We start from the raw sequence: 55,223 nt of genomic DNA on the forward strand, positions 1-55,223 counted from the left end.
GTTCGATGCGGTCAAGGCCGGCAACGTCGCCCGCCTTGGCTACATGGACTACTCGACCGTGGATGCCGTCTTCTCGATGCGACGCCCGCGCTGGGAAGATAGCTAGACGCCAGCGGCGCGCGCCCGGGCCAGCAGCCGCTGGGCGAGCCTGAGATGCGGCCGGTCATACATCTTGCCATCGATGCCGACGACCCCGGGATTGCCGGCTTCTTCGAATGCCGCAACGACTGCTGCCGCACGGGCCACTGCCTCTGATGTCGGCGTGAACGCCTCGTTGATGACGGCGACCTGGTCCGGATGGATCGCCATCTTGGCGGTAAAACCGTCGCGCTCAGCGTCGATGCATTCCACTCGCAAGGCAGCGGGGTCTCGGAAATTGACGAACACGGTGTCGATGGCGGCGGTGTCTGCAGCCGTAGCCCCAAGGATGGTCATCGCGCGCGCCAGCCTGAAGACATCGGTGTAGCGGCCCGATTCATCGCGGGCTGCACGTGCGCCGATGGCGGCCGACAGGTCTTCCGCCCCCCAAGTCAGGCCGGCAAGGCGGGCACTTGCACCGGCATATGTGCCGGTGGCGAGCACGCCTGCGGCCGTCTCGGTGATGATCGGTATGATCCTTGTCGACCCGTCGGGCAGGCCGCTCTCGGCCTCGTGGACCCGAAGCTTGGCCGAGAGGTGCTGAACGTCGACGCCCGAATTCGACTTGGGCAGCATGATGCCGTGCGGCCCGACCGGGATGATGGCGCGCAGGTCGTCGTCGGTCATACCGGTGCCGAGATCGTTGACCCTGACATAGATGGTCGCCTTGGCATCGTTTCGCGTGTTGGCGATGAAGTCGGCGGCAATGGCGCGCGCATGCGCCTTGTTCTGCGGTGCGACCGAATCCTCGAGATCGACGATGACGACATCGGCGCCCGAGGCGAAGCCGCGCGCGAGCTTCTTCTCCGAATCAGCAGGAACAAACAGCAGCGACCGCATCAGGCAGCCTTCTTCATCATGGCCTGCCGCCGGCACTTGGCAACCAGGGCACCGTCCTGATTGTAGGCGCGATGTTCGAATTCGACGATGCCGCGATCGGTCTTGGACTTCGATTCGCGCACCGAAAGCACCTCGGTCTCGACGCGGATGGTGTCGCCGTGGAAGACCGGGTGAGGGAAGATCGTCTCGGTCATACCGAGATTGCCGATGGTGGTGCCAAGCGTGGTGTCGTGCACCGAAATGCCGATCATCAGACCGAGCGTGAACAGCGAATTGACCAGCGGCTTGCCCCATTCGCTCTTGGCGGCGAAATCGAAATCGATGTGCAGTGGCTGGGCGTTCAGCGTCATCGTCGAGAACAGCATGTTGTCGCTCTCGGTGACGGTCTTGGTGAGTTGGTGGCGGATGAGTTGGCCGACTTTGAATTCCTCGAGATAGAGACCGGCCATCGACACATCCTCCTGTTATCATCGGCTTGATAGGCGCTGCCACGACAGCCGGCAAGCGGGTTAACGGATATGGTGAACCGTTCGTAAACCTTTTGTTCCTAGGGTCATGCTGGGTTGGGGCACATGCTGCCGGGGGTGAAGAAGAGCGGATGGTCGTTTCGCATTTCCTCAAATGGATCGATACGGCGAAGGTGGGCGAACGCGCCGCTGCCGCCGCTGCGCTTGCCAGCGCTTATGTGGGGCGCGAACTGCCGTTCGAGGACCGCTGTGCCGCCGAGGCCGCCCTCACGTTGCTGCTTGACGATCCATCGCCGAAGGTTCGTCAGGCGCTCGCCGAAGCACTGTCGATGAGCGCCAACGCGCCCCTGCAGATCATATCGGCACTTGCTTCCGACCAGCCTGATGTTGCCGCCATGGTGTTGGCGCGGTCGCCGCTGCTTACCGATTCCGACCTGATCGATCGTGTCGCTGCCGGTTCGCCGGCGGTCCAGAACCTCATTGCCGACCGACCTTACGTCTCCATGTCGCTCGCGGCGGCCATCGCCGAGGTGGGGGAAGCCAGGGCTTGCGTGACCCTGGTCCGCAACTATGGTGCCGAAATCGCCTCGCTGAGCTTCCGCCGCATGGCCGAGCGCTTCGGCCATGACGCAAGCCTGCGCGAGGCGCTTGTCGCCGATCCGCGCCTGCCGTCCGATTGTCGGCACCTGCTGCTGGTCAAGCTGGGTGAGGCGCTCAAGGCGTCGCCGCTGGTCATGGCGCTGATGGGCACTGCCCGCGCCGACCGGGTGATGCGCGACGCCTGCGTCAAGGCTTCGCTGACCCTGATCGAAGGTACAAGTGCCAAGGAGCAGGCGGCACTGGTCGAACATCTGCGCCTGCGCGGCGATCTGACCGCGAGCTTCATCATCCGTGTGCTGGCGCACGGCAAGGTCGATTTCTTTGGTGCGGCGCTGGTTGTGCTCACCGGACGCGATGAACAGCGGGTGAGGGCGCTGCTCTCGAGCGGGCAGGACGTCGCCCTGACGGCATTGTTCCGCGTCGCCGGCCTGGCCGACGCGACGCACGCGATCATCTTGCGCGCGCTGAAAGTCTGGCGCGAGGTAGCCAACGGCCGCCGCGTTGCCGGTGCACAGGAAGTCAGTTGGCTGATGCTGAAAGAGCTTGGCGGCCAGGGCGCGGAAGGCGAACTGGCCAGCCTGGTCAAGTCGATCCATCTCGACGCCCTGCGCGAAAACGCCAGGGGTCACGCCTTGGCGATAGCGGCCGCCTGACGACGGACGGTTCGCCCTCGATCAGATATCGAGAGCGTCCGCAGCTGCAAACTCGGCGCGTTCCTGGATGAAGCGGAAGCGCAATTCCGGCTTGGTGCCCATCAGTGCATCGACGGCATTCTTGGTGTCGTCTTCGCTTTCATTGACCTCGACCTGCAGCAGCGTGCGCTTCTTCGGGTCCATCGTCGTTTCCTTGAGCTGCGAGGCCATCATCTCGCCAAGGCCCTTGAAACGGCCGATCTCGACCTTGCCGCGCCCGGTGAATTCGGTCTTCAGCAATTCGTCCTTATGGGCGTCGTCGCGGGCGTAAGCCACCTTGCCGCCCTGGCGGATCGAATAGAGCGGCGGCACCGCCATATAGAGGTGTCCGCCACGGACCAGCTCGGGCATCTCCTGATAGAAGAAGGTGATCAGCAGCGAGGCGATGTGGGCGCCGTCAACATCGGCGTCGGTCATGATGATGACGCGGTCGTAGCGCAGGTCTTCTTCGCGGTACTTCGAGCGCGTGCCGCAGCCGAGCGCCTGGATCAGGTCGCCGATCAGCTGGTTGGACGCCAGCTTGTCGTTGCCGGCGCTGGCGACGTTGAGGATCTTGCCACGCAGCGGCAGGATCGCCTGCATCGAGCGGTCGCGCGCCTGCTTGGCCGATCCGCCTGCCGAGTCACCCTCGACGATGAACAGCTCTGCGCCCGCTGCCGCGTTCTGTGTACAGTCGGCCAGCTTGCCGGGCAGGCGCAGCTTGCGCACGGCGCTCTTGCGCGACACTTCCTTTTCCTGGCGGCGGCGCACGCGCTCGTCGGCGCGCGCGATCACCCAGTCGAGCAGCTTCGAGGCTTCCTGGGGATTGTCGGCAAGCCAGTGGTCGAACGGATCGCGGAGCGCTGTCTCGACGATGCGCATGGCCTCGACTGTCGCCAGCTTGTCCTTGGTCTGGCCGACGAACTCAGGCTCGCGGATGAACACCGACAGCATGCCGGCCGCCGAGATCATCACGTCTTCACTGGTGACGATCGAGGCGCGCTTGTTGCCAACGAGGTCGGCATAGGCGCGCAGGCCGCGCGTCAGCACGTTGCGGAAGCCCATCTCATGGGTGCCGCCGTCGCCGGTCGGGATGGTGTTGCAGTAGGAATTGACGAAACCGTCGCCGCCAAACCAGGTGACGGCCCATTCGACCGAACCGTGGCCGCTCTGCTTGTCGCTCTTGCCCGCGAAGATCTCGCGCGTGACCTGCATCTCGTTGCCGAGAGAAGCCTTGAGATAGTCGCCGAGGCCACCGGGGAAATGGAACACCGCTTTGGTCGGCGTTTCGTCCTTTTCCTTGATGAGTGCCGGATCGCAGCTCCAGCGGATTTCGACGCCACCGAACAGATAGGCCTTGGAGCGGGCCATCTTGCAGATGCGGGCCGGCTCGAAATGCGCACCCTTGCCGAAAATGTCGGGATCGGGGTGGAAGCGTACTTTGGTGCCGCGCCTGTTTTGGACGTCGCCGAGACTTTCCAATCCGCCCTGCGGGACGCCGCGCGAAAAACGCTGACGGAACAGTTTGCGGTTGCGCGCCACCTCGACTTCGAGTTGGTCGGACAGCGCGTTGACCACGGAGACGCCGACGCCGTGCAGACCGCCCGAGGTTTCGTAGACCTTGGAATCGAACTTGCCGCCGGCATGCAGCGTGGTCATGATGACCTCGAGCGCCGACTTGTCCTTGAACTTCGGATGCGGATCGACGGGGATGCCGCGGCCGTTGTCGGTGACCGTGAGAAAGCCCTCGGCGTCGAGCTCGACCTCAATGAAGGTCGCGTGGCCGGCCACGGCCTCGTCCATCGAGTTGTCGATGACCTCAGCGAAAAGATGGTGCAGCGCCTTTTCGTCGGTGCCGCCGATATACATGCCCGGACGGCGACGCACCGGCTCCAGCCCTTCGAGAACCTCGATGTCGGCCGCGCTGTAGCTGTCGCTGGCATCCTTGACCGGAGCAGGGCGCTTTGCCGCCGCAGCGGCTGCGACCAGCGGGTCGGCCGGACGGGACACGGGACGTGCGGGCTGATTGCCGAGATTGCCGAAAAGGTCGCTGTTGTCGTCCATGCTCAATACGATTTTTCCGAGCTGCGAATCACTTGGTCGAGTTTGCCAGTTTTGACGGTCTGGCAATAGTTCCTGATCTGTTCGTCCCCGGCCCGTTCGATATGCCCGAATTGGCCGTGAGGGTGCAACCATTCGTAAACGCTATCCGAAATCGCCGCGGTTGGGCGGCGACGGAAGCGGGTTTGTAAGGTTGCGGCTAACCTGTATTGCCCAATAACTGCTGCCCGAACATTCGGACATCAGGAAGGCCGCGCCCCCGTGCTTGACTTCGGTTCCTTGTTGCTCGCCACGGCCCTGTCCGGTGCGTGTCTGAGCGGAACGCTCGTCGCGATCTGGCTGACGGCGCGTCAGTCCCGTTTCGTTCTCACGATGGCGGTCGGAATACTACTTCTCGTCACCCATGTCATCGCCTTTTGGCTTTACGGACGCGATGCCTCACCCTGGCTCGGGCCGGCAATGCTGGCGTTGCTCGTCGCCGGCTTCTTTGTCGTCTTCGCTGCCGCCGACCAATACATCGAGCGCGGCTGGTCGAAACCCGCGGCGCTGCCGATCGCTGCGATCATCGCGCTGACGGTCGTGGCGACAGCGTTCGGCCTTGATGGCATCGGCTTTATCATCGCCTATTCGGCGGTCACTGGTATCCTGATCATGACGGCGACCGCATTCTGGACCTGCAAGGATGTCGACCGCCGCGTGCTCGCGCCGGTGTCGCTGCTCACCGGCAGCAGCGCCATATCCTTCGCACTGTGTGCCTTCGTCATCATCCAGCAGAAGCAATGGACACTTGGCAGCGTGCCTCATAACTGGGCCGAGGACGTGAACACTGTCGTCGTCGTCGCCTGCATGACGGCCCTTGGGGCACTCACGATCTCTTTCCATCATCTGCGCACCCAGAGCAGGCTGACCGAGGAAACGCTAACCGATCCGCTGACGGGGTTGATGAACCGCCGGGCACTCAATTCGCTGCATGGTGACACCAGCTTTGGGCAGCACATGGCGCTGGCCATGGTCGACCTCGACCACTTCAAGCGCACCAATGATGTTTTCGGCCATGCCGTGGGCGACCGGGTTTTGCAGCGTTTCGCCGATGTCGTCAGGCGCTACGCGAATGACGACGTCGAGGTCTTCAGGCTTGGTGGCGAGGAGTTCGCGATCGTCATGTCCGGAATGAGCGCGCTGGAGGCCTACGAAATCCTCCGCAAGGTCGGCGCGTCCTTCGGCGCAGAGGTCGTCGGCACCAAGCTCGGCCCGCTCCGCAGCACGGTCAGCGTCGGCGTCTGTTTCGGCGACGGCGAGATGCGGACGGTTGAGCAGATGCTGCTTGGCGCAGACGCGGCGCTCTACGCTGCAAAACGCGCCGGCCGCAACCGCGTTGCAACAGCCGAGACCGCCGACAGTGAAGGTTACCGCGAGCCGGAACTTTTGTTCGCCTAAGGCTGTTTTCTCGTCGGAGAGCCAAGTGTTCTCCGTCCCACTTGGGATCACAGTCGGACCAACCCCGGGGGGGCTGCCAGATCGCCGGTCTGCGATGGGGCAGTTCCGACAGGCTGGCTTAGGCCTAACGACCTGGAAGGCGCAGGCTGCGGCCGCATTGATCATAGATGTTTGCGCTGAGCCGCCGCCGATCGTGTCCCGTCCAAAACCTGTCCGGCAACGTCATGAATCAAATCGGCGGCGCCCGTGAGGAACGCCGCCGATAAAGTGTTTGCCGTCGAAATTACTCGGCGGCGCCGAGATATTCCGTCAGCGGCGGGCACGAGCAGACCAGGTTGCGGTCACCGGCGACGTTGTCGATGCGCGACACTGGAGACCAGTACTTGGCAGTCGTGTCGGGATCGCCGCCGGGGTAGGCCGCTTCGAGACGCGAATAGGGGTGCTTCCATTCGCCTGCTAGCGTCTCGGTTGCCGTGTGCGGGGCGTTGATCAGCGGATTGTCATCCCTAGGCCATTCGCCCTTTTCGACCTTGGCAGCTTCTGCCGCGATCGCCGCCATCGCCTCGATGAAGCGGTCGATCTCGCGCTTCGGCTCGGATTCGGTCGGCTCGACCATCAGCGTGCCGGCAACCGGCCACGACATGGTTGGCGCATGGAAGCCGTAGTCGATCAGGCGCTTGGCGATGTCCTCGACAGAGATGCCTGCACGCTCCTTGAGCACGCGGGTGTCGAGGATGCACTCATGCGCCACGCGACCATTCTTGCCCTTGAACAGCACCGGATAGTGCGCTTCGAGCTTGGTCGCGATGTAGTTGGCGTTGAGGATCGCCTGCTCGGTCGCCTGCTTCAGGCCCGAAGCGCCCATCATCCGGATGTACATCCAGGTGATCGGCAGGATCGAGGCGCTGCCGAAGGGAGCAGCCGAGACCGCATGGTCGCTGCCGGCTTCGACATGGCCCGGCACGAAGGGCGCAAGATGCGCCTTCACACCGATCGGGCCGACGCCGGGGCCGCCGCCGCCGTGCGGAATGCAGAACGTCTTGTGCAGGTTCATGTGGCAGACGTCGGCGCCGATGTCGGCGGGCCGCGAAAGTGCGACCATCGCGTTCAGGTTGGCGCCGTCGAAATAGACCTGGCCACCGTGGGCGTGCACGATCTCGCAGATATCGCGGGCGCCTTCCTCGAACACGCCATGCGTCGAGGGGTAGGTGAACATCAGCGCAGCCAGCTTGTCGGCGTGCTGCTCGGCCTTGACCTTGAGGTCGGTGACGTCGATGTCGCCGTCTTCGAGGCAGTGCACGACCACCACTTCCATGCCTGCCATCGCAGCACTTGCCGGGTTGGTGCCATGCGCCGAGGACGGGATCAGGCAGATGTTGCGCTGCGTCTCGCCACGCGAGTGGTGATAGCGGCGGATCGCCAGCAAGCCGGCATATTCACCCTGGCTGCCGGCGTTCGGCTGCAGGCTGACGGCGTCGAAGCCGGTGATTTCGCACAGCCATGCCTCGAGGTCGTCGGTCATCGCGCGATAGCCGAGCGAATGGCTCGTCGGCGCGAAGGGATGGAGGTTGGCGACCGTCGGCCAGCTGACCGGCATCATCTCGGCGGCTGCGTTGAGCTTCATGGTGCAGGAGCCGAGCGGGATCATGGCGCGGTCGAGCGCCAGGTCCTTGTCGGCGAGCCTGCGCAGGAAGCGCATCATTTCCGTTTCCGAGCGGTTTTCGTGGAACACCGGCTGGGTCAGGAAGTCCTTGCCGCGCGGCTTGCCGGGCAGGGTGCGCTTAGCGTCCTTCGGTGCCTTGGCGCCGAACAGGGCGGCAACGGCCTCGAGGTCAGCTTCGGTCGAGGTCTCGTCGAAGGCGACCGACACGTGGTCGGCGTCGATGACGCGCAGCAGGCGGCCGATATTCTCGGCTTCGGTTGCTATCGCTTCGGCTTTGCCCTTGGCTTCGACGGTCACCGCGTCGAAACGCTCAGTGCCAGAGACGGTCACGCCAGCAGCCTTCAGGCCTTCAGCCAGACGGCTGGCCAGGCCATGGATGCGCTCGGCAATCGCCTGCAGTCCGGCCGGGCCGTGCCAGATGGCGAAGGATGCGGCCATGTTGGCGAGCAGGGCCTGCGCCGTGCAGATGTTCGACGTCGCCTTGTCGCGGCGGATGTGCTGCTCACGCGTCTGCAGCGCCAGGCGGTAGCCGGGACGGCCCTTGCTGTCGACCGACTGGCCGACGAGGCGGCCCGGCATCAGGCGGGTCAGCTTGTCGGAAACGGCGCAATAGGCAGCGTGCGGGCCGCCGAAGCCCATTGGCACGCCGAAGCGCTGCATCGTTCCGACAGCGATGTCGGCGCCGAGGCTGGCAGGCGCGTCGGTGACGGTGAGGCTGAGCGGGTCGGAGACGAAGATGACGATGGCGCCGACGGCCTTGGCCTTCTCGATCGCGGCCTTGTGGTCGCCATAGACACCGTTGGTGTCTGGCCAGGAGACGATGAGGGCTGCAGTGTTGTCGTCGATGGTCTCGTCGTCGATCTCAGTGCCCAGCGGCTCGGCGCGGGTGCGCACGACGTCGAGCGTCTGCGGATGAGGGGTGCCGGCGAGGGCGACGCGGCTGCGCTTGTCGCGATGATGGCGCAGCGCAATGCCCACGGCCTCGGCAACCGCAGTCGCTTCGTCGAGCAGAGAAGCGGACGCCACCGGCAGGCCGGTGAGTTCGGCAACCAGGGTCTGGAAGTGGAACAGCAGTTCCAGGCGGCCTTGGCTGATCTCGGCCTGGTAAGGCGTGTAGGCGGTGTACCAGGCCGGGTTTTCGAACAGGTTACGCTGGATGACCGGCGGCACGTTGACGCCGTGATAGCCGGCGCCGATGAAGCTCTTCAGCACCTTGTTGCGGCCCATCTTCTCGCCGAGTTCGGCGAGCGCTTCATGCTCGGATGCTGGCGCGGGCAGGTTGAGCGCGCGGTCGAGACGGATCGACTTCGGCACGGCCTGCGAGATCAGCGTTTCCACCGAGGGCACGCCGATGGCGGCGAGCATGGCGCGGGTATCGGCCGCGCCGGGCCCGATGTGACGGGCCGAAAAGGGATAAGGTGCAGTGGTCATCTCAGGCGATCCTGTCAACCGATATGGGCTTTGTAGCCCGCTTCATCCATCAGGCCGTCGAGCTGGCCCGCATTGGCGATCTTCATCTTCCACAGCCAGCCGTCGCCGGAGGCAGCCGAATTGACGAGTGCCGGGTCGGAAGAGAGCGTGGCATTGGCTTCGGTGATGTCGCCGTCGATCGGCGCATAGACGTCCGAAGCGGCTTTGACCGACTCGACGACCACGGCGACGTCGCCCTTGGCGAGCTTGCGGCCGGCTTCCGGCAGGTCGACGAAGACCAGATCGCCGAGCTGTTCCTGGGCGTAGTCGGTGATGCCGACGGTGGCGATGTCGCCTTCAACGCGGATCCACTCGTGATCTTCGGTGAAATAGGTCTTGGTCATGAAATTATCCTTTGCGGTAGCGATGCTGCGTGAAGGGAAGGGAATGGACGTCGACAGGCACTTTTGTGCCGCGGACATCGGCGAAGACTCGGGTGCCGGCCTTGACCAGCGAAGCGGAGACATAGCCCATTGCGACCGGGAAGCCGGCGGACGGGCCGAAGCCACCCGAAGTGACACGGCCGACCAGGGCGCCGTCGGCGTCGAACAGTTCAGCGCCCGAGCGCACCGGCTGGCGCCCCTCGGGCTTCAGTCCGACACGCTTTTGCTTGGCGCCTTCGGCGAGGATTGTTGCAAGGGCCGCGCGGCCGATGAAATTGCCTTCAGCGCGCAGGTCCTTGGGGATCGCCCACATCAGGCCGGCACTTGCCGGATCGTTGTCGGGCGTGATGTCGTTGCCATGCAGGCACAGCCCGGCTTCAAGACGCAGGCTGTCGCGGGCGGCAAGGCCGATCCACATGGCGCGCTCGTCGGCGAGAAGCTTGGAGAGCAACTCGCGGGCATCTGCTTCCGGCAGGCCGATCTCGAAACCGTCCTCGCCGGTGTAGCCCGAGCGGCTCATGAACCAGTTGGCGCGTGGCTCGAAGCCCTGCATGAAGAACAGCTCGTCGGTGGCGATGCCGACCTTTTCGAGCACGGCAGTTGCTTCCGGGCCTTGAATCGCGATGAAGACGCGGTCGAGCGGCTCGATGTTGGCATCGAAATCCTTGGCCAGCGCGCGCAGATGCGCCTCGTCGGTCGCCGCATTGCCGGCATTTGCCACCACCATGAAGCGCTCGTCGCCGAGGCGGGTGATGATCAGGTCGTCGATGATGCCGGCGGCCTCGGTCAGGAAGAAGGTGTATTTCGACTGCCTTGTCTCAAGCGCGCGCGCATCGAGCGGGCAGGCGCGGTTGATGAGGTCGGCAGCACCCGTTCCCGTGACCAGGAACAGCTTCATGTGGGAGATGTCGAACAGGCCGACATGCTCACGGGTGTGAAGGTGTTCCTTCATCACGCCGGCGGGATAGGTCAGCGGCATGTTCCAGCCGGCGAACGCGCCAAAGCGCGCACCAGCTGCTGTATGCAGGTCTGCAAGGGGTAGTTGGTTGGTATGGTCGCCCGTCATGTCTTCTCCAGAGTCGCACGTGTCCAGCCGCTGTGGCGGCCATTCCGTGCCCCTCTGTCTGAAGCCTGAGAGACTCGCGCTCCGGAACTCTGTCGGCAGCGCTTACACCTTCGGCGCGGGACCAGGGTCCCGACTTTCCAGAGTGTCCTTCCTGCTTACGGTTCTTTTGCCTGAGAGATTTCGGGCGATTTCCCCTTCGGCGTCAGCTTTCGCTGCTCTCTCCCGCAAACAGGTGGAGCCCGCAAAGGCCCCAGACGAGTCGTCAATATCCCAACGACGACACTTTGTCACCTCTCCGCGCAGTGCTTATTCACCTGATAGATGGTGACGATTCACCCGTTCGGGTAGTCTTGCTTGCATGGCTGCGTGGAGGCCGGCGTCAGATGCCGCCATACCAGTCGTAGCCGCGGTCTTCCCAATAACCGCCCTTGCCCAGCCCCATCGCGCCGAAGCTGTCGACCAGTTCTATACCCTTGAGGTATTTCGGCATCTTGTAGCCGAGTTGGCGCTCGACACGGGCCCTGAGCGGCGCGCCGTTCTCGACCGGCAGCGGCTTGCCGTTGACGCCATAGGCCAGGATCGTCTGTGGGTGGCGGGCATCGACCAGGTCGATCGAGCCGTAATATTTCACCTCGCCCGAGAGGCTGTTTTCGATGGTGTCGAGGCAGTGGAAAACGACGTAACGGGCGCTGGGTTTCACCATGGCCGCGTCGAGCACCAGAGACAGCGGCACGCCGGTCCATTTGGCAATGCAACTCCAGCCCTCGACGCAGTCGTGGCGGGTGATCTGGGTGCGTGCCGGCATGTTCATGAGCTGTTGCCGGCTCAGCGACATCGGCTTTTCGACCAGTCCCGTCACCTCCAGCCGCCAGTCGGCGAAGTCGTTAGCGAGAAGCGCTTTGTAAGTCGCGTCGTCGGGGGAGGTTACCCCGTTCGGCCGCTGCGGTTGGCGTATGTCGGCCTCGCGGTATTCCTGCGCCATACTGTTGCGCCCGGCGACCAGCCGCTGCGCGCGATAGGTCAGGTCGTTTGCTCCGCCGAGGAAATTGCGGACCTTGTTGTCGCGATCGACGAGGAAGTCGAATGCGTCGCAGCCGGACAATGCCGCGCCTGACAGGCCGAGCGAGGCGGCGGTGAGGAAGCGGCGGCGGTTGAGCTGGAACTTGGCCATGTCAGTCGCTCCCCTCGGCAGGCTTGCCGTCATGTGCGGGCGGATCGGTGCGGTACCAGCCGGTGATGATCGAACGCAGTTCGTTGATCGGGCCTGCAGCCAGGATCATCAGTATGTGGACGAAGAAGAAGGCAACCAGCAGCAGCATGGTGGCGAAGTGGATGGTGCGTGCCGTTTGCCGGCCGCCCAGCATGTCGGTCAGGAACGGCACGGCCGCATTCATGCTCGGCGACATGGCGAGCCCGGTCAGGATCATCAGTGGCAGCAGCACAAACAGCACGCCGCCATAGGTCAGCTTCTGCAGTGTGTTGTATTCCCGCCGGTGGTTAAAGCGCAGCCTGGCATGGTCGGAGATGTCCTTGGGCAGGTTGCGCAGATCGGTAGCGGTCGGCACCAGATCGCGGCGCAGGTGGCCGTTCCAGATGCTGCCGATCAGCCAGGCAAGCAGCGTGAAGGACAAAAGCCAGGCGAAGAAGAAATGCACCACGCGCCCGGTAGCCAGGTCCTGGCTCGAGGGGATCGTCGCCCACGCGGGAAACGCGCGCACACTTGGATTGTCTGCCGGGCCGGACAGGCCAAGCACGCCGGACGTGTTGAATCTATTTCCGAATATCTCGGTGTAACCCGTTGTTCCCGTAGCCGTATCGGCCGCGTCGATGACGAGGACGCTGTTCGAAAACTGGAAGCCGGATTGCCTGCCGATATAGAGTGCAGGATGCGCGTTGAAGATCTGCAGGCCGCTGAGCAGCAGGAAGAACAGGCACAGTGCCCAGATCCAATGCGTCAAGCGTGTCCACCGCGTCTGGCGATAGACCAGTTCGCCCGCCGTCGCGTCGGCTGGCTGGCCGTCCACGTCGTGTTCCATGAGAGCCTGGCTTTCCATCGTAGCTGACCTCCGTCGGGCGCTACGGGATGTTGCCCGCTGAGCGCTTATCTCGGTCGAATTACGGATGTGGCAAGGTCAGGGTTTCGTTGCAGGCGATGACTTCGACGTGAAGTCAACTGGCGAGCGAAACCACCAGGTTGACGGCAGCGGCGACGATGATGGTGTTGAAGAAGAACGACAGCACCGAGTGGGCCATCGCCGCCTGACGCATCGATGTCGATGAGATGTTGGTATCCGCCGTCTGGGCGGTCATGCCGATGACGATGGAAAAGTAGAGGAAGTCCCAGCCGCAGGGGCGTTCAGTGCCCGGAAAGATCAATCCGCCCACGGGCTTGCGGCTGCGTGTAGAAGTCGACTCCGTCTTCTTGTCGCCCTTCCAGTAGAGATGGGCGTAGTGCAGGGCTGCCATGGCATGGATGGTCGCCCAGCCCAAAGGCAGCGACAGCAGCGAGAAGGTCAGCGCGATCCAGTTGGCTGCCCCCTTGGCGTTCATCAGCACGAAGAGCGAGCCGACTGCGACCGCGACGATGGCGATGATGGCCGCAAAGATGATGCTGACCGGCTCGTCGGCTTCCTGCGCCCGCCGGCTCAGATAGTCGGCTGTGAGCGCCGGCATCTGCCTCAGCACCAGGCCGATGAAAACGACAAAGAACACATTTGCGCCGATGGCATAAGCCAGCGGGATTTTGGCCAGCAATGCTGCGGCAAGGGCCAGGGCGCCGACGCCGAGGCTGATCTTGAAGATGAGGTGGCGCTTGAAGGGTTTGATCATGCCTGCGCCGATTTCAGCGCTCGTCGCGCCATCTGGTCAAGTGCCCCTAGAAAACGCGAGCGATCCTGCGGTGCAAAGGAGGCGTTGTAGCCCTTGCTCTCACCGGTCTCGCGCAGATGCTGCTTGAGGTCGCGCATGGCAACCGCCATGCCGATGCTTTCCGGCGTGAAAGGTCGGCCGGTCGGTCCCAGCACGTGTGCGCCAAGGGCGACGGCTCTGGCAGCCAGTGGGATGTCGGCGGTGACGACGATGTCGTTGGTCCTGGCATTGTCGACGATCCAGTCATCGGCCGCGTCCGCGCTCTTGGACACCACGACGTTGCGGATCATCGGATCGCGTGATGGCCTCATCCCGCCGTTGGAGACGAAGGTGACGACGAGATCCAGCCTCTCGGCGACCTTCACCACCTCGTCCTTTACCGGACAGGCATCGGCGTCGACATAGATGATCGGCTTGCTGTCCATCGTTTCACCTTGCATTCGTGAACCTCAGGCAGGCAGGGCGCGCAGCATGTCGATATGCGGAATATTGTCTTCAAGATATTCCTCCGACACGGTGGCGAAGCCGAAGGACACGTAGAATTTCTCGAGATGGCTCTGCGCCGACAAGGCGATCGGCCGGCCCGGAAACAGCCGCTCGCAGGCAGCGATGGATTCCACCATCAGCTTGTCGCCAAGGCGCTTGCCCCGATGGTCGGGAGATACCACGACCCGGCCGATATAGGCCGGATCGTCAATGCCGGAAGGGGCGATAATGCGCGTGCTCGCCAGCAACTCCTTGCCGGCAAGCAGCCTGAGGTGAAGGGCTTCGGGATCCTTGCCGTCCATTTCGGGAAATGCGCATTGCTGCTCGACGACAAAGACGTCGAGACGCATCTTCAGCATCGCATAGAGGTCGCGTGGAGACAGGTCGTCCAAGCCTCTGACGTCGACCTCGTATGCGATCCCGCTCATCAGTAGACCACGACGCTCCGGATGCTCTCGCCGGCATGCATAAGGTCAAAGCCCTTGTTGATGTCTTCGAGCTTGAGGGTGTGGGTGATCATCGGGTCGATCTGGATCTTGCCCTCCATGTACCAGTCGACGATCTTGGGAACATCGGTGCGGCCGCGCGCGCCGCCGAAGGCGGTGCCTTTCCAGGTCCGGCCGGTGACCAGCTGGAACGGACGCGTCGAGATCTCTTGGCCAGCGCCCGCCACGCCGATGACGATGCTCTCGCCCCAGCCGCGATGGCTGGCCTCGAGCGCCTGACGCATGACCTTGACGTTGCCGGTGCAGTCGAAGGTGTAGTCGGCGCCACCGATCTGGTCGGCGCCGCGCTTGGTCATGTTGACGAGATAGGGAACGATGTCGCCGTCGACTTCCTTCGGATTGACGAAGTGGGTCATACCGAAGCGCTCACCCCAGGCCTTCTTGTCGTTGTTGAGGTCGACGCCGATGATCATGTCGGCGCCGGCGAGGCGCAGGCCCTGGATGACGTTGAGGCCGATGCCGCCGAGGCCGAAGACGATGGCCGTTGCACCGATCTCGACCTTGGCGGTGTTGATGACCGCACCAATACCGGTCGTCACCCCGCAGCCGATGTAGCAGATCTTGTCGAAGGGCGCGTCCGGGTTGACCTTGGCCAATGCGATCTCGGGCAGCACGGTGAAGTTCGAGAAGGTCGAGCAGCCCATGTAGTGGAAAATCTTGTCCTTGCCGATCGAGAAGCGACTCGAACCGTCAGGCATCACGCCTTGCCCCTGCGTCGAGCGGATCGCGGTGCAGAGGTTGGTCTTGCGCGAAAGGCAGGATGGGCACGAGCGGCATTCGGGCGTGTAGAGCGGGATGACATGATCACCCTTCTTGAGCGAGGTCACGCCCTTGCCGACATCGACCACGACGCCGGCACCCTCATGGCCGAGGATGGCCGGGAAGATGCCTTCGGGATCTGCACCCGACAGCGTGAACTCGTCGGTGTGGCAGATGCCGGTCGCCTTGATCTCGACCAGAACTTCGCCCTCGCGTGGGCCTTCGAGGTCCACCTCCATGATCTCGAGCGGCTTGCCTGCTCCAACGGCTACGGCGGCGCGGGTTTTCATGACGGTCATCCTTTATGCGTAATCAGGGGAAAAAATGTTGGCCTCAGGGTTTCAGGTTTTGCCGCATCGATCAACCGGCAACGCGACACCCCGCGGTCGCAAAGCGGCGTTTGCGTTCGAATTCCACAAGCCTCTGCCGGTGCGTCGCTGGGCAGGGTGGACACGACCGCCGCGCTGGCCGAACATGACAGTTGCAATATTCCCCGAAGGATAGACGATTCGATGTCGAGTGACAGGCTGCCGCGCGATCCGCTCAAGCGTGAAGCGCTGAAAGCGGAAGCAAAACCAGAGGCTTCGCCGCGGACTTTCATCCATCTTCGCGTCCATTCGGCCTATTCTCTGCTCGAAGGTGCGTTGCCGCTTGGCAAGGTCGTCGGCCACGCCGTCAAGGACGATGCGCCCGCCATCGCGGTCGCCGACAGCAACAATCTGTTCGGTGCGCTGGAGTTTGCCCAGAAGGCGACCAAGGACGGCGTGCAGCCCATCATCGGCTGCCAGGTAGACGTCGACTTCGCTGAGACGGCAGATAACGGCCAGCGCGGTCCCGTCTGGAAGCAGGCGCACGAGCTCTACCCGATTGTGCTGATTGCAGCGACGGAAGACGGCTACGCCAACCTCGTCCGCATCATCAGCCGCATGTATCTTTCGACGCCGAACGGTGAACCCATTCATGCCAAGCTCGAATGGCTGAGTGCGCTGTCGGATGGCATCATCTGTCTTAGCGGTGGGCCGCGCGGGCCGATCGGCACAGCCATCAAAAACGATCATCATGCTCAGGCCGAAAGCCGGCTGCTCGGGCTGCGGGAGATTTACGGCGATCGGCTCTATGTCGAGATCGAGCGCCTCGCTGGTTATGACCGTCTCATCGAGGCGGCCACCATCGATCTTGCCTATCGCCACCACTTGCCGCTGGTCGCCACCAACGAGGCTTTCTTTCCGTCCCGCGCGGACTTCGAGGCGCATGACGCGTTGATCGCGATCGCCGAGGGATCGGTGGTCGCGGAGGACAATCGCCGGCGCCTGACCCCGGACAATTTCCTCAAGTCTCAGAAGGAGATGGCAGAGATTTTTGCCGATCTGCCCGAAGCGATTGACAACACGGTCGAGATCGCCCGGCGCTGCTCCTACTATCCCAAGAACCGCAAGCCGATCCTGCCGCGTTTCGCCGGCGCCGAAGTTGCCGACGCGGAAGCTGCCGAGCGTGCCGAGGGCGACGAGCTTGCTCGCCAGGCTCGCGAAGGCCTGGCCGAGCGCATCGCGACGCGCGGCATCTATCCGGGCTTTACCGAAGAGCAGTATCGGGAACGTCTCGAGTTCGAGATCGGCATCATCCAGCGGATGAAGTTCCCCGGCTACTTCCTGATCGTTGCCGACTTCATCAAATGGGGCAAGCTGCAGGGCATCCCCGTCGGACCCGGTCGTGGTTCGGGCGCAGGTTCGCTTGTCGCCTATGCGCTGACCATCACCGACGTCGACCCGCTGCGTTTCTCGCTGCTGTTCGAGCGCTTCCTCAACCCCGACCGCGTCTCGATGCCCGACTTCGACATCGACTTCTGCCAAGATCGCCGCGAAGAGGTGATCCGCTATGTGGTGGACAAGTACGGTCGCGACCAGGTCGGCCAGATCATCACCTTCGGAACGCTGCAGGCGCGCGCGGTGCTGCGCGACGTCGGCCGCGTGCTGCAGATGCCCTACGGCCAGGTCGACAAGCTCACCAAGATGGTGCCGCAGAATCCGGCCAACCCGGTGACGCTGGCGCAGGCGATCGAGGGCGAGCCGCGTTTTGCCGAGGAGGCCGAGCGCGAGCCGATCGTGCAGACGCTGCTCGAAATGGCTCAGAAGCTGGAGGGCCTGTACCGCCACGCCTCGACCCATGCTGCCGGCATTGTCATCGGCGACCGTCCGCTGTCCGAGCTGGTGCCGATGTACCGAGACCCGCGCTCGGACATGCCGGTTACCCAGTTCAACATGAAATATGTCGAACAGGCCGGCCTGGTGAAGTTCGACTTCCTCGGCCTGAAGACGCTGACGGTGCTGCAGAAGGCGGTGCAGTTCATCAGCCGCCGCGGCGTCGACATCGACCTTGCGTTGATCCCCCTCGACGACCCCGAGACTTACGCCATGCTGTCGCGCGGCGAGACGGTCGGCATCTTCCAGGTTGAAAGTGCCGGCATGCGCAAGGCGCTGATCGGCATGAAGCCCGATCGCATCGAGGACATCATCGCGCTCGTGGCGCTCTACCGCCCGGGCCCGATGGAAAACATCCCGACCTACAACGCCCGCAAGCACGGCGAGGAGGAGATCGAGTCGATCCATCCGAAGATCGACTACCTGGTGAAGGAGACCCAAGGGGTTATCGTCTACCAGGAGCAGGTCATGCAGATCGCCCAGGTTCTGTCGGGCTATTCGCTCGGCGAAGCCGACCTTCTGCGCCGCGCCATGGGCAAGAAGATTCGCGCCGAAATGGACAAGCAGCGCGAGCGCTTCGTCACCGGTGCGATGGAAGGCGGCGTCTCCAAGCCGCAGGCCAACTTCATTTTCGACCTTCTGGCAAAGTTCGCCGACTATGGCTTCAACAAGTCGCACGCAGCCGCCTACGCCATCGTTTCCTACCAGACGGCCTATCTCAAGGCGCATTACCCGGTCGAGTTCCTCGCCGGGTCGATGACCTACGATATGTCCAACACCGACAAGCTGAACGATTTCCGCCAGGACGCGATGCGCCTTGGCATCGAGGTCGTGCCGCCGTCGGTCATGACCAGCTATCGCGATTTCGAGGTCGGCGAAAAGAAGATTTTCTACTCGCTCGCCGCCATCAAGGGCGTGGGCGAAGCGGCCGTCCATCACATCGTCGCCAAGCGCGCGGAAAAGCCCTTCGCGAGCCTCGCCGATTTCTGCGAGCGCATCGATCCGAAGGTGGTGGGCAAGCGCGTATTCGAAAGCCTGATCATGGCCGGCGCGCTCGATTGCTTCGGTCACGAGCGGGCCGCCATGATGGCTGGCATCGAGCGCATGATGGGCCTGGCATCGCTGGCCCATGAAAACGCGACGCTCGGCCAGTCCGACATCTTCGGCAGCGCCTTCTCCGGCCAGGCGCCGGTGCTGCACCTGCCACAGACCGACGCCTGGCTGGCAGCCGACAGGCTGCACCGCGAGTTCCAGGTGGTCGGCTTCTATCTCTCGGCCCATCCGCTCGACGAATACAAGTCGGCGCTCGAAAAGATGCGTGTCCAGAACTGGGGGGACTTTGCAGCGGCGGTGAAACGCGGGGCCACCGCCGGGCGACTGGCGGGCACCGTCACCACCAAGCAGGAGCGCAAGACCAAGACCGGCAACAAGATGGGCATCGTGCAGTTCTCGGACGTGTCTGGCCAGTATGAGGCCGTCATGTTCTCCGAGACGCTGGCGCAGTACCGCGACTTCTGTGAGCCCGGCAAATCGGTGGTCATAACGGTGGCTGCCGAAGACCGGCCGGAGGGCGTCAGTTTGCGTATCCAGACGGTGCAGTCGCTGGAGGATGAGGCGAGCCGGGTGCAAAAGACCCTGCGCATCTTCGTGCGCGATGCAGCCCCCCTCAACACGCTGTCCAATCACCTGACGACGCGTGGCGAGGGCGAGGTCAGCTTCATCGTGCTCAAGGGCGAGGCGCAAGGCGAGATCGAGATCGAGTTGCGCGAACGCTACCGCATCACGCCGTCGATCGCCTCTGCGATGCGCGCCGTGCCGGGAGTGGTCGAGGTCGAGCTGGTCTAGGACCGTTGAACTGCTGATCCGCGGCCTTTCCCGTCCTTGCGGGCCAACTCATCGCGGCAGCTGTGCGCGCGCTCCATGAGCATGGTTCGCTCGCGTTCGTTCTGGGTCAGCGCCGCCGCCCGTTCGAACTCGCCGAGCGCTTCCCGGAAACGGCCGAGCTTCATCAGCAGATCGGCACGCACGCTTGGCAGCAGGTGGTAGTTGCGCAGTGCCGGTTCGTGGACAAGCTGGTCGGCAAGCTCCAGCCCGGCCGCCGGCCCGAATGCCATCGATAGCGCCATGGCCCGGTTCAACTCGATGACGGGCGATGGCGCAAGCTCGGCCAGTGCGGCATAGAGAGCGGCGATGCGCGGCCAGTCGGTCTCTTCGGCCGTATGCGCCCGGGCGTGGCAGGCGGCAATGGCCGCCTGAAGTGTATACGGACCGTGACGGGGCAGGGCTTGTGCCCTGGCAAGGGCGGCGAGCCCGCGGTTTATCAGCAGATGGTCCCAGCGCGCGCGGTTCTGGTCGAGCAGCAGGATCGGCCGCCCTTCGGCATCACTGCGCGCCGGCAGCCGCGACGCCTGGATCTCCATCAGCGCGATCAGGCCGTGGACCTCGGGCTCGTCGGGCGCGAGCCCGGCAAGCATGCGCCCGAGCCGCATCGCCTCCTGGCACAGCTGCGGCCGCATCCAGTCGTCGCCCTTGGTGGCGGAGTACCCCTCGTTAAAGACCAGATAGAGCACCTCCAGAACAGAGCCCAGGCGCTCGCCGCGATCGGGGTAGCCAGGCATTTCGAACGGCACGCCGGCGTCCGACAGGGTGCGCTTGGCGCGGACAATGCGCTGCGCCATCGCGGTTTCGGAGACGAGGTAGGCGCGGGCGATTTCTTCCGTGCTCAGGCCGCCGACCAGCCGCAAGGTCAAGGCCACCCGCGCTTCGGTCGAAAGCACCGGGTGGCAGGACACGAACATCAGCGCGAGCAGTTCGTCGCCCAGATTGTCGTCGATCTCAAGCGGCTCGACAGTCACCTCCGCCTCGGAATCTATACCGAGCAGGGCGAGCTTTCCTTCAGCCATCTTGGCCCGACGGAAATGGTCGATGGCCCGCCGCTTGGCGGAGGCGATCAGCCATGCGCCCGGCTTGTCGGGAATGCCTGCCTCCGGCCAGTTGCGAAGCGCTGCGATCAGCGCGTCCTGGGCGAATTCCTCGGCCAGGTCGACACTGCGCGTGAAGCGGGCAAGCGCTGCCAGGATCCGTGCCCGCTCCATGCGGAACACGGTTTCGATGGTCCGGTGTGTCGCGCGGCTTCTGGCAACGCTGTCTTCGGCTTTCCCGTCGAGAGACGGCATCGGCTCGGACGAATGGCTATCGGTCGCAGCCATCTACTTCCTGTCTTGGGCGATGCCCATGTCACGGAAACGGTCGATGCCCTCGCTGGGTTCGAAATCTTCGAGGTCGAACATCTGGCGTACCTCGATCTGCCCGTTCTCGATCTGCGGGTTGGGGAAGCGGTTCGCCCATTCCATGGCTTCCTCGCGTGTCTTCACCTGGATGATGGTGTAGCCCGCGATCAGCTCCTTGGTTTCCGCGAAAGGTCCATCGGTAATCGTCTTCTTGCCGCCCGCCCAGGTGATCCGCCATCCCTTGGAGCTCGGCTGTAAGCCGCTGCCGTCGAGCAGCACGCCGGCCTTGGCCAATTCCCCATGATAGTCGGCCATGGCGGAGATCATTTCCGCCGGCGGCATGACGCCGGCTTCGGAGTCCTTGCTAGCCTTGACCACGAACATGAAACGCATTGATTTCGCTCCCGAAACTTGAGGCCGGACTCCATTGTCCGAGCCTACTCTGCCAACACGACGAGCAGAAGGCCGCAGAATCGACACTGCAGCCGGATTTTCTTCAGCTACCAAAGTCCACGCTTCGTTGCGGCAGCCAACAGCCGCTGGTATCTTGGCAACTTGCTTGGCCAGCCAATGATAGGGCGTCGTCATGGACGAGAAGGCCGCCGCAGCAGACCTCATGCAGATGGTGAACGGGTACCAGCTGTCACAGGCGATCTGTGTCGCCGCAACTCTCGGCATCGCCGATCACCTTTCCAAAGGAGCGTGTTCGAGCGACGAGCTCGCCGCCTTGGTGGACGCCCACCCGCAGTCGCTTTACCGGCTCCTGCGGGCGCTGGCTGCAGTCGGCGTGTTGCATGAAGGGGGAGCGCGACAATTCTCGCTGACGCCTCTCGGCCAGGGCCTGCGGTCCGACGCGGAACATTCCGTCGCCCCATGGGCGCGGATGGTCGGTCGCGCCTATTATCGCGACGCGTGGGGCGAATTGCTGCACAGCGTGCGCACCGGCGAGAATGCATTCGCCCATGCGCACGGAACAGGCGTCTGGCAATACCGCATCGACCATCCCGAGGAGTCGGTGATCTTCGATCGGGCGATGTCGTCCTTCGTGCCCGCGCTGGCTGCTGCCGTGCTTGCGGCCTACGACTTCAGCGGCTTCGAACTCGTCATGGATGTCGGCGGCGGCCAAGGTGCGCTTCTCGCGGCGATCTTGGCGCACAATCAGTCGCAACGGGGCATTCTGTTCGACCAGCCGCAAGTCGTGGAGAGGGCGGGGCCCTTGCTTCGGTCGGCATCGCTGGCCGATCGCTGCACATCGGTTGGCGGCGATTTCTTTGTGGCGGTTCCAGAAGGCGCTGATGCGCATGTGCTGAAATGGATCTTGCACGACTGGGACGACGAGCGCTCGATCGCCATCCTCAAAAGCTGCCGCCGGGCCATCAGGCCGGGCGGCAAGCTGGTTGTGCTGGAAGCGGTGTTGGCGCCGCCAAACGAAGGCGCGCGCGCCAAGTTCGCCGACCTCAACATGCTGGCCGTTCCAGGCGGTCAGGAACGGACCGAAGACGAGTTTGCGCGCCTGTTTCAAGCAGCGGGATTCAGCCTCGCCAGGGTGATGCCGGCCGGTCGTATCGATGTCATCGAAGCGCGACCGGCCTGATTTTCTCGTAAGATTGTTGCCGGCCTCAACAACACAACGCCGCTTGACTTAATCATCTTATAAATAAATCCTGCCGGACAGCGGAAACGAGGCTGGCGGTCAAGATGAAGACCCTGTTGCGTGGTATCTGCGTTGCGGCTTTGCTTGGTGGCGGGAGCGCTTCCGCCCAGGCTGCCGACATGGTCGTGGCGATGCCGAGCTGGCCTTCGGGACAGGCCACTGCCAACATCATCAAGACCGCGCTCGAAGATGCGCTGAAGATCAAGGTCGATGTCCAGGAGATGGGGACGCTTATTGCGTTCACCGGGCTGGATGACGGCGGAATCGACGTCTATCCCGAGGTTTGGCGGCCGAACTTCGATCCCCTAGTGAAGAAATATGTCGACGAACGAGGCACCGTGCATCTGAGCAAGCACGATGTCGCTGCCACCCAAGGCCTGTGTGTCACGCAAAAGGCCTATGACCAAGGCGTTCGCGACGTTGCCGATCTGAAGGATCCGGAAAAGGCAAAGCTGTTCGACACCGACGGCGACGGCAAGGGCGAGATGTGGATCGGCGCCCGCGGCTGGCTGTCGACCGACGTCGAGCGCATCAGGGCCAAGAGTTATGGTTATGCCGACACGATGACGCTGCTCGAGATGCCGGAGGAGGTCGCCATGTCGGGCATCGACGCGGCCGTGGCGACCGACAGGCCGATTGCCTTCTATTGCTACAGTCCGCACCACGTCTTCGAGCTTCACGACATCAAGCGGCTGAGCGAGCCCGCCTATGATCCGGCCAAATGGAACGTCGTGCTGCAGGCCGACGATCCGATGTGGCTTTCCAAATCCGATGCGCCGGTGGCGTGGAAGCCTTCGAGTTTCAGTCTCGCCTATGCCACGTCGCTTGCGAAGCGCTTGCCGGCAGCTGCCAGCTTCCTCGACAAGATGGATCTCGAGCCCGAGGAGATCACGGCAATGAGCTACGCCATCGAGGTCGAGCAGCAGGATCCGGCAAGTTATGCGCTGAAATGGGTGGCCGAGCACAAGGATCGCGTGAAGGGATGGCTTCAATGAGATCCGGTTCGAACGCAGACATCGGACGTGGCGTGGCCAAGTGTCGCCGGACACGGCTTTCCTGGGTGTTCTTTGCCGCGACTGCCTTGGGGCTTGGCGCGGCCCTGGCCCAGGTAGGCTCTGCCACGCAGGTCTTCGACCCCAAGACGCACAAATGGGTCAACTACGACCGCAAGAAGGCCCGCCAATATTACGCGGCCCATGGCCAGGTTCCCGAGGCTTTTCGCCGGCAGATCGTCACTTTCCGCACGGCTGAAAAGCCCGGAACCATCATCATCGATGGCAACCAGCATTTTCTCTATCTGGTGCTGCCCGGCCTGAAGGCGGTGCGCTACGGCATCGGCGTCGGCCGCGAAGGTTTTGGCTGGGCGGGCATCGTGCGCGTCGGCCGTACCGCCGAATGGCCGACCTGGACGCCGCCGGCCGAGATGGTCGCGCGCGATCCCAACGCGGTGAAGTTTGCCGGCGGCATGCCGGGAGGGCCCGATAACCCGCTGGGCGCACGGGCGCTCTATCTCTACCAGGGCGACCAGGACACGATCTATCGCATCCACGGCACGCCGGAGCCATGGACCATAGGCCTCGATGTGTCCTCGGGCTGCATTCGCATGAACAACGACGACATCGTCGACCTGCACGCCCAGGTCCAGGTGGGAGCAAAGGTCGTGGTGCTGATGCAGGGTGCTGCCCTCTACAAGGGAGTGTAGGCGGGGCCGTTTTGACAGTCAGGCGCATTCGACGAGGGGATGAAATGCGAACGATCATTGCTGCCACTGCAGGCCTGTTTGCCGCTGTCATTTCTAGCGGATGCAGTTCCACCGCACCCGAGCCGCAGGATATGGCCCGCACCACGGTCCAGACCGCGCCCGCCGACCTGCAGCTGATCTGCGCCAGCGCGGCAGCGCAGTCTGCCGGCGTCGCCGCCGACAAGGCGTTGCCGATCGGCTCGTCGCAACTCGACGCCAACCGCTATCAGGTGGAGGTAAACGCCTCGGGCCAACGCTATATCTGCGTGGTCGACAATATGGGCACCGTGTCTTCGGTCCAGAAGGCCGCCTAGGTCAAACTGCCTGGCTCAATCGTCAAGCGGTTCCGGCGGGTGCGCGTTCCTGCCCTTGCCGAAGGTATAGCCGGTCTCGACCGCCTTGCGGCCGAACTTGTCGCGCAGCGAGTCGATGGCGCCCTCGGCCAGGGCGCGCTTGCGAGATAGAAGGTCGACGAGATCGGGCGGATCGGCGCGCTGGTCGTCCGAGAGATCGCTGACGCCGATGCCGAGCAGGCGATACTTGGTGCCGTCGGTTTCCTTTTCCAGCAGTTGCAGCCCGGTCTGGAAGATGCGGTGGGCAAGCTTGGTCGGGTCGGCGAGCTGGCGGTTGCGGGTGCGCAGCTTGAAGTCCTGCGATTTGAGCTTCAGCACCACGGTACGGCCGGCAATGCCCGCCTTCTTGAGCCGCGCCGAGACTTTTTCGGACAATGCCCGCAGCACCGGCACCAGCTCGTCCGACGAGGCGAGATCCGTGTCGAAGGTCGTTTCCGCCGACACGCTCTTGGCTTCCTGATCGGGCGACACCTTGCGGTCGTCCTGGCCGCGCGACAGGTGATAGAGCCTGCTGCCCATCGTGCCGTAGCGCCGCATCAGCTCGTTGAGCTCCATCCGTTGGAGCTGGCCGATGCTGCGGATGCCGTCGCGTTCCAGCGTCGCCGCAAATGCCTTGCCGACGCCCCAGATCATCGTCACTGGCTGCTGAGCAAGGAAAGCAGGCGCCTCGGCTTCGCCGATGAGGGCAAAGCCGCGCGGCTTGCGGAAATCCGAGGCGATCTTTGCGAGGAACTTGCAGTAGGAGAGCCCGGCCGAGACTGTGATGCCGATTTCCTTTTCCACCGCGGCGGTGAAGCGCGCCAGCACCAGCGCTGGCGGCAGGGCGTGCAGTTGCTCGGTGCCGGCGAGGTCGAGGAAGGCCTCGTCGATCGACAGCGGCTCGACCATTGGCGTCAGCGCCTGCATCATCGCCCGGACTTCGCGGCCGACGCGGACATATTTTTCCATGTCAGGCGTGATGACGACTGCCTCGGGGCACGCCTCCAGTGCCTTGAACATCGGCATTGCCGAACGCACCCCATGGATGCGGGCGATGTAGCAGGCCGTCGACACCACGCCGCGCTTGCCGCCGCCGATGATGACCGGCCTGTCCTTGAGCGCGGGATTGTCGCGCTTCTCCACCGCCGCATAAAAGGCGTCGCAGTCGATATGGGCGATCTGCAGCCGGTAGAGCTCGGGGTGACGCAGCAGTCGCGGGCTGCCGCAGGCATGGCAACGTGGTCCCGAGCCACGCTGAAGGCTCAGGCAGTCGCGGCAGAAACCGTGGCTGGGGTCGTTGACAGGCATCGTCATCGCTGCGAACATAAAGAGAACAAATCGGATTTTATGCCAGCCGACCTGCGACGACAAGCCGGGGTGAGGGAGTTATGCCGTGACTGATGTCATCTCACCGTTGACCCCTGACATGTGGCCACATTTCGAGGACCTGTTTGGCAAGCAGGGCGCGTGCTACGGCTGCTGGTGCACCTATTTCCGGCTGCCGCCGGCCGCGCGCCGCGAGAGCACGCGCGAGCGCAACAAGGATCACATCAAGGCGCGCATCGAGGCCGGTCCACCGCCTGGCCTGCTCGCTTTCGAGGGTGGTCAAGCGGTTGGCTGGATGCAGGTCGGTCCGCGCGCCGACGTGCCCGAGTTCAACAATTCCGGCAGGGCGTCCGCGCCATTTTCGCCCGAAGATGCCAAGGACGCCGCCGTCTGGGCGATCTCGTGTTTCTTCATTCGCAACAAGGCGCGCGGCCAGGGCCTGACCCACCAGCTTGTCGATGCGGGTATCGCGTTCGCGCGCAGCTCCGGTGCGAAGGTGCTGGAGGCGTGCCCTATGGACCAGTCCAAGGATTCGCGCTCGGTCGGCCTTTATGTCGGCTCGAGCAGGGTCTTCGAAAAAGCAGGCTTCATCAGGGCGGCCGAGCGCAAGCCGGGCCGTCCGCTGATGCGGCTGGAGCTCTGAGCCCGGCTAGCCTGAGAACCCGCCGCTTTCCAGAAACGCGATTTCCTGCGGTGTGGATTCGCGTCCAAGCAGGAAGTTGCGGTGCGGGAAACGGCCGAAACGGGCAACGATGTCGCGATGGCCGATGGCATGCTTGGTGAAGTCTCCGCCGAGCTTCGTCGACCGCTCCAGCGGGATGTCGTGGTCGGCCAGCGTCTCCGAATGCGAGAAGGGCAGGTAGAAGAACACCCGAATCGGCCCATCGGTGGCCATGTCGTGGCCATCGCCAATGGCCTGGCGGGCGAAGTGCCGAGCCAGCGGGTCGGTGGCGTACATGTGGCCCGAGCCGCGGAAGCAGTTGCGCGGAAACTGGTCAAGCAGGATCATCAAGGCCAGCGCGCCTTCGGCATCGGCCGCCCAGTGGTCGCACTGCCGCTTTGCCGCCGCCATATGCAGGTCGCCCAGGCGCTCGCGGAAATGGCTGTCGAAGACATCGTCCTTGCCGAACCATCGTTCAAGGCCTGCCTCACGCCAGAATGCGACGACCTCGCTCGCCCGCTTCCTGTCCACTTGTGTCATTGTCAGATCCTCTCCGCCTTCTCGCCGGTTTTCTTGCTGAGCGCGTCCGCCGCTTCCTCGTTCAGAGCCTTGGCGCTGCGGCGTGGCTGCGTCAGCGGCGTCGGCACCGGTTCCGGTATGTTGCCCTGGAGGTAGTCGCCCCCTGACTGGATGTCGCCGGCGATCTGCAGGTCCAGGCGGGCGGCGTCGCGCACGCGTACCTCTTCGATCACTTCGGCGACGTCATCGGGGTCTTCTCCGAGGCGCTGCAACGTGGCACCGCCAAACATCAGCGCCGATTCGAAAGTCTCGAGCAGCTGGTAGTCTACGCCGGCACGGATCAGCTGGATCGCGGTGCCGCGGTCATAGGCGCGCGCCAGTACCGGCACCAACGGGAACTCGGCTCGCATCTGCTCGGCAATGCGCACGGCAACCTCTTCCTTGTCGACGCAGATGAGTACGGCGCGTGCCCGGCCTGCGCCGGCGGCATGGAGGATGTCGAGCCGGGTGCCATCGCCATAATAGATCTTGAAGCCGAAGTCGCCGGCCGCCTGGATCATCTCGACGTCGTTGTCGATGATCGAGACGTCGATTCCGCGTAGCAGCAATGGCTGGCTGACGATCTGGCCGAAGCGGCCGAAGCCGATGATCAGCACCGTGCCGCTGAGTTCGGCGGCGACGTCCACGCCTTCCAGCGACTGTTCGACCGGAGGCGTGATCCGGCGCAGAACAGCGATGGCCAACGGCGTCAGCACCATCGAGATGATGATGATGGCCGTCAGTATGGCGTTGGCCTCGCCGTCGATGATGCCGACCGCTAGCGCCGAGGAATAGAGCACGAAGGCGAACTCGCCACCCTGCGCCATGACGACGGCGCGCTCCAGCGCCTCGCGATGGCCTGAGCGCAGGAAGCGCGCGACGACATAGATGCCGAGCCCCTTCATGAACATGTAGATGACGACATAGGCAGCGATCATCTGCCAGTTGGCGGCGACCACGCCGAGGTCGAGCGACATGCCGACGGCAATGAAGAACATGCCGAGCAGGATGCCGCGGAAGGGTTCGACGTCGGCCTCGAGCTGGTGGCGGAAGGTCGATTCGGAGAGCAGCACGCCGGCGAGGAACGCACCCATCGCCATCGACAGGCCGCTGAGCTGCATGGCGAGCGCCGACCCCAGAACGACAAGCAGGGCAGCTGCAGTCATCACTTCGCGGGCGCGCGATTCGGCAAGGATGCGAAACAGCGGGTTAAGCAGGTAGCGCCCGGCGAAGACCAGGCCGACGATTGCGCCGACGCCGATGCCTATCTCGGTAAAGCGCTCGGCCCAGCCGGTGCCGTGGTCGGAGGCGGCGACTGGTGCGAGGAAGGCGACGAGCGCCAGCAGCGGAACGATGGCAAGGTCCTCGAGCAGCAGGATCGAGACCATGCGCTGGCCCTTTGGTGTGCCGAGCTCGCCGCGTTCCTCGAGCAGCTGCATGACGATCGCCGTCGACGTCAGCACGAAGCCCGCACCTGCGACAAAGGACTGGGATATGGGGAAGCCTGTGGCCAGTCCGACGGCGGTGAGCAATACAGCGCAAAGACCGACCTGCAGCGCACCGAGGCCGAAGATCTCGCGCCTCAGCCCCCAGAGCCGGGATGGTTGCATTTCAAGGCCGATGATGAACAGGAACATCACCACGCCGAGTTCGGCGACATGCAGGATGGTTGCAGCTTCGGAGAAGACGCCGATGCCGAATGGGCCGATGACGACGCCCGCGGACAGATAGCCGAGGATGGACCCGAGCCCGAGCCGCTTGAAAATGGGAACGGCGATGACGCCGGCCGCAAGCAGCGCCACCACCTGAACCAGTTCGCTGCCCGATGCTTCAGCTGCCATGCGTGTATCCGTATTATCAGTGATTGTGCGGCATGGGCCGCAGGAGGATAGGCAAAGATAGGTGCTTCGGAGCCTCGCGAACAGTCCACTCGGCCGTCGAATGACGACATGGCAGAATCACTGCTTGTCAGGTCCTCGTTTCCTTGGCCCCACAACCCACCATTGCGTGTGACAGGCCATGACGCTAAGGCGGACTTGGTTTCGGCCAGCGTGGGGCTGAACTGCCGCCGGCACGTCGCCGGCTACGAGGAGAGGACTTTTTGATGAAGAATGTAGTGTTTGCCGTGCTCGGCGTTGCCGCACTGGGCCTGTCGGCCTGTTCCAAGGCGCCGGAATGCACGGCCGAAACCCTGACCAAGAAGAGCCAGGAAGTTGCGGCAGCCGTCCAGGAAGCCGTGACCAAGGACCCGACCAAGGCGGCCGAACTGGCAACCAAGGTGCAGGAAGTCGCTTCCAAGTACACCGGCGCGACCACGTCGGCGGATGCCTGCAAGGCCTATGACGAGCTGCTGACCGCCATCAAGGGCTGATTTTCGCGGCGAGAATCGAAAAAGGGCGGCGCCTAAGGCACCGCCCTTTTTTGTTTGGACGCAAAAAATTCAGTTCTTGGCGATGGCGCCGACCGCGGTGTCGTCGACACGCATGAGCTTCATGCCGATGACCGGCACCAGCTGCTTGTCGACACGCACCGAAATGGTGACGTGCATGGAGTTCTCATCTGACACGCGCGCCTGCATGACGCCGTTCAGTTGGTTGCGGTTGATCGACAGGATGACCTTGCGACCGTCGACCACATTGCCTGAGACGATGTCGAGGCCTTTGCCCTCGGAGCCGTCGAGGAACGTGCCGCGATAGCCAGCGCGACCGGCCTGTTCAATCGTCGCCGACATTTTCTGGGTAAAAACGCCCACGCGGCAGCCACCATCGAGCGACATGCCGACCTTGCCATCGGGCGTCGAACCGGTGAAGTTGCAGTTGAACTTGGTGCCCTTGTACTTGCCGGCGACGATCTCGCCGGGGCCGGTCCAGGCGCCTTCCACCGACTTGAAGAACTTCTTGTCGCGTTCGGGCGACTTGACGGCTTCGGCGTGCGCCGCGCCCGACAGCGAAACCGCCATGACGGGCAGGACGGCGGACAGGAACAAGCGCTTCATAGGCACACCCGGCAACAGAAAACTGGAACGATTTGTTGCAGGGACCATGGCGAAAAATGGTTAATGCTTCGTCTATTTAGACTTGTCGGCGGCCTTGTCTTTGGTCGCAAAAGTGGTGAGCGCAGAGAGGAAATCACCCATGCCCGGCCGCTTGACGGCATCGAAGGGCAGGGGCCGCGCCGTCTCCATCGCTGCAATGCCGATGCGCGCCGTCATCATGCCGTTGACCACACCTTCGCCGAGCTTTGCCGACAGTTTGGCAGCCAGCCCGTGACCGACGATCTGCTGGACAAAGCTGTCGCCGACGGCGATTGAACCGGTGACCGCCAGATGCGCCAGCGCGCTGCGGGCCAGCCTGAAGAAGCCGAGAGTGCCGGGACGACCACCATAGAGTTCGGCAAGCCTGCGGATGAGACGGCCGGCCTCGAACACCACATAGGCGATGTCGACCAGCGCGCGGGGGCTGATCGCCGTCACCAGCGACACGCGCTTGGCGGCATCGAGGATCAGAATCTTGGCCTGCGCGTCGAGCGGCGTCAGAATTTCGGTCTCGGCCAGCCTGACCAGATCAGCACCGTCGATTACCTCGTGGCGCTGCGCGTCGAGCATCCGCCGACCGGCTGCGGTTTCGGGGCGGGCGGCAACGAACTTCGCCAATTCGTCAACGACGGCGCGCGCCTGGTGCGGATCGTTGCGTTCGATGGCGTCGGTTGCGCGATTGCGCAGGCGCTCGACCGAGGCGAGCCTGACCAGGGCAAAGAGTTCGCGGCAAAGAATGACGACCAAGGCCAGCAGCGCCACAGCAGCTGCTCCTGTCGCAAGCCAGCCGAGCCAGTCGGCGCGGCTGAACAGGTCGCGGATCAGGCGATCGGTCCACAGGCCGACGCCGAGCGAGACGAGGATGCTCGCGGCACCCAGGAAGACAGTTCCGAGCCATGACTTGCGCTTCGGCGCCGTGGCGGGTGGCGGTGCTGCCGACGCCAGGTCCGCCTCGTCAAAGACGTCGATCTCGGCCGGCGTGACCGCGACGGCCTCGACGGCCAATGCGCGAGGCTTGCGTTCGGAGCGGTCTGGCGCCTCGGGTTTCGTCGGTGAGTTTACGGCAACTTCGGGCTCGAGACGGAATGCAGCGGGCTTTCGGCTCATGCGAGATGATCTCCGATCAGGAACTGCAACGCGCGGTCGAGCCGGATATGCGGCAACGACAGCGTCACGCCTTCGGCGGTGCGTTCGAGGCGGGGCGGGCGGAAACGCACGAAGCGGATCGTCGGATCGTTGGCGTCCTGCCGATGATTGGTGCCAAAGTCCTGAAAGACGACATCCGCCTTTTCCGGCAAGTCACCGGGAAATATGGCTGTTTCGGCATTTCCGTCGAAACGTTCCTTACCGATCCGCTCGCCCTCGATCGGCGTGCCGATGATGACCTGAAGCGTCTCGCGCCCCTGCTTGACCGTGCCTTCGCGGGTGGCGCGCACGGCGGCAAGCGCCAGTACGTCGACCTCGGCGCCGGAGAGATTGGCGCGGGCGACGGCGCGGTCGGTCAGGCGCCGTACGATCGACTGTAGCCGGTCGTGGCTTTCATGATGCAGGTGGTCTGCCTTTGTCGCTGCAACCAGAATGCGGTCGATGCGCCGGGAGAAAAGGTCGGTCAGAATGTTGCCGCGACCCGGGCGGAAGCAAGCGAGGATTTCCGTTACCGCCCGCTCGAGGTCGGCAAGCGCGCCTGGACCGGCGTTGAGCGCCTGCAGCGCGTCGATCAGCACGATCTGGCGGTCGAGACGTGCTATGTGTTCGCGGAAGAATGGCTTGACCACATAAGTCTTGTAGGCCTCGTAGCGGCGCTCCATCATCGCATGCAGTGAGCCTGGCTTTGCCCTGGTCTCGCCAAGGTCGGGCAGCGGCGCAAAGGTCAGGGCCGGTGAGCCGTCGAGGTCGCCGGGCATCAGGAAGCGCCCGGGCGGCAACGTCGACAGCGCCCGCTCGTCGTCCTTACAGGCCTTAAGATAGGCGGCGAAGCTCTCTGCAAGACCGCGCGCCGTCATCTCATGTGCGGCTGCTTCCGGCTTCACCGTTGCCGAAAGCGCCCGCCAGGCCTCCGACAGATCCGAGCGGACGGGCAGGCGAGCTAGTTCGAAAGCCTCGCGTGAGAAGTCTGCATAGCTCTTGCCGAGCAGGGGCAGGTCGAGCAGCCATTCGCCGGGATAGTCGATGATGTCGATCGACAGTTTTCCGGCTGAAAACATGCGGTTCCAGCCTGAAGCTGACTCGAATTCCACGGTCAGGCGGAGCTCGGAGATGGCGCGCGTCGAGTCAGGCCAGGCGCGTTTGTCGACGAGGGCCGCGACATGATCCTCGTACTGGAAACGTGGCACCGCGTCATCGGGCTGCTCTTCAAGCAAGGCACGCGAAATGCGTCCCGATTTCTGCGCTTCGAACAGTGGCAGGCGGCCGCCATGGATCAGATTGTGGACGAGGGCGGTGATGAAGACGGTCTTGCCGGCACGCGAAAGGCCGGTGACGCCAAGTCTTAGTGACGGCGAAAACATCCCTGTCGCGCGGCCGGAAAGCGTGTCGAGGGCAATGCGCGCCTCGTCGGTAAAGGTGGTCAGAGACGCCAATCGTCATTCCCCTGAAGGTCCGGCCCCTGAAGGTCCGGCTGCATATAGGTGTCGTGACGGGGCTTTGAAATGGCTGGCGACTTCAAAGATCGGCCGGGGTTAGGAACGCTTCCAGGTAACCTTTTCCGAGCTCTGCCGCCGACAGCTCCTGTTCGAAACGGATCACGGCCAGTCCTGCAGTTGGAAAGCCGGTGTGCAGCGTATGCAGCGCCTGTTCCTCGCCGTCGCCGGTGACGGCCATCGCCAGGTCCTCCATCATTGGATTGTGGCCGATGACGAGGATCGAGCTGTGGCGGCCATTCTCGCGGATCTTGTCGAGATAGCCGGCGGCGTCAGAACTGTAGAGATCGTCGGTGAAGATCACGCGGCCGGTATCGGTGCTGCCGGCGATGCCTTCCAGCGTTTCGCGGGCACGCCTCGCATTCGAGCAGAGCGTCAGTTCGGGAACGTAGCCGGATGCCCGCATCGCGGCTCCGGTGGCTTCCGCATCGGCCACTCCGGTCGCATCGAGCGGCCGGTCGAAATCGCGCATCCCGGGGAGGGCCCAACCTGCTTTGGCGTGTCTGAGTAGAAGAAGCCTGCTCAAATCTCGCTCCCGGAAGCTCAAGCCCCCGACGAGCCTGCGCATAGTTTCAGTTCAGCATGTAACCAAGCCCCTGTCGCCTTGCAACCGGACGGTGCGTGAAAGCGTTTCTTGGGAAGAGAGTTGCAGGTCTGCCACTGCGAATCATTGGGTGTCCGCGCATGTGTGAACTTTTCGCTGAATACGCTTGTGTGAGGGTTGGCCCGCGAATATATAGGCGCCAAAACGGGGTTGTCGGGTGAGTCTAATGAACGATACCGTTGTACTTGGCTACGTGCCCTCCGAGGAGGAGCCGTTCATGAATGAGCGGCAAAAATCGTACTTCAGAGCTAAGTTGATCGCCTGGAAGAATGACATCCTGCGCGAAGCTCGTGAAACGCTCGAAATTCTGCAGCAGGAAAACGCCAACCATCCCGATCTCGCCGATCGTGCTTCGTCGGAGACGGACCGTGCCATCGAACTGAGGGCGCGCGACCGTCAACGCAAGCTGATCTCCAAGATCGACTCTGCGCTGCAGAGGATCGACGAAGGCACCTACGGATACTGTGAAGAAACCGGCGAACCGATCTCGCTGAAGCGCTTGGACGCCCGTCCGATCGCCACGCTGTCGATCGAAGCTCAGGAACGTCACGAGCGCCGCGAGAAAGTCTATCGCGACGACTGACCACTTCGCAGGCACGGAAAAAGGCGGCTTCGGCCGCCTTTTTCATTTGTGCTCCAGTCAGTCGCTGGCGCTGCTTATTTCTTCGGAGCGAATTCGCCGAGCAGGCGGGCCATCTCGTCGTCGAGCGACAGATCCGGCGCAGCCGCCTTCTTGGCCGGCTTGTCATCGAGTGAAACCTCGAGTTCCTTCATCAGCGTGTCGTCGATCTCGTCTCGGCGCGGCTGCGGCGCCGGAGGTGTCGGGGCAGGTCTGGCTGGAGTCACATAGGTCGGCGTCACCGCAGGCCGCGATGCTGCAGCCGGCATGACGGGCGTCGCAGGTACAGCTTGCACCGGGGTCGGTCGAGGCGCTTGCTGTTGCGTCGGGGCAGGCTGCTGTGCGCGCGCAGGCGCCGGTGGCTGCTGTCGTGGTGTCTGCGGGGCGGAAGGTGCGGCCGGACGTTGTGCTGCGGGAACTGCTTCGTGACCATTGTCGGCTGCGGTCAGCGCCGGGCGGCGCGGGGCAGCCATGCGGATGTCGGTTTCAACCACCACATCGGTCGGTCCGCCAATGAGGAGCAGATGTTCGACATCGTCACGGCGTACCAGAACCAGGCGGCGGTGGCTGTCGACGGCCGTGGCATCCATCACCGCGAGCCGCGTTTTCCTGTTGCGGCCGCCGGCGACGAACGTGCCGAATGTCAGGCTGCGGATCAGCTTGACGATGACAAGGACGATGACGAGCAGTACGAGCGCTGCGAAGGTCCACAACACCGCAGCCGCGTAACCGGGGCCCGCCACGCTATCCAGCCAATCAAACATTTCTACCCCCGTCTTCGAGCCGCGGCGACACTAACTCCATGCAAGTACGTACGGCAAGTTGCCATTCGAGCTTCGCAGGTAGAGCCGTGACTAAGCGCCTGATCTTGCCTCGAACTTGCGTCGCCTTCTCGTGGGGCCTTTTCCCGGTCTTAAGAATGTGATTCAACCGCTGCGGACAACGAGCCGGAGAGACTCGCAAGGGAATGGCCAAGGAAACGCGCAACGACTTTTATCCGATGCCGATCGTAGATCAGGCGGCGCGCCCGGATGCCATCACCCGACTGGTCATCTTCATCGTGGTGTTGACGGGGGCGGCGATCCTGTTCGGCCTGTTCCGGGAACGCCTGGGCGACCCGTTCCTGATGGGCATGCTCGGCGTGCTCGCCATGATCGGTGTCGGCTATCTGTTTGCCACAGCGATCGGCTTCGTGCAGATCGCGCCGCGCTCGCCGGCCGACGGCCTGTCCAAGGCATTTGTCGATTCAATGTCGCAGGGGCTGGTCGTGACCGATGCCAAGGGCCGCATCGTCTATGCCAACCGCGCCTACGCCGACATGACGGGCGCTGCCGCTGCCGCTGAACTCAAGACCGTTGAAAGCCTGCTCTCGGACCTGCCGGAAGCTTCGGCGACCATCTCGCAGCTTGCTTCCGGCCTGCGCGACGGTCAGGCCGGTGACGGCGAGTTCCGCCTTGCCCAGTCCATCCGTCCCGGTGCAGCTCCCGGCGCACGCTGGTACCGCGTCCGCTCGCGCGCCTTCAATGTACCGGGACAGCGCCAGCCGCTGAATGCGTGGCAACTTGCCGATATCTCGCCTGAGAGAGCCGAGCAGGAACGCTTCTTCCTCGACTTGCAGCAGGCAATCGACCATCTCGACCACGCGCCTGCGGGTTTCTTCTCGGCCGACCAAGACGGTCGCATCACCTATGTCAACGCCACGCTGGCCGACTGGCTCGGCATCGACCTGGCAAGCTTCACGCCCGGCGCCATCACCCTTGACGAGATCGTTGCCGGCGATGGCATGGCGCTGGTCCGTTCGGTTAAAGCCGACGCCGGCACGACCCGCAACGCCGTAATCGATCTCGATCTGGCGACCGTCAAGGGTGCGGTGTTGCCTGTGCGCTTCATGCACCGTGTCTCGGCCAGCCGCGAGGGCGTCAATGGTGCGACGCGCACCATCGTGTTGAACCGCACCGAGGGCGAGGATTCGTCGGCCCAGCTGCGGGCCTCCGAGGTGCGTTTCACCCGCTTCTTCAATTCGACGCCGATGGCGATTGCCGGCGTCGACCAGAGCGGCCGCATCCTGCGCACCAATGCGCCGTTCCTGTCGCTGTTTTCGACAGTGGTCGATCGCGATGCCGTCGACCGGCGCGTGCGCCTCGACACCGTCATTCACGAGCGCGACCGCGCGGCGTTTGCAGCGGCGCTCGAAAGGGCGCACCAGCGCCAGGCCGACATCGCCCCGATCGATACTGTCCTGCCCGACAATGAGGAGCGCCACATGCGTTTCTACGTCAATGCAGTTGCCGACGCCGAGGGAGCCGAAGAGGCGGCGATCGTCTATGCGGTCGAAACCACCGAGCAGAAGGCGCTCGAAAGCCAGATGGCCCAGAGCCAGAAGATGCAGGCCGTCGGCCAGCTCGCCGGCGGCATCGCGCACGACTTCAACAACGTACTGACCGCCATCATCATGGCGTCGGACCTGCTGCTGACCAATCATCGTCCGTCGGACCCTTCTTTCCCCGACATCATGAATATCAAGCAGAATGCCAACCGCGCCGCCTCGCTGGTCCGGCAGTTGCTGGCGTTCTCGCGCAAGCAGACGCTTCGCCCCGAAGTGCTCAACCTGACCGATGTGCTGGCCGACCTCAGGACGCTGCTCGCCCGCCTGGTCGGCAACAGCATCAAGCTCAAGGTCGATCACGGCCGCGACCTCTGGCCGATCCGCGCCGACATCGGCCAGTTCGAGCAGGTCGTCGTCAACCTCGCGGTCAACGCCCGCGATGCCATGCCGCAAGGTGGCGACCTGATGGTGCGCACCAAGAATGTGCCGCTCGAAGAGTGCAAGGCCTATGGCTACCGCGAGCTGGTGCCGGCCGACTATGTGCTGGTCGAAGTCGAGGACAGCGGCACCGGCATTCCGCCTGAAGTGCTCAAGAAGATCTTCGAGCCGTTCTTCACGACCAAGGAAGTGGGTAAGGGCACGGGTCTCGGCCTGTCGATGGTCTACGGCATCATCAAGCAGACCGGCGGCTTCATCTATTGCGATTCTGAGGTTGGCAAGGGAACGGTGTTCCGCATCTTCCTGCCGCGTCATGTTGCCAAGGCTGCACCAGTCCTGGTCGAGGCAGACGGCAAACCGGCAGCCGATGCGCCGGTGCCTGCCGCTGCCAAGGCGGCTGAGCCGGCCCAGCCCAAGGATCTCTCCGGTTCGGCAACCGTTCTGCTGGTCGAGGACGAGGATGCGGTGCGCATGGGCGGCATGCGGGCGCTGACATCGCGCGGCTATACCGTCCATGAAGCATCTTCAGGCGTCGAGGCGCTCGAAGTCTTCGAGGAGCTCGGCGGCAAGATCGACGTCGTCGTCTCCGACGTGGTGATGCCCGAGATGGATGGGCCGACACTGCTTGGCGAGCTGCGCAAGCGTCAGCCCGACATCAAGTTCATCTTCGTCTCCGGTTATGCTGAGGATGCATTCGCCAAGAATCTGCCGGCGGACGCACAGTTCGGCTTCCTGCCCAAGCCATTCTCGCTCAAGCAACTGGCGACTGTCGTCAAGGAAGTTCTCGAAAGTTAGCAGACGCCATCAGGCATCTGTACCGCTCTGCCCAATCGTTTGGTTAGCTTTCCCCGTGGCTAATGTAGTGCCATCATGGGTAAAGCGCATCGTCCTGGGGTAAGGCATGCAGACGACGCCACATAATGAGGCTCGACGCGGAGACTATGCAGAGGCGGTCCTGCTGGCAGGTGATCCGCAACGCGTAGAATGGATAGCGCGCACCTTCCTGGATGATATGCGCCGGGTGAACCAGGTGCGCGGCGCGCTTGGCTATACAGGGCGTTATCGCGGGGTTCCGGTCAGTGTCCAGACGACTGGCATCGGTGCACCCTCCATGTCGATCTACGCCCACGAACTGCTCGACGTCTACGGCGCCAAGACGTTGATCCGCGTCGGCACATGCGGGGCGCTTGCCGAACATGTCAGGCTGCGCAGCCTGGTCATTTCCCAGTCGGCAAGCACCGACAGTCACGTTAACCGCCAGCTCTTCGGCCTCTATGACTATGCCCCGAGCGCGGATTTCGATCTTTTGCGGCGCACGGCCGAGCGTGCGGCCGAGCTCGGCCTTGATCACCATATCGGCCAGACCGCTTCCAATGATGTCTTTTATCATCCCGATACGCTCGGCCGCTTTGCCGGTGTGCGCGCGCATGGCGCGCTGTCCGTCGATATGGAAACCAGTGCGCTCTACACAATCGCCGCGCGCTTCGGCGCCAAGGCCCTGTCGATCTGTACCGTGGTCGACAGCATGGTCAACGGTGAAGAGACCGACGCATCCGAGCGGCAGGAGCTTTTCCGTGACATGAGCCGGCTGGCACTGGACGTCGTCGCCTCGATGCGGTCGGAGGTCCGGTGACGAGGCATCTGGTCGCTGGTTTTGTTCGTGGTAATCTTTCCAAGGCTTTGTGAGTCGCCGCTTTTTCCCGCGTCCCCTGATCGTCGATGGAAGCGCCGGCAAGTTCCACGCAAGCGAAGCTCCATACGCTGATCGAGCGTTACGGTGTGTGTTCACTGCGTCTGTACATTCGGACAGAGGGACAGCCCGATGGAGCAGTTTGTCGAGGAAAGCATGAAGAGGCGTCTGATCGAGCCGGTCGATATGATCACCGCCATCAACATCCTGAAATCGCACGGTTATTGGGGCGACGAGCTGTTCGTCGCAATCACCAGAATCTTCTACGTCGATCTCGATACCCTGAATGAGGTCATGCGCCGGCACTGAGATTCGGGAGAAGTCGGAAGTGCATGCCTATGTTGCGATGCAGCATCGGAGGGTTGCAATTTCGTGCCAGATCGTCCATATGCGGCGGCATAGGCGCTTGAGCCGGGCTTACGGCTTTCTCCACGGGGAGACTGGTTGCGTCTGATTTCTCCCATTTCCGGCAACGGTTAGCGGGCGAAAAAGACCCGCGGCATGAGGCATGCGGGCACGACAGCGCAGCCGAGCGGACGAGCGTCCGCCGCCTTGTCGTTTCATGAAAGATTCAGGCCGGTAGGTTGCGCCCTGCCGCCATTGATGTTTGCGACGATTGTCGTCGCATGAAAGAAGAAGATATTGACCATTGAAAACAACGCGGAGCTGAACGGCTTCGCCAAACTCGGCATTACGGGCGCGCTGCTCAAGGCGACGATCGCTGCCGGGTTCACTGAGCCCAAGCCGATCCAGGTTGAGGCGATCCCGGCGCAGCTGGAAGGCCGCGACATTCTCGGCATCGCGCAGACCGGCTCCGGCAAGACCGCAGCCTTCGCTTTGCCGATCCTGTCCAAGATCATCGCTCTCGGTACCAAGCGCAGGCCCAAGACCGCCCGCGCCCTTATCCTTGCGCCGACGCGCGAACTCGCCGTGCAGATCGAGGACACCATCAAGATCCTGGCCAAGGGCGCGCATATCTCGACCGCACTCGTGCTGGGTGGCGTGTCGCGCTTCTCGCAGGTCAAGAAGATCGGACCCGGTGTCGACGTCCTGATCGCAACGCCCGGCCGTCTGACCGACCTGGTGCGCGAGGGCGACCTGATCCTGGCCGATACCCAGTGGCTGGTTCTCGACGAAGCCGACCGCATGCTCGACATGGGCTTCATCAACGACGTCAAGCGCATCGCCAAGGCGACCGCCAAGTTCCGTCAGACGGCGCTGTTCTCGGCGACCATGCCGGCGGAAATCGCCGAACTGGCGCAGGGCTTGCTCAGGGATCCGGTTCGTGTCGAAGTGGCGCCGCAGGGCACGACGGCGGCTGAAATCCGCCAGAGCGTCGTGCTCGCCCGCACCAAGCAGAAGCGCAAAATCCTTTCCGACATGCTTGCCGACGAGAAGATGCGTTCCGTGATCGTCTTCGCCCGTACCAAGCACGGCGCCGATCGCGTCACCCGCGATCTCGAGCGCGATGGCTTCGAGGCTGCGGTCATTCACGGCAACAAGTCGCAGAATGCCCGCCAGAAGGCGCTCAACGGCTTCCGCGACGGGTCGGTGCGCATCCTGGTGGCGACCGATATTGCCGCGCGCGGTATCGACGTTCCCGGCATAAGCCACGTCGTCAATTTCGACCTGCCGGACGAGGCTGAAAGCTACGTCCACCGTATCGGCCGTACCGGCCGCAACGGTGCCGATGGTGTCGCCGTCACGCTTGTCGATCCGTCGGAAAACGCCAAGCTCAAGCAGGTCGAGCGCATCATCCGCATGAAGCTGACCGTCGATGCCGACCATCTTGGCCAGCCCGATCCGCAGCGGCCCGCTGGTGAGCCGCGCTTCGAGCCGGCCAATGACGATGCCGGCGAGCGTCGCCAGGGTCGTCCGAACGGCCAGCGCGGCCGTGGCAACGGTGGCAATGGCGGTAATGGCGGCAAGCCGAAATTCGCCAAGGGTGGCGAGCGTGGCGGCTCCGGTGCACCGAAGGGCGAGAGGCCCGAAGGCGGCAAGCCGTTCCGCGGCAAGCGTCGTGGCTTTGGCAACCGCAAGCCGAACACGCGCGCGGCATAATCAGCGTTCTGTTCGGCAGGAATGCTTGAACAAAAAAGGCGGTCGGAGATGCTCCGGCCGCCTTTTGTTTTGCTCGGGGCGCAGACTGATCAGTCGAAGCTGTTGCGACGAAGATAGACGAGCGGCTCGCGCTTCCATCTGGTCGAGGCAACCAGCGCCTTCTCGCGGATAGGCCGCGGCAGCAGGAAAAGCAGCTTCATGCCCCAGGTCAGCCGGCGCGGGAAGGTGACCTCGAAACCACTGCTGCGGATTGCCTTGCAGATGCGTTCGGCCGCCCGTTCGACCGGCATCATGGCCGGCATCGAGAACGAGGCCTTTTCCGTCAGCGGAGTATCGATGAAGCCGGGGTTCATCACCTGGGTCCGGATGTTCATCTTGTCGAGATCGAACTTCAGCGCCTCGGCGATGATGTTGACCGCGGCCTTGGTCGAGCCATAGGCGGCGGTGGTCGGCCAGCCGAAATAGGCGCTGATCGAGCCCATGAACACGATGTGCCCGCGTCCGCGGTTGCGCATGCGATCGATGACCGGACCGAGGCCATGAAGCACGCCGAAGACATTGACGGCAAAGCTCTGCCGGAACGCTTTCATGCAAAGGTTGTCGCCGGTCACGGGCATGTAGGCGCCGGCATTGAGCACCGCGAGCACGATTGGTCCGGCCTGGGCCTCGATTGCTGCAACCGCAGCCGCCATGCCGGCTTCGTCGGTGACGTCTGACGGAAAGGACAGCACGCGGCCCGGCATGTCCTTGGTTTCGGCGATCAGCGTGTCCAGCGGGTCGTTTGGGCGCACGGTCACAGCAACCGTATAGCCCTGCTGGGCCAGCAGGCGCGCGACCGAACGGCCGATCCCGGTGCTGCCACCGGTTATCCACGCTACCCCGTCCTTGGGGTCAGCCCGGTATGTGCTCAATCAAGTCCCCTGGGCAGAGTTTCGATGTAGGTCTAACGGCACGGCGTTCATATGCAAGGGCTGTTTTAGGGCTGCATGGTCCGCTCAGGACCGTGCCCGCTTTGCCTGCAGTAGAATGCTGACCCTGTGATGCCGATGGTTCAGAGAATTTCTTCCCTTGAAAGCCGAGGCTCACATTTTATAGAGCGCCATGCGTCCGAACGGACGCATAAAGGACGCTCTAAAGTATTGAATCTGCGCTTCGTGCTTTCCGAAAATCGATTCCGATTTTCGGGCCGATGCGCTAGGGTTCTCCGGCGAATTGGGAAGGAATCTTCATGCGCTCGGTGATCGATGCCATCGGTAATACGCCTCTTATCCGCCTGAGGCGGGCCTCGGAGGAGACGGGCTGCGAAATCTTCGGCAAGGCCGAGTTCATGAACCCCGGCCAGTCGGTCAAGGATCGCGCTGGCCTGTTCATTATCCGCGATGCTGAAAACCGAGGCCTGTTGCGGCCCGGCGGCGTGATCGTCGAAGGCACCGCCGGCAACACCGGAATTGGCCTGACCGTTGTCGCCAAGGCGCTCGGCTATCGCACCGTCATCGTCATTCCCGATACGCAAAGCCAGGAGAAGAAGGACGCGCTGCGCCTGCTTGGGGCCGAGCTGATCGAGGTTCCGGCGGTGCCCTACAAGAACCCGAACAACTATGTGAAGATTTCCGGGCGGCTGGCCGAGCAATTGGCAAGGACCGAGCCCAATGGCGCGATCTGGGCCAACCAGTTCGACAATGTCGCGAACAGGGAAGGGCATATCCGCACGACGGCCGAAGAGATCTGGCAGCAGACGTCGGGCAAGGTCGATGGCTTTGTTTCCGCTGTCGGTACTGGCGGCACTCTGGCCGGCGTCGCCATGGGCCTCAAGGGCAAGAACGCCGGCGTAAGGATCGCGCTTGCAGACCCTCTGGGTGCTGCCCTCTACAGCTACTACACCTCGGGCGAACTGAAGTCCGAAGGCAGTTCGATCACCGAGGGCATCGGACAGGGGCGCATCACCGCAAATCTCGATGGCTTCACGCCCGACTTCTCCTACCAGGTTCCGGATGAGGAGGCGTTGCCCATTGTCTTCGACCTGATCCAAGAGGAGGGCATCTGCGTCGGCGGCTCCTCGGGCATCAACATTGCTGGTGCCATTCGCCTGGCGCGCGAACTCGGACCGGGCCACACCATCGTCACCGTGCTCGCCGATTTCGGTACTCGCTACCAGTCCAAGCTGTTCAATCCAACATTCCTGCGCGAAAAGAACCTGCCCGTGCCCAACTGGATGGAGCGTCCGGTCGAGATCGAGGTTCCGTTCGAGCAGGTGGCGTGATGGCATTTTCGACCGAAGCGGTTTTTCGCGACGACGCCTATCTGCGTGAGACCGAAGCCACTGTCGTTGGCATCAATGACCGTGGCGGCATCATTCTCGACCGCACGATCTTCTACGCCACTTCAGGCGGCCAGCCAGGCGACACCGGTGTGATGTTGCGCCCCGATGGTAGCCCGATTGCGGTGGCCGCCACCATCACCGGCGAGCACAAGGACGAGATCATCCATGTGCCGGCGCTTGAGCAGGCTGTGCCCCAGGTCGGAGAAAAGCTGAGGCTTGCCATCGACTGGCCGCGGCGGCTGTTGCTGATGCGCATGCACGCAGCCTGCCACCTGCTTACGGTGGTCTGCCCCTATCCGATAACAGGTGCAGCCGTCGGCGAGGAGGATTCGCGCGTCGATTTCGATATCCCCGATGCCGGCTTCACCAAGGAAGACGTCACCATCAGGCTGATGGAACTCGTGCAGGCCAACCATCCGATCTACACGCGCTGGATTTCGGAGGATGAGCTTGCCGCCAATCCCACGCTGGTGAAGTCGAAGAACGTTCGTCCGCCTTCCGGCACCGGCCGCATCAGGCTCGTCTGCATCGGCGACAATGCCTCGATCGACAGCCAGCCCTGTGGCGGCACCCATGTTGCCAGCACTGCCGAGATCGGCGAGATCCATATCGGCAAGATCGAGAAGAAAGGGCGCGAGAACCGCCGCTTCCGCATCCGCTTCGGCGCGATGCTCGCCAACTGAACCGGAGAACTGCCATGGGCGACAAAAGCGCCTTCGTCATCGACGCTGACTGGCTCGAACAGCGGCTGAGAACGCCCGGACTGTCGATCGTCGATGCGTCCTGGTACATGCCGGCGCAGAACCGGGATGCGCGCAAGGAGTATGACGCCGCCCATATTCCGGGCGCGGTGTTCTTTGATCAGGATCTGGTTGTCGATCCCGATTCGACCTTGCCGCACACGATGCCGTCGGCGTCGCTGTTTGCGCGCCATGCCGGTTCGATGGGCATTTCGGCTGACGACACCATCGTCATCTATGATGGTCCTGGCTTCCAGTCGGCGCCACGCGTCTGGTGGATGTTCCGCATCATGGGCGTCTTCCAGGTCTACATCCTGGATGGTGGTTTCGGGCGCTGGAAGGCCGATGGCCGGCCGGTGACCGCTGAGCCCACCAGGACTGCGCCGAATGTCTTCCATGTTGACTACGATGCTTCCAAGGTCGTCTCGCTGACGGAGATGCGCGACATCGTCCAGTCGGGCAGCGCCCAGATCGCCGACGCGCGTTCTGCCGGACGGTTCGAGGGCACCGACCCGGAGCCGCGTCAGGGCTTGCGCTCCGGCCATATGCCGGGTGCGCGCAACGTGCCTTCGGTCACCTTGTCGGAAAATGGCGAATTCCTGCCGCTCGATCGCCTGAAGGCCAAGCTCGAAGACGCGGGGCTCGACCTCTCCAGACCAGTCGTCACCACCTGCGGCTCCGGCGTCACCGCCGCCGTCATCACGCTCGCGCTGCAGTCGCTTGGCCATGGCGACGTCAGGCTCTATGACGGGTCATGGACCGAATGGGGCGGGCTGTCGGATACACCTGTGGTTACGGGAAAAGCCTGAGCATGGGCGCGGACCGCAGCGAAACCATCCCGGTCACAGTGACCTTTCTCGAGATGCAGGTGCCGCCGGCCTATTCGCCGCCGCTGCCTGTCAACAAACAGATCGCGCTGCTGAGGACGCGCGACATACCGCTGCACTTTTATCGTTACCTCGCCGACCGCGTCGGCCGAAAATGGCACTGGGTCAATATCCTGAGACTCAACGACGAGGAACTTGCGGCAGGTCTCCATCGGGAGGATCGCGACATCAGGGTGCTTTACCTCGACGGCGCGCCCGCCGGCTTCTTCGATCTCAAGCCGCATCTGCCCGACGAGGTTGAGCTCGCTTATTTCGGCATGATGGAGCATGCGACGGGGCAGGGGCTGGGCCGCTGGTTTCTGGGCGCAGCCATCGCGGCAGCATGGTCGTACAAGCCACGCAAGGTGACAGTGCAGACCTGCACGCTCGATCATCCCGCCGCCCTTTCGCTTTATCAGAAGCTGGGTTTTTCGCCCGTCGCGCAGAAGGGCGAGACAGTACGCACCATGACTTTTGCCGAGCGCTCCGCCAGCGTTATGCGCTAGTAGAACTGAAAAGAGCCGGTTGCCCGGTGCCAGATATCGGCAGTACGCGTGTGAATGGCCCGTTCATCCCATCTTCAGGTTGATTCAGGCATTTTCCGCGCCAACAGGTTCGACTGCGAAGTCGAAGTGAAAGGAGAATGTAGATGCTGAACCGCCGTACCGTTGCTGCCGCACTGATTGCCCTGATCGCAGCCCCTTCCTTCGCCGCTGCCCAGGCGACGACGCCCTCGGCTGCGCAGATCGAGCGCCAGCTGCAAGCCGCGCCGACGGTCAAGCTCAAGCCGAACCAGCGGGTCACCGTGCGCGAATTCAAGCGCCGGCCGGACCTGCGCCGCATGGCCCCGTCGATCGACATCCAGTCAATTAATTTTGCCTTCGGCTCGGCCGAGGTTCCCTATTCGCAATATGGCAAGGTCGAAAATATCGCCAATGCGCTCGAGCGCATCCTGCGCCGCGATCCCGGCGCGCGCGTGCTGATCGAGGGCCACACCGATGCGGTCGGCTCCTACGCGTCCAATCAGGCGCTGTCGGAGCGGCGCGCCGCCGCGCTCAAGCAGACGCTGGTTCGCGAATTCGGCCTTCCGCGTTATGCGCTGGAAACCGTCGGCTACGGCGAGGAATTCCTGCTGGTGCCGACCCAGAACGAGAACTGGCAGAACCGCCGCGTCACATTGCGCCGCTACGACGCCTTTATCCGGTAGTCGATTCGGCATCTTGGTTAGCGACCGCTGCGATACCCCAGAGCCCGGCCCGAAAAGCCGGGCTTTATTCATGTCAACCCGTGTGGTATACAGTATACCAAATGAGGGGCGATATCGTGGAGGGGAGATGACGACCAAGGTAGTGATGGCCGGCGCCACGGGGTGGGTCGGCAGGGCGCTGGTTCCGGCGATACTGGCGCAGGGCGACATGCAGCTGGTCGGTGCGGTGGCTCGTCGCGCGGCTGGTCACGATGCCGGTGTTGCCGCCAACGGCCAGCCGATCGGCCTCGCCATCCGGGCGTCCCTGACCGAAGCGCTCGACGTGCCGTCCGACGTCGTCGTCGACTATACCAAGCCGGTGGCCGTCAAAGGCCATGTCATGCAGGCAATCGAACGAGGCCGGCATGTCATCATCGGCACCTCCGGTCTCGGCGCGGCCGACTATCGCGAGATCAATGCTGCGGCACGTGCCAATGGCGTTGGTGTGGTCGCGGCTGGGAACTATTCCATCACGGCGACGCTGATGAAGAAGTTCGCGTTGATGGCCGCGCAATACATTCCCGACGTCGAGATCATCGACTACGCCAGCGCCCGCAAGCCGGACGCGCCGTCGGGCACGGCACTCGAACTGGCTGAGACCCTGTCGGAGATCAGGGGCGCGCCGACGGCGTTACCGAAGTCGGAAATCTACGGTCACCCCGAGGCGCGCGGTGCGACGCTGGGTGAGGGCACGGCTGTGCAGGTTCATTCGCTGCGGTTGCCGTCTTATCAATTGTCCTGCGAGACCGTGTTCGGCCTGCCCGAGGAGCGCCTGGTCATCCGCCACGATGCGGGTACATCGGCTGTGCCCTATGTTGCCGGCACGCTGCTCGCGATCAGGCGTGTGCGTGAATTTACGGGGTTGGTGCGGGTGCTAGATGCGCTGATGGACGAAACACTGTCAGTGTAGCAAATCGGGTGGGCGGCATGCTCCTCCAAGCCTAGCTTGCGGCAATCCAGCAAGAAGGTCACAAGGAGATCGTCGTCATGACCGTTCGTTTCCAGGCACTGCCGTCCCAAGAGGTGAGGGCGCTTCAAAAGGGCGCGCCGGATGCCTATGGCATGCGGCCGGAACGCAAGATTTCAGACGGTGTCGGCGTACCCTGCCGCCACTGCCTGAAAAACGTCGAGGCAGGCGAGCCATATCTGATAATTGCCTACAGGCCGTTTCCGGAACTGCAGCCCTATGCCGAGACGGGGCCAATCTTCCTTCATGCGGAAGAATGCTCGCGCGCCCAGGAGAGTGCAGAACTCCCCGAACTCTTCAGCAGAACGCGCGACTACATCCTGCGTGGCTACAGCGCAGATAACCGTATCGTCTACGGCACGGGAATGGTGACGGAAACACCGGAGATCGTGGACACGGCTGCGGTGCTGCTGCGGCGTCCCGACGTCGCCTATGTCCACATGCGCTCAGCCAGGAACAATTGCTACCAGTGCCGGATCGAGCTGGCTGAAGCGGACGCTCGGGAATTTGTCGCCTGATTTCGCCAATGAAAAAGCCCGCGGCATCGCTGCCACGGGCCTTGTCTCATCTGGCTAAGCCCGTGGCTTAGTTGAACTTGTACTTCGCGCCGACACGGACAGTGTGGAAGGCAGGGATCGTTTCTGACCCATCTTCATTGTCGTGACCGTTGTACTGCGAAAAACGATACTCAAGGTTGACGGCAACATTGTTCGTTACAGCCGTTTCGAGTCCGCCACCCACTGAAAATCCGTTCACGCTCCAATCCCTCGTCTGGCTAAAGCCGGGAACTGATATTTCTTCCTCAACGTGCTGCCAGCTGTAACCGCCAAGCACATAGGCCAGGGTAGTCTCGTTCAGCTTGGCGCCGACTCGGGCGAGCAAGTCAAAGCCGTAGTCGGCCTTGCCCTCATACTTCGGACCACCGAACGCAGAGGCGTCGAACAATTGCGTGGTCATGCCGGAATATCGGCCTCCGAGTTGCAGGCCGGCCACCCAAATGCCATTGAATTCGTGATCGTAACCTACGTTCAATTCACCAAACAGGCCTTCACCGCCTATGCCCTGGATGCTGGTGGTTCGGCTCGGATCCCTTAGTTCATCTACAATGGCCCCAGCACCGAGCGCGCCTCCAACGTAGAAACCGGTCCAGCTGTAGGCTGGGGCTGCAAAAGATGTGCCGCCACCATTCTGTGCGCCAAAGCGATAGTTGGCACCGATGTGGAAAGTATGTGTTGTGGGCTCAAATTTGAGCGCTCCACCCCCAAGGTCCTCAATAGCGATGTTGTTGCCATAGTTGGCGTAGCGATACTCGGATTTGAGGGTCCAGTTGCCGCTAATTGCGGTTTCCATGCCGACCCCGAGCACATATCCGCTACGATTCTTGTCAGTATCGAAAGGCAAGGCTCCAGGTGCATCTAGCTCGATGTGCTGCCAAGTATAGCCGCCGAGCACATATCCCAAGGTCGTAGGGGTAAGCAGATAGCCCGCCCTGGCGGCAACGTCGAAGCCGTACTTGTTCTTAAGCGATAGTTCACCGGCGCCCAGCATGTTCTCGACAGAGAACGCGATGTTGCCCGCGTGAGCGTCGATGAAGCCGCCAACCAGCACTCGTTCCGAAACCAAGTAGTCGTAGCCTGCGCTCACCTCTGCAAATACGCCATCTCCACCAAGATCCATAAGGCCTTGGGTGGGGCTACCACCCGGGGCAACTACCTCGGTGCCTCTTACGACCGCACCCACGCCGCCGCCAAAGCCGACATATACGCCGCTCCAGTTGAAGCCGGCGGCCGGTGCCTCGGTTGCCACCGCATCAGCTGCGTGTGCCGCCGATGCCAGCGCCGTCATTGAGCTTGCGCTGAGAAGCAGCGCTGCGAAGGTCTTCAAAAATTTCATGTTACTACCCCACTACCAGTGCAGGCAGTTTTGGCACGCTTACGTTGCGTGCGATGCAGCTAAAATGTCACAGATCGGGTCAATGCACATTTAGTCGGAAACATTTTTGGGTGTATCCGGCGAATGTTAGAGAGAATAAAACAGATCAATACCTTAAATGCCGAAATGAAAGCGCCCGCCGCATTGCTGCGACGGGCGTTTCGGCTGTTGAAGCCGACTCAGGCAGCCAGTGCAGCCTTGGCTTCGATCATCTCGTAACCGAGCGCCTCGGCGACTGCACGGTTGGTGATGCGACCACGGTGGACGTTGAGGCCGTTGCGCAGATGCGGCTCGTCGGCAAGCGCCTTCAGCCCGCGATCGGCCAGCGCCAGGCCGTAGTGCAGCGTGGCATTGTTGAGCGCATGCGCCGAGGTCACCGGCACTGCGCCCGGCATGTTGGCGACGCAATAGTGGATGATGCCGTCGACCTCATAGGTCGGATCGGCATGAGTGGTCGCATGCGAGGTCTCGAAGCAGCCGCCCTGGTCGATTGCGACATCGACGAGCACCGCACCCTTCTTCATGCCCGACAGCATCTCGCGGCTGACCAGCTTGGGTGCTGCAGCACCGGGGATCAGGACGGCACCGACGACGATGTCGGCCGAGAAGCATTCTTCCTCGAGCGCTTCGACGGTCGAATAACGCGTGTGCACGCGACCGGCGAACAGGTCGTCGAGCTGGCGCAGCCGCGGGATCGAGCGGTCGATGATGGAGACGTCGGCACCGAGGCCGGCCGCCATGCGCGCTGCATGCAGGCCGACCACGCCGCCGCCGATGACGGCGACCTTGCCCGGCAGCACGCCCGGTACGCCCCCGAGCAGCACGCCGCGCCCGCCATTGGCCTTCTGCAGTGCGGTTGCGCCAGCCTGGATCGACAGGCGGCCGGCAACTTCCGACATCGGCGCCAGCAGCGGCAGGCCGCCGCGATCGTCGGTCACCGTCTCATAGGCAACCGCCGTGACGCCAGAGGCCAGCAGGCCCTTGGTCTGGTCCGGATCCGGAGCCAGGTGCAGGTAGGTGTAGAGGATCTGGCCTTCGCGCAGCTGCACCCATTCGTTCGGCTGCGGCTCCTTGACCTTCACGATCATATCCGAGCGGGTGAACACCTCTTCAGCCGTCCTGGCGATCTGCGCACCGGCGGCACGATAGGCATTGTCGTCGGCACCGATGCCCGCGCCTGCGCCGGTCTCGACCAGCACTTCGTGGCCATGCGCCACATATTCGCGCACCGCACCCGGCGTCAGGCCGACGCGATACTCATGGTTCTTGATTTCCTTTGGGCAACCTACGCGCATTTCCTGCTCCTCCGCAGCCTTTCCGGTCATGTTCCCTTAGGGGAGAAAGTGAATCACGAATCGGCCCGAATATGTTTGCGAAATGAATTGTGTTTGGGAGGCCAGATCGATATTTCTTGCGCATGATTGGCAGATAGTCGAAGGAAATTCGAAGAATGCCGTTGGACAGGATCGATATCGCCATCCTCGATGCGTTGCAGAAGGATGGCCGCATGCCGAACGCGGCATTGGCAGAGAAGGTCGGCTTGTCGCAGTCCGCCTGTTCGCGCCGCCTCGACAATCTCGAGAAGTCGGGCGTCATCGCCGGCTACCACGCCCGGCTGTCCAACGCGGCCCTCGGTCACCAGATGACCGTCATCGTGCACATTTCGCTGTCGGGGCAGTTCGAAAAGACGCTGACCGAATTCGAGATCGCGGTGAAACGCTGCCCCAACATCCTGTCCTGTCACCTGATGTCGGGCGAATACGACTACATCCTGCGTATCGCCGCGCGCGACCTGCCTGATTACGAGCGCATCCACAAGGAATGGCTGTCGGCCATGCCGCATGTCACCAAGATCAACTCGTCCTTTGCGCTGCGCGAGGTCGTCGATCGCACGGCAATGGGTATGCGTCCCGAACTCGCCTGAGGTGAGCCCTCACCGGATGACGCCGGCCTCGGTGACGATCCTGTCCATGGGGATGTCGTGGGGTTGCGGGTAGATCGTTGGCAGGCGCGCCAGCTCATAACCTATGCCGATGACCAGCGCCTTGCGCGGCAGCGCCGCCAAAGTGCGGTCGAAGAACCCACCGCCATAGCCGAGCCGATAGCCCGATCCGTCAAAACCGACGAGTGGGGCGATGACGATGTCGGGAATGACCTCCGGTCCGGCGACCGGCACCGGAATGTTCCAGACACCGCGCTCCAGCTTGTCGCCCGGCGCGTAGGTCTTGAAGGTAAGCGGTCGACCCAGCTGGATGGCGATTGGCAGCGCGGTCTTGCCGCCACGAGCATTGACCGAGGCGAGCCAAGGCCTGAGGTCTGGCTCGCCTCGGAAGGGCCAGTAGAGGCTGACCAGCCTGCCGGCAACGTCTCCGATGACCTGGTCGAGACCTTGCGCGATCAGTCCGGCCATGGCCGTCCGTGCGTCGACCGAAACCTCCAGCCTGTGTTCGATCAGCCGGGCGCGTTCAGCTTTGCGCCAGCGCCGCACCTCGGCCCAATCGGGCGGCGACGGGGCACGGAACTCCGGATCAAGCTCATGCATGAAACAGGGAGGTGAGGCGTATTGCGCCGGACCGTCGTCGTCGAGATCGCCCATGTCAGGACCTCCTGAAGCGCCTGTGTCCGGATGAACGCACGAGGACGCTCTAGCTGGCTGTATCTGCGCATCGCGCTTTCCGAAAACGCGTTCCGGGCGATGCATCGGGATTTCAAACACTGCGGAAGCCTAGTCCTGCACGCACCATGCTTGTGGTCAATCGGCGACATGCCATGGCCCAAGAGGTCGCAAATTTCCTGGACCAATGCATTCCTCACAACTTGTCGCGAACCTGTCATGCGAGTCGGCTGGACTTCAGGGGATTTTGGCGCAAGATTTGATCTTTCGGACGCCGGCTAAATACTGTCACTTCATTTCCCTGGAGAATGAAATGTCCACCACGCTTCATCCGATTTCTCGTCGTTCCTTTCTCGCGGGCTCAGCTGCCGCGGGCGCACTCGTGATGCTGCACCCGTTCGCGGCGCGCGCCCAGGCCAACCAGGCCCATCTTCGCATCATGGAAACGACCGACCTGCACGTCCACGTCTTTCCTTACGACTACTACGCCGACAAGCCGAACGACACGATGGGCCTGGCCCGCACCGCCTCGATCATTGACGCCATCCGCGCCGAGGCCGCCAATTCCGTGCTTGTCGACAATGGCGACTTCCTCCAGGGCAACCCGATGGGCGACTACATGGCCTATCAGCGCGGCATGAAGGACGGCGACGTCCACCCGATCATCAAGGCAATGAACACGCTGGGCTACGATTGCTCGACGCTTGGCAACCACGAGTTCAACTACGGCCTCGACTACATGTTCAAGGTGCTGAACGGCGCCAATTTCCCGTTCGTCTGCGCCAACCTGACCAAGGGCCAGCTGGCAGGCGACGCCACCAAGGACGAATTGTTCCTCAAGCCCTATGTGATCCTCGACAGGAAGGTGAAGGACGGCTCCGGCGCCGAGCATCCGATCCGCATCGGCCTGATCGGCTTCGTCCCGCCGCAGGTCATGACCTGGGATTCGCGCCATCTCGACGGCAAGGCGATGACCCGCGACATCGTCAAGGCCGCCCAGGCCTGGGTGCCGCAGATCAGGGAAGAGGGCGCCGACATCGTCATTGCGCTTTCGCATTCGGGCATGGGCACGCTCGAACAGGGCGAAAATCTCGAAAACGCCTCCATCCTGCTTGCCGGCGTCGACGGCATCGACGCCATTGTCACCGGCCACAGCCATCTCGATTTCCCCGGTCCGAAATTCGACAAGATCGAGGGCCTCGACAACGCCAAGGGCACCATCAACGGCAAGCCCGGTGTCATGGGCGGCTTCTGGGGCTCGCATCTCGGCCTGATCGACCTGCTGCTCGAACGCGACGGCAAAACCTGGAAGGTGGTGAAATTCTCAAGCGAAGCGCGGCCGATCTTCAAGCGTGTTGACAAGAAGGTCGTGCCCAATGTCGAGAGCAAGGCCGCGGTCGAGGCCGCAGCCAAGGAAGAACATGAGGCGACGCTCGCCTATGTGCGCACACCTGTCGGCAAGACGTCTGCTCCGCTCTATTCCTATTTCGCGCTCGTTGCCGACGATCCGTCGGTACAGATCGTGAGCCAGGCGCAGATCTGGTACATCAAGGATATGCTGAAGGCGACCGAGCACAAGGATCTGCCGGTGCTCTCGGCAGCCGCTCCGTTCAAGTCGGGCGGCCGCGGTGGTCCGGACTATTACACCGACGTGCCGGCGGGCGACGTCGCCATCAAGAACGTGGCCGACCTCTATCTCTACCCCAACACCGTGCAGGCCGTGGCGATTACGGGCGCGCAGGTGAAGGAGTGGCTGGAGATGTCGGCCGGCATCTTCAACAAGGTCGGGCCTGATAAGGCCGACCAGGTGCTGATCAACGCCGACTTCCCGTCCTACAATTTCGACGTCATCGACGGCGTGACCTACAAGATCGACCTGGCCCAGCCGCCGAAATACGATCCCAAGGGTGCCGTGCTCAACGCCGGTTCGAACCGCATCGTCGATCTGATGTTCGACGGCAAGCCGATCGATCCGGCCGCCAGGTTCGTCGTCGCCACCAACAACTATCGCGCCGGCGGTGGCGGAAATTTCCCAGAGATCAACGCGTCCAAGCTGGTTTTCGAGGCGCCTGATACCAACCGCGACGTGATCGTGCGCTACATCGTCGACCAGGGCACGATCAATCCGTCGGCCGACGCCAACTGGTCGTTCGCACCGGTTGCAGGTGCCTCGGTGATCTTCGAGACCGGTCCCAAGGCCAAGGACCACATATCGGAGGTCAAGGCCGTCAAGATCGAGCCGGCTGGCGAGGGTGCCGAAGGTTTCGCCAAATACCGCATCACTCTCTGATCGTTGGAACTGGCTAGGGGAGCGGCCGGAGTGACCCGGCCGCTTTTGCATTTGTGCGATCAGAGCGCCTGCCGCTGGAGGGCTGGAGCGATCATGTCGAGGGCGTCGGTCGAGATGCCGCCGGAATAGCCCTCGGGCAGGGCGTCGATCATCTCGGGGTCGTTCATGCCTTCCGAGAAGCCGCTGCCATGATAGGGCGCGATGAGGAAGACCTCGGTACCGCTCGCTGCCATCCGGTCCAGGAACCGGTTGGGCCATCCCCACAGCCAGGGCGCAAAGTTCGTTGGCAACAGCATTGCCCGGTTGCGGCACTCGTCGGGCACGTAGCCGCTCCAGCCAAGCGCCTGGTACCGGATCAGGCAGCGCTTCAGGGACTGCTTGGACAGCGTCCTGATACCGGGCAAGGCCTGCTTGACCGCCTGCACCGGCCGGTCGCCGCCAAGCACCGCCAGGTCGTCCTGGCGGTCGGGCGGCAGGGTCGCGATGAAGGCCGCGAGGCGCTCGCCCTCCTGGGCGTCATTGCTCTTGACGTTGATGTGGAAACGCTTGTCCGGAAACTCGGCCAGAACCTCGTTTAGCGACGGCATCAAGCCGACGCCCAGGCCCCGGAACGGATAAGTCTTGCCGCCGTCTGCCGTGTAGCCGTAGCCGACGTCGAGTTTCTTGAGCTCGGCCATCGAATGCGATCGCGTCTCGCCCGTACCCTCGGTACGGCAGTCAACGGTCCAGTCGTGGAACACTGCGAACTTGCCGTCGGTCGTCGGGTGGATGTCGAACTCAAGCACATCGGCGCCGCGTTCGAAGGCCGCTTTCATCGAGCGGAGTGTGTTTTCGAGATAATCGTGCCGCGGCGGGCGGATGCGCTCGGCGGTGCATGTGTCGCGTTCCAGGCCGACACTGTCGAACTCCTGCGACAAGCCGCGATGGGCGAGAATCACCGGCTTTCCGGCGGCTCGGCTTGAGAGCAGCGACGTGTTGTTGAGGTAGATGGCCCCGGTGGCCGCCACGGCCAGGAGCAGGAAAATACTGCGTTTGCGCATGTCTCGATTCGCTCCGATGCCCGGCCCGAGAGACATACAGAACGGCGAGCAGGCTTTTTCACGGCTAAAATGAGCAGGATGAAGTCTATTCCAAGAACAATTCGGCGGGCGAAGCCAGGTGACGGTTGAGAGCAAGCACAGCCGGCGGAAAGACTATTCCGGAAATTTGCGGCGTGCGGTGGCTGTGGCCAGCACTTTGCCCGAGGCGTCGATCGCCTTCGCCGTGAACTGGTAGCGATGCGGCCTGGGCGGGCAGGGGCCCTTGTAGGTGAATGCGCCATAGGCAAGGGATTTCCGCCCCTGGTATGCCACCTTGCCGCCGCCATGTGGGTAGCCTGTGGCGTCGAGGTCGACCATGCGGATGTCGAGGCTTTCCGTGTCCTTTGGCACGCCTGAGAGCGACATTGGCGGCGACTTGGGATCGAAGCACTTTTGTGTCGGTCCCCACTCGAACGACAGGCCCATTTTGGCGTAGGCGCCTGTCGTCAGTGCCAGCGTTATGCAACAAGCCCAAAGGACGCGCATCGCAGCCTCCTGTAGCCAAGACCGGCGGCGTGTGTGGATCGCCTAAGCCTTATATACCACCTGCCGCACGTCGATGTATTCGGCGCGGAAGCCTGCCTCGCAATAGTGGAGATAAAACTCCCAGAGCTTCTTGAAGCGTTCGTCGAAGCCGAGCGGC

Annotated in this window: 53 protein-coding genes and 1 riboswitch (2 of these 54 running past the window's edge); of the genes, 24 read left to right on the forward strand and 29 right to left on the reverse strand. The window is 63.0% G+C overall.

Translation table 11 applies throughout. The features are described from left to right. On the forward strand, positions 1-106 hold the end of the coding sequence (locus NDO48_RS04560; RefSeq protein WP_018427749.1) for a flavin reductase family protein. 503 nt of this gene lie to the left of the window's left edge; only the last 106 of its 609 coding nucleotides appear in the window; its start codon lies off the left edge, out of view; its stop codon occupies positions 104-106. On the opposite strand, the gene NDO48_RS04565 is transcribed toward NDO48_RS04560, so the two are convergent. Further along, positions 103-978: an HpcH/HpaI aldolase/citrate lyase family protein gene (locus NDO48_RS04565; protein WP_018427750.1), complete on the reverse strand. Its 876-nt coding sequence runs from the start codon at positions 976-978 to the stop codon at positions 103-105. The two genes, NDO48_RS04560 and NDO48_RS04565, sit on opposite strands and share 4 nt — an antisense overlap. Continuing rightward, positions 978-1,427: a MaoC family dehydratase gene (locus NDO48_RS04570; RefSeq protein WP_018427751.1), complete on the reverse strand. Its 450-nt coding sequence runs from the start codon at positions 1,425-1,427 to the stop codon at positions 978-980. Before NDO48_RS04570 ends, NDO48_RS04565 begins: the two co-directional genes overlap by 1 nt. A gap of 149 nt (positions 1,428-1,576) precedes the next feature. On the opposite strand from NDO48_RS04570, the gene NDO48_RS04575 reads away from it, so the two are divergent. Beyond that, positions 1,577-2,698 (forward strand): DUF2336 domain-containing protein, encoded by a 1,122-nt coding sequence (locus tag NDO48_RS04575; RefSeq protein WP_267320896.1) that lies wholly within the window; start codon positions 1,577-1,579, stop codon positions 2,696-2,698. A 21-nt stretch (positions 2,699-2,719) separates the two neighbouring features. Here NDO48_RS04575 and parE read toward each other — a convergent pair whose 3' ends face one another. Then, on the reverse strand, positions 2,720-4,780 hold the full coding sequence (parE, locus tag NDO48_RS04580) for a DNA topoisomerase IV subunit B (protein WP_018427753.1): 2,061 nt from the start codon (positions 4,778-4,780) through the stop codon (positions 2,720-2,722). A 258-nt stretch (positions 4,781-5,038) separates the two neighbouring features. On the opposite strand from parE, the gene NDO48_RS04585 reads away from it, so the two are divergent. Next, a complete protein-coding gene (locus NDO48_RS04585) occupies positions 5,039-6,214 on the forward strand; it encodes a sensor domain-containing diguanylate cyclase (RefSeq protein WP_267320897.1) in 1,176 nt (391 codons plus the stop codon). 283 nt (positions 6,215-6,497) lie between these two features. Here NDO48_RS04585 and gcvP read toward each other — a convergent pair whose 3' ends face one another. The 9 genes from gcvP to NDO48_RS04630 form a co-directional block, all read right to left on the reverse strand. Next, positions 6,498-9,308, reverse strand: a complete 2,811-nt coding sequence (gcvP, locus tag NDO48_RS04590) for an aminomethyl-transferring glycine dehydrogenase (protein WP_018427755.1) — start codon at positions 9,306-9,308, stop codon at positions 6,498-6,500. Positions 9,309-9,322: 14 nt separating this feature from the next. Further along, entirely contained in the window at positions 9,323-9,691 is a 369-nt protein-coding gene (gcvH, locus tag NDO48_RS04595) for a glycine cleavage system protein GcvH (RefSeq protein WP_018427756.1), read from the reverse strand. Between the two features lie 4 nt (positions 9,692-9,695). After that, the gene (gene gcvT, locus NDO48_RS04600; RefSeq protein WP_018427757.1) at positions 9,696-10,796 is read right to left on the reverse strand and encodes a glycine cleavage system aminomethyltransferase GcvT; all 1,101 of its coding nucleotides are present in this window, start codon (positions 10,794-10,796) and stop codon (positions 9,696-9,698) included. A 148-nt stretch (positions 10,797-10,944) separates the two neighbouring features. Further along, positions 10,945-11,031, reverse strand: a riboswitch (glycine riboswitch). A gap of 144 nt (positions 11,032-11,175) precedes the next feature. Further along, positions 11,176-11,967: a molybdopterin-binding protein gene (locus tag NDO48_RS04605; protein ID WP_018427758.1), complete on the reverse strand. Its 792-nt coding sequence runs from the start codon at positions 11,965-11,967 to the stop codon at positions 11,176-11,178. Position 11,968: 1 nt separating this feature from the next. After that, a complete protein-coding gene (locus NDO48_RS04610) occupies positions 11,969-12,850 on the reverse strand; it encodes a cytochrome b/b6 domain-containing protein (RefSeq protein ID WP_018427759.1) in 882 nt (293 codons plus the stop codon). Between the two features lie 115 nt (positions 12,851-12,965). Beyond that, complete coding sequence (locus NDO48_RS04615; protein ID WP_018427760.1) at positions 12,966-13,625, reverse strand: DUF1345 domain-containing protein; 660 nt, start codon at positions 13,623-13,625, stop codon at positions 12,966-12,968. Then, positions 13,622-14,089: a YaiI/YqxD family protein gene (locus tag NDO48_RS04620; RefSeq protein WP_026227150.1), complete on the reverse strand. Its 468-nt coding sequence runs from the start codon at positions 14,087-14,089 to the stop codon at positions 13,622-13,624. Before NDO48_RS04620 ends, NDO48_RS04615 begins: the two co-directional genes overlap by 4 nt. Before the next feature lie 24 nt (positions 14,090-14,113). Then, positions 14,114-14,578: a GNAT family N-acetyltransferase gene (locus NDO48_RS04625; RefSeq protein WP_018427762.1), complete on the reverse strand. Its 465-nt coding sequence runs from the start codon at positions 14,576-14,578 to the stop codon at positions 14,114-14,116. Next, positions 14,578-15,705 carry an S-(hydroxymethyl)glutathione dehydrogenase/class III alcohol dehydrogenase gene (locus tag NDO48_RS04630; protein WP_026227151.1) on the reverse strand — a complete coding sequence of 376 codons (1,128 nt, stop codon included), beginning with the start codon at positions 15,703-15,705 and terminating at the stop codon, positions 14,578-14,580. Before NDO48_RS04630 ends, NDO48_RS04625 begins: the two co-directional genes overlap by 1 nt. A 222-nt stretch (positions 15,706-15,927) precedes the next feature. Between NDO48_RS04630 and dnaE the strand changes: the two genes are divergently transcribed. Then, entirely contained in the window at positions 15,928-19,458 is a 3,531-nt protein-coding gene (gene dnaE, locus NDO48_RS04635; protein ID WP_018427764.1) for a DNA polymerase III subunit alpha, read from the forward strand. On the opposite strand, the gene NDO48_RS04640 is transcribed toward dnaE, so the two are convergent. Both NDO48_RS04640 and NDO48_RS04645 read right to left on the reverse strand, forming a co-directional pair. Continuing rightward, positions 19,455-20,822, reverse strand: coding sequence for an RNA polymerase sigma factor (locus NDO48_RS04640; RefSeq protein WP_267320898.1), 1,368 nt, complete (start codon positions 20,820-20,822; stop codon positions 19,455-19,457). The genes dnaE and NDO48_RS04640 overlap by 4 nt on opposite strands. Then, positions 20,823-21,236: a YciI family protein gene (locus tag NDO48_RS04645; protein ID WP_018427766.1), complete on the reverse strand. Its 414-nt coding sequence runs from the start codon at positions 21,234-21,236 to the stop codon at positions 20,823-20,825. It lies immediately after the preceding gene. 193 nt (positions 21,237-21,429) lie between these two features. Between NDO48_RS04645 and NDO48_RS04650 the strand changes: the two genes are divergently transcribed. The 4 genes from NDO48_RS04650 to NDO48_RS04665 all read left to right on the forward strand — a co-directional run bounded on the left by NDO48_RS04650 (position 21,430) and on the right by NDO48_RS04665 (position 24,552). Beyond that, positions 21,430-22,437 carry a methyltransferase gene (locus tag NDO48_RS04650; protein WP_267320899.1) on the forward strand — a complete coding sequence of 336 codons (1,008 nt, stop codon included), beginning with the start codon at positions 21,430-21,432 and terminating at the stop codon, positions 22,435-22,437. A 104-nt stretch (positions 22,438-22,541) separates the two neighbouring features. Further along, positions 22,542-23,492, forward strand: coding sequence for a glycine betaine ABC transporter substrate-binding protein (locus NDO48_RS04655; RefSeq protein ID WP_267320900.1), 951 nt, complete (start codon positions 22,542-22,544; stop codon positions 23,490-23,492). Continuing rightward, positions 23,489-24,199, forward strand: coding sequence for a L,D-transpeptidase (locus tag NDO48_RS04660; RefSeq protein ID WP_267320901.1), 711 nt, complete (start codon positions 23,489-23,491; stop codon positions 24,197-24,199). The genes NDO48_RS04655 and NDO48_RS04660 overlap by 4 nt, the downstream gene beginning before the upstream one ends. Before the next feature lie 44 nt (positions 24,200-24,243). Further along, positions 24,244-24,552: a hypothetical protein gene (locus tag NDO48_RS04665; protein ID WP_018427770.1), complete on the forward strand. Its 309-nt coding sequence runs from the start codon at positions 24,244-24,246 to the stop codon at positions 24,550-24,552. A gap of 15 nt (positions 24,553-24,567) precedes the next feature. Here the strand turns inward: NDO48_RS04665 and NDO48_RS04670 are convergent, their stop codons facing one another. After that, a complete protein-coding gene (locus NDO48_RS04670) occupies positions 24,568-25,896 on the reverse strand; it encodes a DNA polymerase IV (protein WP_267320902.1) in 1,329 nt (442 codons plus the stop codon). Positions 25,897-25,996: 100 nt separating this feature from the next. Between NDO48_RS04670 and NDO48_RS04675 the strand changes: the two genes are divergently transcribed. After that, positions 25,997-26,539 carry a GNAT family N-acetyltransferase gene (locus tag NDO48_RS04675; protein ID WP_018427772.1) on the forward strand — a complete coding sequence of 181 codons (543 nt, stop codon included), beginning with the start codon at positions 25,997-25,999 and terminating at the stop codon, positions 26,537-26,539. Positions 26,540-26,545: 6 nt separating this feature from the next. Here NDO48_RS04675 and NDO48_RS04680 read toward each other — a convergent pair whose 3' ends face one another. Further along, positions 26,546-27,097, reverse strand: a complete 552-nt coding sequence (locus tag NDO48_RS04680) for a DUF924 family protein (protein ID WP_026227154.1) — start codon at positions 27,095-27,097, stop codon at positions 26,546-26,548. Positions 27,098-27,099: 2 nt separating this feature from the next. Next, positions 27,100-28,956 (reverse strand): monovalent cation:proton antiporter-2 (CPA2) family protein, encoded by a 1,857-nt coding sequence (locus tag NDO48_RS04685; RefSeq protein WP_267320903.1) that lies wholly within the window; start codon positions 28,954-28,956, stop codon positions 27,100-27,102. Between the two features lie 263 nt (positions 28,957-29,219). Here NDO48_RS04685 and NDO48_RS04690 point away from each other — a divergent pair, with 263 nt between their 5' ends. Further along, positions 29,220-29,486 (forward strand): hypothetical protein, encoded by a 267-nt coding sequence (locus NDO48_RS04690; RefSeq protein WP_018427775.1) that lies wholly within the window; start codon positions 29,220-29,222, stop codon positions 29,484-29,486. Between the two features lie 69 nt (positions 29,487-29,555). Here NDO48_RS04690 and NDO48_RS04695 read toward each other — a convergent pair whose 3' ends face one another. From NDO48_RS04695 to NDO48_RS04710, 4 genes are all read right to left on the reverse strand, one after another. Beyond that, on the reverse strand, positions 29,556-30,110 hold the full coding sequence (locus tag NDO48_RS04695) for a hypothetical protein (RefSeq protein WP_267320904.1): 555 nt from the start codon (positions 30,108-30,110) through the stop codon (positions 29,556-29,558). 72 nt (positions 30,111-30,182) lie between these two features. Next, positions 30,183-31,256 carry a YcjF family protein gene (locus tag NDO48_RS04700; protein WP_267320905.1) on the reverse strand — a complete coding sequence of 358 codons (1,074 nt, stop codon included), beginning with the start codon at positions 31,254-31,256 and terminating at the stop codon, positions 30,183-30,185. After that, positions 31,253-32,728 carry a YcjX family protein gene (locus NDO48_RS04705; protein WP_267320906.1) on the reverse strand — a complete coding sequence of 492 codons (1,476 nt, stop codon included), beginning with the start codon at positions 32,726-32,728 and terminating at the stop codon, positions 31,253-31,255. The genes NDO48_RS04700 and NDO48_RS04705 overlap by 4 nt, the downstream gene beginning before the upstream one ends. Before the next feature lie 82 nt (positions 32,729-32,810). Beyond that, a complete protein-coding gene (locus tag NDO48_RS04710) occupies positions 32,811-33,314 on the reverse strand; it encodes a SixA phosphatase family protein (protein ID WP_026227155.1) in 504 nt (167 codons plus the stop codon). Between the two features lie 244 nt (positions 33,315-33,558). Between NDO48_RS04710 and dksA the strand changes: the two genes are divergently transcribed. Then, a complete protein-coding gene (gene dksA, locus NDO48_RS04715) occupies positions 33,559-33,975 on the forward strand; it encodes an RNA polymerase-binding protein DksA (protein ID WP_026227156.1) in 417 nt (138 codons plus the stop codon). A 74-nt stretch (positions 33,976-34,049) separates the two neighbouring features. On the opposite strand, the gene NDO48_RS04720 is transcribed toward dksA, so the two are convergent. Next, entirely contained in the window at positions 34,050-34,775 is a 726-nt protein-coding gene (locus NDO48_RS04720) for a flagellar biosynthetic protein FliO (protein WP_267320907.1), read from the reverse strand. Between the two features lie 203 nt (positions 34,776-34,978). On the opposite strand from NDO48_RS04720, the gene cckA reads away from it, so the two are divergent. The 4 genes from cckA to NDO48_RS04740 all read left to right on the forward strand — a co-directional run bounded on the left by cckA (position 34,979) and on the right by NDO48_RS04740 (position 40,526). Beyond that, positions 34,979-37,570 carry a cell cycle histidine kinase CckA gene (cckA, locus tag NDO48_RS04725; RefSeq protein ID WP_267320908.1) on the forward strand — a complete coding sequence of 864 codons (2,592 nt, stop codon included), beginning with the start codon at positions 34,979-34,981 and terminating at the stop codon, positions 37,568-37,570. A 106-nt stretch (positions 37,571-37,676) separates the two neighbouring features. Continuing rightward, the gene (gene deoD, locus NDO48_RS04730) at positions 37,677-38,408 is read left to right on the forward strand and encodes a purine-nucleoside phosphorylase (protein WP_267320909.1); all 732 of its coding nucleotides are present in this window, start codon (positions 37,677-37,679) and stop codon (positions 38,406-38,408) included. A 189-nt stretch (positions 38,409-38,597) separates the two neighbouring features. After that, on the forward strand, positions 38,598-38,774 hold the full coding sequence (locus tag NDO48_RS04735; RefSeq protein ID WP_018427784.1) for a hypothetical protein: 177 nt from the start codon (positions 38,598-38,600) through the stop codon (positions 38,772-38,774). A gap of 333 nt (positions 38,775-39,107) precedes the next feature. After that, entirely contained in the window at positions 39,108-40,526 is a 1,419-nt protein-coding gene (locus NDO48_RS04740) for a DEAD/DEAH box helicase (RefSeq protein WP_267320910.1), read from the forward strand. An 89-nt stretch (positions 40,527-40,615) separates the two neighbouring features. Here the strand turns inward: NDO48_RS04740 and NDO48_RS04745 are convergent, their stop codons facing one another. Next, complete coding sequence (locus NDO48_RS04745; protein WP_267320911.1) at positions 40,616-41,437, reverse strand: SDR family NAD(P)-dependent oxidoreductase; 822 nt, start codon at positions 41,435-41,437, stop codon at positions 40,616-40,618. 317 nt (positions 41,438-41,754) lie between these two features. On the opposite strand from NDO48_RS04745, the gene NDO48_RS04750 reads away from it, so the two are divergent. From NDO48_RS04750 to NDO48_RS04780, 7 genes are all read left to right on the forward strand, one after another. Next, positions 41,755-42,786: a cysteine synthase A gene (locus NDO48_RS04750; RefSeq protein ID WP_267320912.1), complete on the forward strand. Its 1,032-nt coding sequence runs from the start codon at positions 41,755-41,757 to the stop codon at positions 42,784-42,786. Continuing rightward, positions 42,786-43,529 (forward strand): alanyl-tRNA editing protein, encoded by a 744-nt coding sequence (locus NDO48_RS04755; RefSeq protein WP_267320913.1) that lies wholly within the window; start codon positions 42,786-42,788, stop codon positions 43,527-43,529. Before NDO48_RS04750 ends, NDO48_RS04755 begins: the two co-directional genes overlap by 1 nt. Before the next feature lie 14 nt (positions 43,530-43,543). Then, complete coding sequence (gene sseA, locus NDO48_RS04760) at positions 43,544-44,395, forward strand: 3-mercaptopyruvate sulfurtransferase (protein WP_267320914.1); 852 nt, start codon at positions 43,544-43,546, stop codon at positions 44,393-44,395. A gap of 2 nt (positions 44,396-44,397) precedes the next feature. Beyond that, positions 44,398-44,958 carry a GNAT family N-acetyltransferase gene (locus NDO48_RS04765; protein WP_267320915.1) on the forward strand — a complete coding sequence of 187 codons (561 nt, stop codon included), beginning with the start codon at positions 44,398-44,400 and terminating at the stop codon, positions 44,956-44,958. A gap of 143 nt (positions 44,959-45,101) precedes the next feature. Then, the gene (locus tag NDO48_RS04770) at positions 45,102-45,659 is read left to right on the forward strand and encodes an OmpA family protein (RefSeq protein WP_018427792.1); all 558 of its coding nucleotides are present in this window, start codon (positions 45,102-45,104) and stop codon (positions 45,657-45,659) included. 127 nt (positions 45,660-45,786) lie between these two features. Next, a complete protein-coding gene (dapB, locus tag NDO48_RS04775) occupies positions 45,787-46,608 on the forward strand; it encodes a 4-hydroxy-tetrahydrodipicolinate reductase (protein ID WP_267320916.1) in 822 nt (273 codons plus the stop codon). A 77-nt stretch (positions 46,609-46,685) separates the two neighbouring features. Continuing rightward, entirely contained in the window at positions 46,686-47,183 is a 498-nt protein-coding gene (locus NDO48_RS04780) for a DUF1203 domain-containing protein (protein ID WP_267320917.1), read from the forward strand. Between the two features lie 67 nt (positions 47,184-47,250). Here NDO48_RS04780 and NDO48_RS04785 read toward each other — a convergent pair whose 3' ends face one another. Both NDO48_RS04785 and ald read right to left on the reverse strand, forming a co-directional pair. Continuing rightward, positions 47,251-48,558: an outer membrane protein gene (locus NDO48_RS04785; RefSeq protein ID WP_267320918.1), complete on the reverse strand. Its 1,308-nt coding sequence runs from the start codon at positions 48,556-48,558 to the stop codon at positions 47,251-47,253. 218 nt (positions 48,559-48,776) lie between these two features. Next, on the reverse strand, positions 48,777-49,892 hold the full coding sequence (gene ald / locus NDO48_RS04790) for an alanine dehydrogenase (protein ID WP_026227158.1): 1,116 nt from the start codon (positions 49,890-49,892) through the stop codon (positions 48,777-48,779). A 155-nt stretch (positions 49,893-50,047) separates the two neighbouring features. Here ald and NDO48_RS04795 point away from each other — a divergent pair, with 155 nt between their 5' ends. Beyond that, entirely contained in the window at positions 50,048-50,521 is a 474-nt protein-coding gene (locus NDO48_RS04795) for an Lrp/AsnC family transcriptional regulator (RefSeq protein WP_018427797.1), read from the forward strand. 9 nt (positions 50,522-50,530) lie between these two features. Here the strand turns inward: NDO48_RS04795 and NDO48_RS04800 are convergent, their stop codons facing one another. Further along, the gene (locus NDO48_RS04800) at positions 50,531-51,193 is read right to left on the reverse strand and encodes a 5-formyltetrahydrofolate cyclo-ligase (protein ID WP_267320919.1); all 663 of its coding nucleotides are present in this window, start codon (positions 51,191-51,193) and stop codon (positions 50,531-50,533) included. Positions 51,194-51,524: 331 nt separating this feature from the next. Here NDO48_RS04800 and NDO48_RS04805 point away from each other — a divergent pair, with 331 nt between their 5' ends. After that, a complete protein-coding gene (locus NDO48_RS04805) occupies positions 51,525-53,501 on the forward strand; it encodes a bifunctional 2',3'-cyclic-nucleotide 2'-phosphodiesterase/3'-nucleotidase (RefSeq protein WP_267320920.1) in 1,977 nt (658 codons plus the stop codon). A gap of 59 nt (positions 53,502-53,560) precedes the next feature. Here the strand turns inward: NDO48_RS04805 and NDO48_RS04810 are convergent, their stop codons facing one another. From NDO48_RS04810 to NDO48_RS04820, 3 genes are all read right to left on the reverse strand, one after another. Continuing rightward, positions 53,561-54,541 (reverse strand): glycerophosphodiester phosphodiesterase family protein, encoded by a 981-nt coding sequence (locus tag NDO48_RS04810; protein WP_267320921.1) that lies wholly within the window; start codon positions 54,539-54,541, stop codon positions 53,561-53,563. Positions 54,542-54,694: 153 nt separating this feature from the next. Then, positions 54,695-55,066: a hypothetical protein gene (locus NDO48_RS04815; protein WP_026227159.1), complete on the reverse strand. Its 372-nt coding sequence runs from the start codon at positions 55,064-55,066 to the stop codon at positions 54,695-54,697. A gap of 42 nt (positions 55,067-55,108) precedes the next feature. Beyond that, positions 55,109-55,223 carry the 3' portion of an SAM-dependent methyltransferase gene (locus tag NDO48_RS04820; RefSeq protein WP_018427802.1) on the reverse strand. 1,139 nt of this gene lie beyond the right edge of the window, so only the last 115 of its 1,254 coding nucleotides appear in the window; its start codon lies beyond the right edge, outside the window; the stop codon is at positions 55,109-55,111.

The organism is Aminobacter sp. MET-1, assembly GCF_026521175.1.
Classification (GTDB): domain Bacteria; phylum Pseudomonadota; class Alphaproteobacteria; order Rhizobiales; family Rhizobiaceae; genus Aminobacter.

What these genes read in the sequence shown, in the direction of transcription:
- NDO48_RS04565 (WP_018427750.1), bottom strand. Translation starts at nt 978, where the DNA reads ATGCGGTCGCTGCTGTTTGTTCCTGCTGATTCGGAGAAGAAGCTCGCG.
- NDO48_RS04570 (WP_018427751.1), bottom strand. Translation starts at nt 1,427, where the DNA reads ATGGCCGGTCTCTATCTCGAGGAATTCAAAGTCGGCCAACTCATCCGC.
- NDO48_RS04575 (WP_267320896.1), top strand. Translation starts at nt 1,577, where the DNA reads ATGGTCGTTTCGCATTTCCTCAAATGGATCGATACGGCGAAGGTGGGC.
- parE (WP_018427753.1), bottom strand. Translation starts at nt 4,780, where the DNA reads ATGGACGACAACAGCGACCTTTTCGGCAATCTCGGCAATCAGCCCGCA.
- gcvP (WP_018427755.1), bottom strand. Translation starts at nt 9,308, where the DNA reads ATGACCACTGCACCTTATCCCTTTTCGGCCCGTCACATCGGGCCCGGC.
- gcvH (WP_018427756.1), bottom strand. Translation starts at nt 9,691, where the DNA reads ATGACCAAGACCTATTTCACCGAAGATCACGAGTGGATCCGCGTTGAA.
- gcvT (WP_018427757.1), bottom strand. Translation starts at nt 10,796, where the DNA reads ATGACGGGCGACCATACCAACCAACTACCCCTTGCAGACCTGCATACA.
- NDO48_RS04605 (WP_018427758.1), bottom strand. Translation starts at nt 11,967, where the DNA reads ATGGCCAAGTTCCAGCTCAACCGCCGCCGCTTCCTCACCGCCGCCTCG.
- NDO48_RS04610 (WP_018427759.1), bottom strand. Translation starts at nt 12,850, where the DNA reads ATGGAAAGCCAGGCTCTCATGGAACACGACGTGGACGGCCAGCCAGCC.
- NDO48_RS04615 (WP_018427760.1), bottom strand. Translation starts at nt 13,625, where the DNA reads ATGATCAAACCCTTCAAGCGCCACCTCATCTTCAAGATCAGCCTCGGC.
- NDO48_RS04620 (WP_026227150.1), bottom strand. Translation starts at nt 14,089, where the DNA reads ATGGACAGCAAGCCGATCATCTATGTCGACGCCGATGCCTGTCCGGTA.
- NDO48_RS04625 (WP_018427762.1), bottom strand. Translation starts at nt 14,578, where the DNA reads ATGAGCGGGATCGCATACGAGGTCGACGTCAGAGGCTTGGACGACCTG.
- NDO48_RS04630 (WP_026227151.1), bottom strand. Translation starts at nt 15,705, where the DNA reads ATGAAAACCCGCGCCGCCGTAGCCGTTGGAGCAGGCAAGCCGCTCGAG.
- dnaE (WP_018427764.1), top strand. Translation starts at nt 15,928, where the DNA reads ATGTCGAGTGACAGGCTGCCGCGCGATCCGCTCAAGCGTGAAGCGCTG.
- NDO48_RS04640 (WP_267320898.1), bottom strand. Translation starts at nt 20,822, where the DNA reads ATGGCTGCGACCGATAGCCATTCGTCCGAGCCGATGCCGTCTCTCGAC.
- NDO48_RS04645 (WP_018427766.1), bottom strand. Translation starts at nt 21,236, where the DNA reads ATGCGTTTCATGTTCGTGGTCAAGGCTAGCAAGGACTCCGAAGCCGGC.
- NDO48_RS04650 (WP_267320899.1), top strand. Translation starts at nt 21,430, where the DNA reads ATGGACGAGAAGGCCGCCGCAGCAGACCTCATGCAGATGGTGAACGGG.
- NDO48_RS04655 (WP_267320900.1), top strand. Translation starts at nt 22,542, where the DNA reads ATGAAGACCCTGTTGCGTGGTATCTGCGTTGCGGCTTTGCTTGGTGGC.
- NDO48_RS04660 (WP_267320901.1), top strand. Translation starts at nt 23,489, where the DNA reads ATGAGATCCGGTTCGAACGCAGACATCGGACGTGGCGTGGCCAAGTGT.
- NDO48_RS04665 (WP_018427770.1), top strand. Translation starts at nt 24,244, where the DNA reads ATGCGAACGATCATTGCTGCCACTGCAGGCCTGTTTGCCGCTGTCATT.
- NDO48_RS04670 (WP_267320902.1), bottom strand. Translation starts at nt 25,896, where the DNA reads ATGTTCGCAGCGATGACGATGCCTGTCAACGACCCCAGCCACGGTTTC.
- NDO48_RS04675 (WP_018427772.1), top strand. Translation starts at nt 25,997, where the DNA reads ATGTGGCCACATTTCGAGGACCTGTTTGGCAAGCAGGGCGCGTGCTAC.
- NDO48_RS04680 (WP_026227154.1), bottom strand. Translation starts at nt 27,097, where the DNA reads ATGACACAAGTGGACAGGAAGCGGGCGAGCGAGGTCGTCGCATTCTGG.
- NDO48_RS04685 (WP_267320903.1), bottom strand. Translation starts at nt 28,956, where the DNA reads ATGGCAGCTGAAGCATCGGGCAGCGAACTGGTTCAGGTGGTGGCGCTG.
- NDO48_RS04690 (WP_018427775.1), top strand. Translation starts at nt 29,220, where the DNA reads ATGAAGAATGTAGTGTTTGCCGTGCTCGGCGTTGCCGCACTGGGCCTG.
- NDO48_RS04695 (WP_267320904.1), bottom strand. Translation starts at nt 30,110, where the DNA reads ATGAAGCGCTTGTTCCTGTCCGCCGTCCTGCCCGTCATGGCGGTTTCG.
- NDO48_RS04700 (WP_267320905.1), bottom strand. Translation starts at nt 31,256, where the DNA reads ATGAGCCGAAAGCCCGCTGCATTCCGTCTCGAGCCCGAAGTTGCCGTA.
- dksA (WP_026227156.1), top strand. Translation starts at nt 33,559, where the DNA reads ATGAACGATACCGTTGTACTTGGCTACGTGCCCTCCGAGGAGGAGCCG.
- NDO48_RS04720 (WP_267320907.1), bottom strand. Translation starts at nt 34,775, where the DNA reads ATGTTTGATTGGCTGGATAGCGTGGCGGGCCCCGGTTACGCGGCTGCG.
- cckA (WP_267320908.1), top strand. Translation starts at nt 34,979, where the DNA reads ATGGCCAAGGAAACGCGCAACGACTTTTATCCGATGCCGATCGTAGAT.
- deoD (WP_267320909.1), top strand. Translation starts at nt 37,677, where the DNA reads ATGCAGACGACGCCACATAATGAGGCTCGACGCGGAGACTATGCAGAG.
- NDO48_RS04735 (WP_018427784.1), top strand. Translation starts at nt 38,598, where the DNA reads ATGGAGCAGTTTGTCGAGGAAAGCATGAAGAGGCGTCTGATCGAGCCG.
- NDO48_RS04750 (WP_267320912.1), top strand. Translation starts at nt 41,755, where the DNA reads ATGCGCTCGGTGATCGATGCCATCGGTAATACGCCTCTTATCCGCCTG.
- NDO48_RS04755 (WP_267320913.1), top strand. Translation starts at nt 42,786, where the DNA reads ATGGCATTTTCGACCGAAGCGGTTTTTCGCGACGACGCCTATCTGCGT.
- sseA (WP_267320914.1), top strand. Translation starts at nt 43,544, where the DNA reads ATGGGCGACAAAAGCGCCTTCGTCATCGACGCTGACTGGCTCGAACAG.
- NDO48_RS04765 (WP_267320915.1), top strand. Translation starts at nt 44,398, where the DNA reads ATGGGCGCGGACCGCAGCGAAACCATCCCGGTCACAGTGACCTTTCTC.
- NDO48_RS04770 (WP_018427792.1), top strand. Translation starts at nt 45,102, where the DNA reads ATGCTGAACCGCCGTACCGTTGCTGCCGCACTGATTGCCCTGATCGCA.
- dapB (WP_267320916.1), top strand. Translation starts at nt 45,787, where the DNA reads ATGACGACCAAGGTAGTGATGGCCGGCGCCACGGGGTGGGTCGGCAGG.
- NDO48_RS04780 (WP_267320917.1), top strand. Translation starts at nt 46,686, where the DNA reads ATGACCGTTCGTTTCCAGGCACTGCCGTCCCAAGAGGTGAGGGCGCTT.
- NDO48_RS04785 (WP_267320918.1), bottom strand. Translation starts at nt 48,558, where the DNA reads ATGAAATTTTTGAAGACCTTCGCAGCGCTGCTTCTCAGCGCAAGCTCA.
- ald (WP_026227158.1), bottom strand. Translation starts at nt 49,892, where the DNA reads ATGCGCGTAGGTTGCCCAAAGGAAATCAAGAACCATGAGTATCGCGTC.
- NDO48_RS04795 (WP_018427797.1), top strand. Translation starts at nt 50,048, where the DNA reads ATGCCGTTGGACAGGATCGATATCGCCATCCTCGATGCGTTGCAGAAG.
- NDO48_RS04800 (WP_267320919.1), bottom strand. Translation starts at nt 51,193, where the DNA reads ATGGGCGATCTCGACGACGACGGTCCGGCGCAATACGCCTCACCTCCC.
- NDO48_RS04805 (WP_267320920.1), top strand. Translation starts at nt 51,525, where the DNA reads ATGTCCACCACGCTTCATCCGATTTCTCGTCGTTCCTTTCTCGCGGGC.
- NDO48_RS04810 (WP_267320921.1), bottom strand. Translation starts at nt 54,541, where the DNA reads ATGCGCAAACGCAGTATTTTCCTGCTCCTGGCCGTGGCGGCCACCGGG.
- NDO48_RS04815 (WP_026227159.1), bottom strand. Translation starts at nt 55,066, where the DNA reads ATGCGCGTCCTTTGGGCTTGTTGCATAACGCTGGCACTGACGACAGGC.